The 57,544-nt window shown below is 72.1% G+C and carries 51 protein-coding genes and 4 pseudogenes (2 of these 55 cut by a window edge); 18 read left to right on the top strand and 37 right to left on the bottom strand.

Features of this window, described 5'->3' with window-relative positions:
- A protein-coding gene (locus ACGFIQ_RS02145) for a hypothetical protein (RefSeq protein WP_393237918.1) crosses the window boundary here: on the bottom strand, window positions 1-102 show its 5' portion. It extends 513 nt beyond the left edge of the window; only the first 102 of its 615 coding nucleotides appear in the window; its start codon is at window positions 100-102; its stop codon lies off the left edge, out of view.
- Window positions 103-215: 113 nt separating this feature from the next.
- Between ACGFIQ_RS02145 and ACGFIQ_RS02150 the strand changes: the two genes are divergently transcribed.
- From ACGFIQ_RS02150 to ACGFIQ_RS02160, 3 genes and pseudogenes are all read left to right on the top strand, one after another.
- Window positions 216-917, top strand: a complete 702-nt coding sequence (locus tag ACGFIQ_RS02150; RefSeq protein ID WP_393237921.1) for a response regulator transcription factor — start codon at window positions 216-218, stop codon at window positions 915-917.
- Complete coding sequence (locus ACGFIQ_RS02155) at window positions 907-2,790, top strand: ATP-binding protein (RefSeq protein ID WP_393237924.1); 1,884 nt, start codon at window positions 907-909, stop codon at window positions 2,788-2,790. Before ACGFIQ_RS02150 ends, ACGFIQ_RS02155 begins: the two co-directional genes overlap by 11 nt.
- Window positions 2,791-2,801: 11 nt before the next feature.
- A pseudogene (locus tag ACGFIQ_RS02160) lies at window positions 2,802-3,707 on the top strand (phytoene desaturase family protein); the annotation flags it as partial.
- Between the two features lie 808 nt (window positions 3,708-4,515).
- On the opposite strand, the gene ACGFIQ_RS02165 reads toward ACGFIQ_RS02160, so the two are convergent.
- Window positions 4,516-6,096, bottom strand: coding sequence for a Rieske 2Fe-2S domain-containing protein (locus tag ACGFIQ_RS02165; RefSeq protein ID WP_393237927.1), 1,581 nt, complete (start codon window positions 6,094-6,096; stop codon window positions 4,516-4,518).
- Window positions 6,097-6,229: 133 nt separating this feature from the next.
- Window positions 6,230-7,096: a hypothetical protein gene (locus tag ACGFIQ_RS02170; protein ID WP_393237930.1), complete on the bottom strand. Its 867-nt coding sequence runs from the start codon at window positions 7,094-7,096 to the stop codon at window positions 6,230-6,232.
- Window positions 7,097-7,187: 91 nt separating this feature from the next.
- Here ACGFIQ_RS02170 and ACGFIQ_RS02175 point away from each other — a divergent pair, with 91 nt between their 5' ends.
- Window positions 7,188-7,409, top strand: coding sequence for a DUF2631 domain-containing protein (locus ACGFIQ_RS02175; RefSeq protein ID WP_357077904.1), 222 nt, complete (start codon window positions 7,188-7,190; stop codon window positions 7,407-7,409).
- A gap of 86 nt (window positions 7,410-7,495) precedes the next feature.
- On the opposite strand, the gene ACGFIQ_RS02180 is transcribed toward ACGFIQ_RS02175, so the two are convergent.
- The 3 genes from ACGFIQ_RS02180 to ACGFIQ_RS02190 all read right to left on the bottom strand — a co-directional run bounded on the left by ACGFIQ_RS02180 (window position 7,496) and on the right by ACGFIQ_RS02190 (window position 11,596).
- Window positions 7,496-8,761 carry a DivIVA domain-containing protein gene (locus ACGFIQ_RS02180; protein WP_393237935.1) on the bottom strand — a complete coding sequence of 422 codons (1,266 nt, stop codon included), beginning with the start codon at window positions 8,759-8,761 and terminating at the stop codon, window positions 7,496-7,498.
- Window positions 8,762-8,792: 31 nt separating this feature from the next.
- Window positions 8,793-9,950: a 23S rRNA (adenine(2503)-C(2))-methyltransferase RlmN gene (rlmN, locus tag ACGFIQ_RS02185; protein WP_357077899.1), complete on the bottom strand. Its 1,158-nt coding sequence runs from the start codon at window positions 9,948-9,950 to the stop codon at window positions 8,793-8,795.
- Window positions 9,951-10,054: 104 nt separating this feature from the next.
- On the bottom strand, window positions 10,055-11,596 hold the full coding sequence (locus ACGFIQ_RS02190; protein ID WP_393237938.1) for a phosphatidate cytidylyltransferase: 1,542 nt from the start codon (window positions 11,594-11,596) through the stop codon (window positions 10,055-10,057).
- A 369-nt stretch (window positions 11,597-11,965) separates the two neighbouring features.
- On the opposite strand from ACGFIQ_RS02190, the gene ACGFIQ_RS02195 reads away from it, so the two are divergent.
- Complete coding sequence (locus ACGFIQ_RS02195; RefSeq protein WP_393237941.1) at window positions 11,966-12,409, top strand: hypothetical protein; 444 nt, start codon at window positions 11,966-11,968, stop codon at window positions 12,407-12,409.
- 52 nt (window positions 12,410-12,461) lie between these two features.
- Here ACGFIQ_RS02195 and frr read toward each other — a convergent pair whose 3' ends face one another.
- The 5 genes and pseudogenes from frr to ACGFIQ_RS02220 form a co-directional block, all read right to left on the bottom strand.
- Complete coding sequence (frr, locus tag ACGFIQ_RS02200; protein WP_204943784.1) at window positions 12,462-13,019, bottom strand: ribosome recycling factor; 558 nt, start codon at window positions 13,017-13,019, stop codon at window positions 12,462-12,464.
- Window positions 13,020-13,102: 83 nt separating this feature from the next.
- The gene (gene pyrH, locus ACGFIQ_RS02205; RefSeq protein WP_238433181.1) at window positions 13,103-13,870 is read right to left on the bottom strand and encodes a UMP kinase; all 768 of its coding nucleotides are present in this window, start codon (window positions 13,868-13,870) and stop codon (window positions 13,103-13,105) included.
- A gap of 161 nt (window positions 13,871-14,031) precedes the next feature.
- On the bottom strand, window positions 14,032-14,859 hold the full coding sequence (gene tsf, locus ACGFIQ_RS02210; RefSeq protein ID WP_357077889.1) for a translation elongation factor Ts: 828 nt from the start codon (window positions 14,857-14,859) through the stop codon (window positions 14,032-14,034).
- A gap of 134 nt (window positions 14,860-14,993) precedes the next feature.
- Window positions 14,994-15,896, bottom strand: a complete 903-nt coding sequence (rpsB, locus tag ACGFIQ_RS02215; RefSeq protein WP_357077885.1) for a 30S ribosomal protein S2 — start codon at window positions 15,894-15,896, stop codon at window positions 14,994-14,996.
- Between the two features lie 568 nt (window positions 15,897-16,464).
- Window positions 16,465-17,542, bottom strand: a pseudogene (locus tag ACGFIQ_RS02220) (hypothetical protein).
- Between the two features lie 153 nt (window positions 17,543-17,695).
- Here ACGFIQ_RS02220 and ACGFIQ_RS02225 point away from each other — a divergent pair.
- From ACGFIQ_RS02225 to ACGFIQ_RS02250, 6 genes and pseudogenes are all read left to right on the top strand, one after another.
- A complete protein-coding gene (locus ACGFIQ_RS02225) occupies window positions 17,696-18,055 on the top strand; it encodes a YraN family protein (RefSeq protein WP_393237946.1) in 360 nt (119 codons plus the stop codon).
- A gap of 30 nt (window positions 18,056-18,085) precedes the next feature.
- Window positions 18,086-19,606, top strand: a complete 1,521-nt coding sequence (locus ACGFIQ_RS02230) for a YifB family Mg chelatase-like AAA ATPase (RefSeq protein WP_393237949.1) — start codon at window positions 18,086-18,088, stop codon at window positions 19,604-19,606.
- Window positions 19,603-20,826 carry a DNA-processing protein DprA gene (gene dprA, locus ACGFIQ_RS02235; protein WP_393237952.1) on the top strand — a complete coding sequence of 408 codons (1,224 nt, stop codon included), beginning with the start codon at window positions 19,603-19,605 and terminating at the stop codon, window positions 20,824-20,826. The genes ACGFIQ_RS02230 and dprA overlap by 4 nt, the downstream gene beginning before the upstream one ends.
- Window positions 20,827-21,223: 397 nt before the next feature.
- Window positions 21,224-21,481: pseudogene (locus ACGFIQ_RS02240) on the top strand (site-specific integrase); the annotation flags it as partial.
- Window positions 21,482-21,484: 3 nt separating this feature from the next.
- A complete protein-coding gene (locus ACGFIQ_RS02245; protein ID WP_393240307.1) occupies window positions 21,485-22,402 on the top strand; it encodes a tyrosine-type recombinase/integrase in 918 nt (305 codons plus the stop codon).
- Between the two features lie 141 nt (window positions 22,403-22,543).
- A complete protein-coding gene (locus ACGFIQ_RS02250) occupies window positions 22,544-23,725 on the top strand; it encodes an aminotransferase class V-fold PLP-dependent enzyme (protein ID WP_393237955.1) in 1,182 nt (393 codons plus the stop codon).
- Between the two features lie 7 nt (window positions 23,726-23,732).
- Here ACGFIQ_RS02250 and ACGFIQ_RS02255 read toward each other — a convergent pair.
- Window positions 23,733-24,326: pseudogene (locus ACGFIQ_RS02255) on the bottom strand (murein hydrolase activator EnvC family protein); the annotation flags it as partial.
- Window positions 24,327-24,730: 404 nt separating this feature from the next.
- Here ACGFIQ_RS02255 and ACGFIQ_RS02260 point away from each other — a divergent pair.
- The gene (locus ACGFIQ_RS02260; RefSeq protein WP_393237958.1) at window positions 24,731-25,858 is read left to right on the top strand and encodes a sulfite oxidase; all 1,128 of its coding nucleotides are present in this window, start codon (window positions 24,731-24,733) and stop codon (window positions 25,856-25,858) included.
- A gap of 57 nt (window positions 25,859-25,915) precedes the next feature.
- Here ACGFIQ_RS02260 and ACGFIQ_RS02265 read toward each other — a convergent pair whose 3' ends face one another.
- The 22 genes from ACGFIQ_RS02265 to ftsY form a co-directional block, all read right to left on the bottom strand.
- Window positions 25,916-26,239 carry a DUF2469 domain-containing protein gene (locus tag ACGFIQ_RS02265; RefSeq protein WP_011905215.1) on the bottom strand — a complete coding sequence of 108 codons (324 nt, stop codon included), beginning with the start codon at window positions 26,237-26,239 and terminating at the stop codon, window positions 25,916-25,918.
- Window positions 26,236-27,048: a ribonuclease HII gene (locus ACGFIQ_RS02270; protein ID WP_393237961.1), complete on the bottom strand. Its 813-nt coding sequence runs from the start codon at window positions 27,046-27,048 to the stop codon at window positions 26,236-26,238. Before ACGFIQ_RS02270 ends, ACGFIQ_RS02265 begins: the two co-directional genes overlap by 4 nt.
- Window positions 27,042-27,569: an NUDIX hydrolase gene (locus ACGFIQ_RS02275; protein ID WP_393240309.1), complete on the bottom strand. Its 528-nt coding sequence runs from the start codon at window positions 27,567-27,569 to the stop codon at window positions 27,042-27,044. Before ACGFIQ_RS02275 ends, ACGFIQ_RS02270 begins: the two co-directional genes overlap by 7 nt.
- 53 nt (window positions 27,570-27,622) lie before the next feature.
- Window positions 27,623-28,258 (bottom strand): signal peptidase I, encoded by a 636-nt coding sequence (gene lepB, locus ACGFIQ_RS02280; protein ID WP_393237964.1) that lies wholly within the window; start codon window positions 28,256-28,258, stop codon window positions 27,623-27,625.
- A 10-nt stretch (window positions 28,259-28,268) separates the two neighbouring features.
- A complete protein-coding gene (lepB, locus tag ACGFIQ_RS02285; protein WP_393237967.1) occupies window positions 28,269-29,138 on the bottom strand; it encodes a signal peptidase I in 870 nt (289 codons plus the stop codon).
- Between the two features lie 183 nt (window positions 29,139-29,321).
- Window positions 29,322-29,678: a 50S ribosomal protein L19 gene (gene rplS, locus ACGFIQ_RS02290; protein ID WP_007456548.1), complete on the bottom strand. Its 357-nt coding sequence runs from the start codon at window positions 29,676-29,678 to the stop codon at window positions 29,322-29,324.
- Window positions 29,679-29,821: 143 nt separating this feature from the next.
- The gene (gene trmD, locus ACGFIQ_RS02295; RefSeq protein WP_393237970.1) at window positions 29,822-30,595 is read right to left on the bottom strand and encodes a tRNA (guanosine(37)-N1)-methyltransferase TrmD; all 774 of its coding nucleotides are present in this window, start codon (window positions 30,593-30,595) and stop codon (window positions 29,822-29,824) included.
- 10 nt (window positions 30,596-30,605) lie between these two features.
- Window positions 30,606-31,166: a ribosome maturation factor RimM gene (gene rimM, locus ACGFIQ_RS02300; RefSeq protein WP_393237973.1), complete on the bottom strand. Its 561-nt coding sequence runs from the start codon at window positions 31,164-31,166 to the stop codon at window positions 30,606-30,608.
- Entirely contained in the window at window positions 31,166-31,399 is a 234-nt protein-coding gene (locus tag ACGFIQ_RS02305; protein WP_013284588.1) for an RNA-binding protein, read from the bottom strand. Before ACGFIQ_RS02305 ends, rimM begins: the two co-directional genes overlap by 1 nt.
- A gap of 1 nt (window position 31,400) precedes the next feature.
- Complete coding sequence (gene rpsP / locus ACGFIQ_RS02310; protein ID WP_357289500.1) at window positions 31,401-31,889, bottom strand: 30S ribosomal protein S16; 489 nt, start codon at window positions 31,887-31,889, stop codon at window positions 31,401-31,403.
- A gap of 229 nt (window positions 31,890-32,118) precedes the next feature.
- Window positions 32,119-32,775: a DUF402 domain-containing protein gene (locus tag ACGFIQ_RS02315; RefSeq protein WP_393237977.1), complete on the bottom strand. Its 657-nt coding sequence runs from the start codon at window positions 32,773-32,775 to the stop codon at window positions 32,119-32,121.
- 1 nt (window position 32,776) lies between these two features.
- On the bottom strand, window positions 32,777-34,183 hold the full coding sequence (gene proS / locus ACGFIQ_RS02320; RefSeq protein ID WP_393237980.1) for a proline--tRNA ligase: 1,407 nt from the start codon (window positions 34,181-34,183) through the stop codon (window positions 32,777-32,779).
- Between the two features lie 148 nt (window positions 34,184-34,331).
- The gene (locus tag ACGFIQ_RS02325) at window positions 34,332-35,411 is read right to left on the bottom strand and encodes an amidohydrolase family protein (protein WP_393237982.1); all 1,080 of its coding nucleotides are present in this window, start codon (window positions 35,409-35,411) and stop codon (window positions 34,332-34,334) included.
- Between the two features lie 18 nt (window positions 35,412-35,429).
- Window positions 35,430-36,008, bottom strand: a complete 579-nt coding sequence (locus ACGFIQ_RS02330) for a Uma2 family endonuclease (protein ID WP_393237985.1) — start codon at window positions 36,006-36,008, stop codon at window positions 35,430-35,432.
- Window positions 36,009-36,076: 68 nt separating this feature from the next.
- Window positions 36,077-37,636, bottom strand: a complete 1,560-nt coding sequence (gene ffh / locus ACGFIQ_RS02335) for a signal recognition particle protein (RefSeq protein ID WP_393237988.1) — start codon at window positions 37,634-37,636, stop codon at window positions 36,077-36,079.
- Window positions 37,637-37,759: 123 nt separating this feature from the next.
- Entirely contained in the window at window positions 37,760-38,416 is a 657-nt protein-coding gene (locus ACGFIQ_RS02340; RefSeq protein ID WP_357077833.1) for a response regulator transcription factor, read from the bottom strand.
- Entirely contained in the window at window positions 38,413-39,564 is a 1,152-nt protein-coding gene (locus ACGFIQ_RS02345) for a sensor histidine kinase (protein WP_393237991.1), read from the bottom strand. Before ACGFIQ_RS02345 ends, ACGFIQ_RS02340 begins: the two co-directional genes overlap by 4 nt.
- A 234-nt stretch (window positions 39,565-39,798) precedes the next feature.
- A complete protein-coding gene (locus tag ACGFIQ_RS02350) occupies window positions 39,799-42,129 on the bottom strand; it encodes a [protein-PII] uridylyltransferase (protein ID WP_393237994.1) in 2,331 nt (776 codons plus the stop codon).
- 19 nt (window positions 42,130-42,148) lie between these two features.
- Entirely contained in the window at window positions 42,149-42,487 is a 339-nt protein-coding gene (locus ACGFIQ_RS02355; RefSeq protein ID WP_357077825.1) for a P-II family nitrogen regulator, read from the bottom strand.
- A 25-nt stretch (window positions 42,488-42,512) separates the two neighbouring features.
- Window positions 42,513-43,910, bottom strand: a complete 1,398-nt coding sequence (locus ACGFIQ_RS02360) for an ammonium transporter (RefSeq protein ID WP_393237997.1) — start codon at window positions 43,908-43,910, stop codon at window positions 42,513-42,515.
- A 275-nt stretch (window positions 43,911-44,185) separates the two neighbouring features.
- On the bottom strand, window positions 44,186-45,049 hold the full coding sequence (locus ACGFIQ_RS02365; protein ID WP_357077819.1) for an aminoglycoside phosphotransferase family protein: 864 nt from the start codon (window positions 45,047-45,049) through the stop codon (window positions 44,186-44,188).
- Window positions 45,050-45,055: 6 nt separating this feature from the next.
- On the bottom strand, window positions 45,056-46,243 hold the full coding sequence (gene ftsY / locus ACGFIQ_RS02370) for a signal recognition particle-docking protein FtsY (RefSeq protein WP_357250442.1): 1,188 nt from the start codon (window positions 46,241-46,243) through the stop codon (window positions 45,056-45,058).
- Between the two features lie 217 nt (window positions 46,244-46,460).
- Here ftsY and ACGFIQ_RS02375 point away from each other — a divergent pair, with 217 nt between their 5' ends.
- From ACGFIQ_RS02375 to ACGFIQ_RS02395, 5 genes are all read left to right on the top strand, one after another.
- Window positions 46,461-48,188, top strand: coding sequence for an alkaline phosphatase D family protein (locus ACGFIQ_RS02375; RefSeq protein ID WP_393238001.1), 1,728 nt, complete (start codon window positions 46,461-46,463; stop codon window positions 48,186-48,188).
- Between the two features lie 10 nt (window positions 48,189-48,198).
- A complete protein-coding gene (locus ACGFIQ_RS02380) occupies window positions 48,199-48,639 on the top strand; it encodes a MarR family winged helix-turn-helix transcriptional regulator (RefSeq protein WP_393238004.1) in 441 nt (146 codons plus the stop codon).
- A gap of 169 nt (window positions 48,640-48,808) precedes the next feature.
- Window positions 48,809-50,425, top strand: coding sequence for an MDR family MFS transporter (locus ACGFIQ_RS02385; RefSeq protein WP_393238007.1), 1,617 nt, complete (start codon window positions 48,809-48,811; stop codon window positions 50,423-50,425).
- A 9-nt stretch (window positions 50,426-50,434) separates the two neighbouring features.
- Window positions 50,435-50,929 carry a universal stress protein gene (locus ACGFIQ_RS02390; RefSeq protein ID WP_393238010.1) on the top strand — a complete coding sequence of 165 codons (495 nt, stop codon included), beginning with the start codon at window positions 50,435-50,437 and terminating at the stop codon, window positions 50,927-50,929.
- A 44-nt stretch (window positions 50,930-50,973) separates the two neighbouring features.
- Window positions 50,974-51,495: a DinB family protein gene (locus ACGFIQ_RS02395; RefSeq protein WP_393238013.1), complete on the top strand. Its 522-nt coding sequence runs from the start codon at window positions 50,974-50,976 to the stop codon at window positions 51,493-51,495.
- A 7-nt stretch (window positions 51,496-51,502) separates the two neighbouring features.
- Here the strand turns inward: ACGFIQ_RS02395 and ACGFIQ_RS02400 are convergent, their stop codons facing one another.
- The 3 genes from ACGFIQ_RS02400 to ACGFIQ_RS02410 all read right to left on the bottom strand — a co-directional run bounded on the left by ACGFIQ_RS02400 (window position 51,503) and on the right by ACGFIQ_RS02410 (window position 56,277).
- Window positions 51,503-52,123 (bottom strand): HAD family hydrolase, encoded by a 621-nt coding sequence (locus ACGFIQ_RS02400; protein ID WP_393238016.1) that lies wholly within the window; start codon window positions 52,121-52,123, stop codon window positions 51,503-51,505.
- A complete protein-coding gene (gene smc, locus ACGFIQ_RS02405) occupies window positions 52,123-55,737 on the bottom strand; it encodes a chromosome segregation protein SMC (RefSeq protein ID WP_393238018.1) in 3,615 nt (1,204 codons plus the stop codon). Before smc ends, ACGFIQ_RS02400 begins: the two co-directional genes overlap by 1 nt.
- A gap of 345 nt (window positions 55,738-56,082) precedes the next feature.
- Window positions 56,083-56,277, bottom strand: coding sequence for a hypothetical protein (locus ACGFIQ_RS02410; protein ID WP_030487463.1), 195 nt, complete (start codon window positions 56,275-56,277; stop codon window positions 56,083-56,085).
- A 373-nt stretch (window positions 56,278-56,650) separates the two neighbouring features.
- Between ACGFIQ_RS02410 and ACGFIQ_RS02415 the strand changes: the two genes are divergently transcribed.
- Window positions 56,651-57,544: the 5' portion of a CAP domain-containing protein gene (locus ACGFIQ_RS02415; RefSeq protein ID WP_393238021.1), read on the top strand. Its footprint extends 435 nt past the window's final position; 894 of the gene's 1,329 nt are visible here — the first part of the coding sequence; it begins with the start codon at window positions 56,651-56,653; its stop codon lies off the right edge, out of view.

Below are 57,544 nucleotides of genomic sequence, written 5' to 3' on the forward strand. Positions count from 1 at the left end.
CTTGTCGGCGCTTGACGCTCCGCCGCCGCAGCCGGTGAGGGCGACGGCGAGGACGGTGACCGCGGCGAGCCCGGCCGCGAGCCGATGGGTTGGGTTGGTCATGGCGTGGAGCTTCACGCCGATCTGTCAGAGACCTGTCAGGAACCGGTCGTCATCCGGTAGTCCCAGCTCAGCGGCACCGCCGGAGCCGGCCGGGGCCACGTACAGTCGCTGCCGTGTGTGCGTACGTGCTGGTAGCCGAGGACGACCGGAAGCAGGCCGAGTTGGCGCGCCGGTATCTGGAACGCGAGGGACACGAGGTGCTCGTGGTGGCCGACGGGCGGGCCGCGCTGGAGCAGATCCGGCAACGGCCGCCGGCCCTGCTGGTCCTCGACGTGATGATGCCGAAGGTCGACGGCCTGGACGTCTGTCGCATCCTGCGCCAGGAGTCCGACCTGCCGGTGCTCATGCTGACCGCCCGGTCGACCGAGGACGACCTGCTGCTCGGCCTCGACCTGGGCGCCGACGACTACATGACCAAGCCGTACAGCCCGCGTGAGCTGGTCGCCCGGGCCCGCAGCCTGTTACGCCGGGGCCAACGCACGCAGCGGCAGGCGGACCCGGTGCTGCGGGTCGGTGCCGTGCACGTCGACCCGGTGCGCCACGAGGTACGCAGCGACGGACGCCTCGTCGACTGCACACCCGGCGAGTTCCAACTGCTCCAGGCGATGGCCGCCCAACCCGCCCGGGCGTTCACCCGGGATCAGCTCCTGGGTTACCTGCACGGGTTCGACAGGTACATCACCAGCCGGACCGTCGACATGCACGTCATGAACCTCCGCCGGAAGATCGAGCCGAATCCGCGCAAGCCGGCCCGGCTGGTGACCGTGTACGGCGTCGGATACAAGTTGGTCGAAGAGTCGCCCCGTGTCGCGTGAGGTTCCGCTGCGCCGCAGTCTGCTGCTCCGGCTGCTGGCGCTTGCCGTCCTCATCGCCGTCGGCTCGATCGCGGCGACCGCGTGGCTGGCCGTGCGCACCACCACCGGAGCGATCCGGCAGGAGCAGGGCCAGGCGCTCGCCGACGACACGCGCATCTACGACACCCTGCTCGCGTACGCGGCGACCCACCCGAGCTGGGACGGGGTCGACGCGGTCGTTCGGCCGCTCGCGCAGGACGTCGGCCGGCGGATCGCGTTGACCACCGACACCGGTGTGCCGATCGCGGACTCGGCACCCGGTGCGGGCCCGTTGCCGACGACGTCGTCCGCGACAGTCGACGCGCTCGCCGTCGACACCGCCCTGATGCCCGGGACCACTCCGGCGGGCGGCGGTGACGGCGGCACCAGCCGCATCGACCCGCGCACCACCGGGCCGTACCTGCTCCCGCCCGAGGAGCGCGCGGCGCTGCGGTCCCGGGCGGCCCAGGCGGCCCAGTGTCTGCGGATGCGAGCGCAGATCGACGCCACAGTCGTGGAGGGGCCCACCGGTCGTCCACGGATCGAGACGCCCGGCACCGACCTCGCCGACAATTCCGCCTGCCTGCAGCCGAGAGTAGATCTCGCGACCCGTACGGCCACCGAGGGCAAGGCGCTCGCCCAGCTCAACGCCCTGGTGAACACCTGCCTGGCGCGGCGGCGCCTGCCCGCCGTGCAGGTGGACCTGAACTGGACCTGGACGAGGCAGTCGGCGCCCAGCGCGCCCGACTCCCGGCCCACGGCCGGCGTCGACCAGGAGCACAACCGGGCGATCAGCGCCTGCGTCGGCACCAGTCGACGCGAGCAGCTCCTCCCGTACGTCGCCCCGGCCGTGACCCTCTTCGTCACCGACCCGGGCGGTCGCCCCTCGACCACCTTCGACCTCTCCCGGGCCAACCAGACCCGCATCGTCGCGGTCGCCGGTCTCGTCCTGCTGGTGACGATCGGCTTCACCGTCCTCGCCGGCATCCGGCTGACCCGCCCGCTGCACGCCCTGACCGGGGCGGCCCAGCGGATGCGCGACGGCGACGGCGCAGCCCGCGTCCGGGTGACCGGCCGGGACGAGATCGCCCGGCTGGCCGAGGTCTTCAACGACATGGCCGAACGGCGGGAGCGGCTGGAGCAGTTACGCCGCGCGATGGTGAGCGACATCGCCCACGAGATGCGGACGCCGGTAAGCAACATCCGCGGCTGGCTCGAAGCGGTCGAGGACGGCGTCGCGGCCCCCGACCGCAGGCTGCTCTCCTCACTGTTGGAGGAGGCGACAGTGCTCCAGCACGTGATCACCGACCTGCAGGACCTGGCCGAGGCCGACGCGGGCGCGCTGCGGCTGCACCGCGAACAGGTCTACCTCACCGACCTGCTCGCCCAGGTCGCGGAGGCGCACCGGGCCCAGGCCGACCGGGTCGGTGTCACCATCACGGTACGCACGGAGGCCGACCCGCAGGTGGACGCCGACCCGGTGCGGCTCCGCCAGGCCGTCGGCAACCTGGTCGTCAACGCGGTACGGCACACCCCGTCGGGCGGGCGCGTGACGATCAGCGCCAGCGCGACCGACACCGGGGTCATCGTCTCCGTGGCCGACACCGGCAGCGGTATCAGCGCCGAGGACCTACCCCGGGTCTTCGACCGCTTCTGGCGGGCCGAGAAGTCCCGGAGTCGACAGACCGGCGGCAGCGGCCTGGGCCTCGCCATCGTGCGCAAGTTCACCGAGGCCCACGGCGGAACGGTCAGCGCCACCAGCACCCCCGCCCGCGGCTCCACCTTCACCCTCCACCTACCCGTGATCACCGAGGACGTGCGCGGAAAGGGTGACCGGTCCGGCGGGGCGGGCTAGGCTGCCGCGGCATGAGCAGTGAGATTCCGGCCCGCGTCGACGTCGTGATCGTCGGTGCCGGGCACAACGGTCTGGTCTCCGCCGTCCTGCTGGCCCGCGCCGGCCTGGACGTCCTCGTTTTGGAGGCCGCCGACATGATCGGCGGTGCGGCCCGCACCGAGACCCCGTTCTCGAAGGTGCCGGGGCTGCGGCACTCCACCGGTTCGTACCTGCTCGGACTGATGCCCCCGGAACTGCTCGCCACGCTCGACGTCCGGATCCCGGTGCTGCGCCGCGACCCGCACTACTTCCTGCCCACACCGGGCGGCCTCGGCTCGCCGTACCTGCTCTTCGGCAGCGACACCACCGCCACCCGGGCCCAACTCGCCGAGTTCTTCTCCCCCGCGGACGTCGCCGCCGACGACGCCATGCAGGCCGAGTTGGCCGCTCTGCGGGAAGACCTCGCCCCGGCCTGGCTGGCCGAGCCGCTGAACGTGCACGAGACCGCCGAGCGGCACGTCCGCCCCGCGCTGCGCCAGGTCTTCGTCGACCTCGTCCAGGGCTCGGTCGCGGACTACCTGGCCCGGTTCGAGTTCCGCTCCGAGCTGCTGGTCAGCATGTACGCGGTCACCGACGGGCTGTCCGGGCTCAACGCCGGCCCGGACGACCCCGGCACCGGCCACAACTTCCTGGTCCACAACATGTGCCGGCTGCCCGGCTCCGGCGGCACCTGGATGATCGCCGAGGGCGGGATGGGCACCGTCTCGCGGACGTTCGCCGAGGCCGCGCGGGCCGCCGGGGCGACGATCCGGACGGGTACGCCGGTCAGCGCGGTGACCCTGGACGGCGGCGCGGCCAGCGGCGTGGTGCTGGCCGACGGTCGACAGGTCGCCGCGCGGGTGGTCCTCGGCGCGTGTGACCCGTACCGGCTGATGGACCTGTTGCCCGACGGCGCGCTCCCGGCGCCGCTCGGCGAACGGATGGCGGCGGTCCGCCGCACCGGCACCACCCTGAAACTCAACCTGGCGCTCAGCGGGCTGCCGCGGTTCTCCTGCCTGCCGCCTGGCACGCCGAGCCCGTTCGGCTCGACCATCCACCTGCTGCCCGGGTCCGCGTCGCTTGTCGGCGGGGACGCCACCTCGCCGATGACCGCCCTGCGCGGCATGTGGGCGGACGTGCGGGCCGGGCGGTTGCCGGCGGAGCCGACCATCGAGTGGTACCTGCACACCACAGTCGACCCGTCACTCTCCGACGCCGCCGGGCACCACTCGTCGGCGCTCTTCGTCCAGTCGGTCCCCTACGAGCTGGCCGGCACCACCTGGGACGCGGCACTGCCCGGCTACGTCGACCGGCTGATCGAGATCGTCGAACGGTACGCGCCCGGCACCGGTGACCTGATCGCCGACGCGGTGCCCCTGCCTCCACCGGGCATCGAGGCGCACTTCGGCATCACCGGCGGCCACATCCACCACGTCGACAACACCGTCTCGTTCACCGACCGGATGCCCTACGCCACCGGCATCGACGGCGTCTACGCCGGCAGCGCCGGCTGCCACCCAGCCGGCAGCGTCATCGGAGCAGCCGGCCACAACGCCGCCCACAAAATCCTGGCGGATCTGAAGAGCTGACCCCCGACCCGGTCGATCAAGGAGTTGTGGTGCCCGTTGTGGCGCCTGAAGCGGCCTTCGTCCCCCACCACAACTCCATGATCGACGAGAGGGGGCGTGGGCGTGGGGGCGGGGCGGGTCAGATCGCGGCTTCGCCGGCGGGTGCCGGGGTTTCCGCGTCTACTCGGTGGGCTCTCACCTTGTGGCCGACGCTGGTCAGGCAGCGGCCGCTGGGCAGGTCGAAGCGCCAGCCGTGCAGTTGGCAGGTGAGCTGGTCGCCGTCGACGATGCCGAAGCGGGTCAGGTCCGCCTTCAGGTGCGGGCAGCGCCGCTGCACCACCCAGTCGCCCAACGTGATGTCCTCGGCGTCGGTGCTGCGCTCGTGCTCGTCGTACCAGCCCTCGGCGTACTGGAGTCGCTCCTCGGAGAGGCACTTGAAGAACGCGTAGACGAACTCGTTGTACTGGCCGATGCGGGCCGCCGAGAACCGGCAGGACAGGAAGAGCGAGTTGACCCAGTCAACCTCGTCGATGAAGAGCAGGTGCTCGATCAGCGACCGCTCGGTCCGGAACCGGTAGCGCACCTTCTCGTCGGCGTACGGCCGGACCTCCTTACCCGGGAAGTCCACCACGATCGACTCGACGCTCTCACCGTCGTACCCCACCAGGTCGAAGCGGACCGGACCGCCCACGCCCTTGGCCAGGTAGATCGACTCGTCGAGCAGCGGCTCGATGCGGCGCTTCATCTCGCCGAGGACGTCCACCTCGGGGTGCCGCCAGGACGCCTTCTCCGCCTCGATGATCGGGCGCTTGCGCTCCCGCATTTCCTCCAGGTGGGCGACCTTGTTCGCGAAGAACTCGTCCACCGGCACCGGGTGCGTGGTGCTCGCGCCCTCGGTGGTGACCTCGGTGACGCTGCCCGGCAGCAGCACGATGCCGTTGGTGCCGCCGACCTTCGCGTACTCGGACAGGAAGACGGACTGGTCGGGGAAGATGTTGCCCTCGTCGCCGTGGATGTCGTTGAACTGCCACAGGGCGTCGTCGAGGAAGCACGGCGGGCCGGCGATCGGGAAGACGTGCGACGCCTTCAGGTCGTCGATGTAGCGCCAGGTCCGGTCGAACTGCCGGTCACGCTTCTGCTTGCCGAACGCGGTCTTCGCCGCCTGCGGCAGCTCGTAGACCATCGGGTACCAGATCGCGCCGGAGAACTGGAGCAGGTGCGCGTGCACGTGCCCCAGCTCGGCGAACACGCTCAGGTCGGTGGGGCGGGCGTCGTTCTGGTTGAGCAGCCGCACCCCGTCGTACTCGACCCAGAGCGACGAGTCACCGATCGGCCCGTCGGTCGGGCTGGTCAACGCCTGAATCATGATCTTCAGGCCGCCGGGCAGCTCCACCACCTGCTCGTTGGGGGTCTTCAGGAACTTCGTGAAGCCCAGCCCCCGGAACTCGTCCTCCATCTCCGAGGTCGGAAACTCGGGGAGCAGGACCGTGGCGTCCTTCGAGACGAAGTCCCGCAGGTGCTTCGCGTCGAAGTGGTCCCGGTGCAGGTGGGACACGTACAGGTAGTCGACCTGACCCAGGCTCTCCCAGTCCAGCAGAGAATTGTCCGGGAACGGGAACCACGAGGCGAAGTAGGCCGGATTGACCCACGGGTCGCACAGGATGCTGCCCGCGGCCGTGTCGATCCGCATGCTGGCGTGCCCGGTTCCGGTCACTCGCACCGCACAGTCCCCCTCAAACAGACAATCAGGTGTACGCCAAACGCTACCGGAGCGGGTCTGACCGTTGCCCCGCGACGCCGGTAGTGCCGTTCCACCCGCCCTTCGAGAGCGGGGCGACCTGCTCGACCGCCGGTCAGGAGGCGGTCGGAGCCGTCCAGCTCCGCCGTGGCGGCGCGGCCGAACACCACGCTTCCATGAGCCCGGAGATCTCGTCGGGCGGGGCCGCGACGTTCACCTGCTGCCCGCCACCGACCTGATGGTCGGTCTCCTGCGACACGTTGCCCTCGCTACAGCAGGAGCAGATGACACGCACGCCGCTGGCCGGCTCCGCCGCGTACCCGTGCTCGTCGAACAGCGCCGCCAGCGCACGGACGTCCTCCGGCGTCTCGGCCGTGACGTGGACGGTGGTGGTCGGCAGCTCGGACGCACGGAACAGCAGCAACTCGTCGAAAACGCTGTACGTCTGCCCGTCCACCTCGCGCTCACCGTTCGGCGCGCCGTCGTGCACCACGACCTCACCGAACCGGCGCCCCGACTCCGGGGTCGGCACGTTCAGCACCCGGGCTCGGGCCGGGCAGAGCCGCTGCGCCCAGACCACCTCGCCGTTGCTGGCCGGGTCGAGCCGGATCGGGGTGACTCCGAAGTCGGCCACGATTTCGCCGTCGCCGTCCGGCACGGGCAGTCCGAAGCCGCGCCAGGCGTCCCGGGCGGTCGACCAGTCCTCCATGATCGTCGCGGCGATGCCGAGGTTCCAGAAGGCCGGCTCCTGCGCGTCCCGGTCCGCGCGGGCGGCCGCCTCACGGCCCAGTTCGTACGCCTTCGCCCAGTTGCGCAGGAACTTGTACGCCAGTGCCGCGTCGTACCACCACACCCCGGCACTGCGGTGATCGGGATGCCGCCGTGCCAACCGCTCCAACAACTCCCCCGCCAGCGACCAGTTCTCCGACTCCCACGCCTCGTAGGCCGCCTTCAGCAGCTCGCGATCCTCCTCGCGCGTCATGCCGTCCCCTCAACTGGTCGGACCCTGCGCCGGGGCCGGCACGAGGCGTGCCAGACTAACCAAAGATCCGATCGCGAGGGAAGGACCGACAGTGGCAGGAAGCGAGCCGGTAACGTCGCCAGACCAGCACAAGCCCGGGCACCGGAAGCTCGGGCGCATTGGCGCGGTGGTGTCCGCGCTGGCGCTGCTGGCGATGATCTGCGGCAACCACGAGGGCAAGGTCGAGGACATCTGGCTGGTCGGCCTGGCCGCGCTGCTGCTGATCATCGTGATCGGCGACGTCGTGCTGCGGCGCAACGGTCTGCGTTCCTGACCCGACCCACCGCCGGACGACCGGCCACCATACGCCGAGGGCCCGCCCCCACCCGGGGACGGGCCCTCGTCCGTACGCGTCGGACGTCAGCGCCCGAAGAGGATGTCCTGCACGTCCTTGAGCGCGGCGTCGACCTCGGCCTCGAAGTAGCCACCGGGCACCAGGCCGAACCGGAGCGTGTCCAGGTCCTTCGGGTCGACGGGCATCGGGTTGCGGCGCTGCATGCCGCCGAGCAGGGTGTCGAAGAACCGGTCCACCTGGTCGGGGTCGTACCCGCTGCCGAACCGGCGCACCTGGAAACTACGGCGGATCTGGTCGACCCGGTAGAGGTCGCTGCCGGGCGGGCCGGCCATCGGCGGACCACCCATCGGAGGGCCGCCCATCGGAGGGCCACCCATCGGCGGGCCGGCAACGGCGGGCGGACCGGCCATCGGCGGGCCACCGATGCCCTGCTGCTGCATCGGAGGCGGACCGGCGGGGCCACGGCGCAGGTCGCGCAGGTCCCGCTCCGGCATCCGGATCTCGGCGGTCATGTCGGTGCGGCCGTGCCGCCCCGCCTCGAAGCCGTCGAAGCGCGGCTCCTCCGGCGGATAGCCGCCGGGCGAGCGCTTGTCGTCCGGGCCGTAGCCGCCCGGCCCACGCTGGTCGTCCGGACCGTAACCACCCGGCCCACGCTGGTCGTCCGGACCGTAACCACCCGGCCCACGCTGGTCGTCCGAGCCGTAACCACCCGGCCCACGCTGGTCGTCCGGACCGTAACCACTGGGGCCGGCCGGCAGGCCGCGCGGCGGCACACCATGGCCACCCATCTGGCCAGGACCCATCGAGCCGGGACCCATCGGGCCGCCCGGGCCCATCGGGCCGGGACCGGCCGGGCCTCGCGGCGCCTCGTAACCGCCGCGAGGGGCGTCGTATCCACCGGAGAAGGCACCGGTCGGCTCGTCGTAGCGGCCGTAGCGGTCGGCGGGCGGGCCGGCCTGCGCGGGCATCGGTCGCGGCGGCATCGGCTGCGGGATCATGCCCCGGTCATCGCGCATCGGCGGGCCCATGCGGTCCGGTGGGCCCATCCGGTCACCCATCCGGGGGTCGCCACCGCGCCCGGCGCCGCTACGCTCCTCAAGCTCGGCCAACTGCCGCTCGACCCGGTCCAGGTGCAGGTCGACCTGCCACTCGTCGTAACCGTTGAAACGGACCCGGAAGACGACGTCGTGGACCTCCTGGGAAGCCACCGGCGCGCCGACCTGTCGGCCGTCGAGCGTCGCCTCGACCCGGTCGAGGAAGGCATCCACCTCGTCGACCTTGTATCCCCGGCGGAGCGCCTTGCGCCGGAAACGCTGACCCTGACTCGCCACTATGTCTCCTGGTCTCGTTCGCCACGCCCGGTCACGCCGGTGCCTCTCCGGCGCGGTCGGTGAAGGTGTCGTTGTCCTCGGCGGCGGCGAGCTGGCCACACGCACCGTCGATCTCGCGACCTCGGGTGTCCCGTACGGTGGTGGACACCCCGGCGTCGCGCAACCGGCGGACGAACTCCCGCTCAACCGGCTTCGGGCTCGCGTCCCAGCGGCTGCCCGGCGTCGGATTGAGCGGGATGAGGTTCACGTGGGCCAACTTGCCGGCCAGCAGCCGCCCGAGCAGGTCGGCTCGCCACGGCTGGTCGTTCACGTCCTTGATCATCGCGTACTCGATCGACACGCGACGGCCCGTCCGGGCGGCGTAGTCCCACGCTGCGTCCAGCACCTCAGCTACCTTCCAGCGCTGGTTTACCGGCACGAGTTCGTCGCGCAGATCATCATCGGGGGCGTGCAACGACAGCGCAAGGGTCACAGAGAGGTCTTCGCTGGCCAGTCGGCGGATGGCCGGAACCAGACCGACCGTGGAAACGGTGATGTGCCGCTGGGACAGGCCGAGCCCCTCCGGAGCGGGGCTGACCAGGCGACGGATGGCCGCGATGACCCGGGAGTAGTTGGCCAGCGGCTCACCCATGCCCATGAACACGACGTGCGACAGCCGCGGCGGTGAGCCGGCGACGGCACCGGAGGCCGCCACGCCGGCCAGATAGACCGCCTGGTCGACGATCTCGGCGGTGGACAGATTACGCGTCAGCCCGGCCTGGCCGGTCGCGCAGAACGGACAGGCCATGCCACAGCCCGCCTGGCTGGAGATGCAGACCGTCACCCGGTCCGGATAGCCCATCAGCACGCTCTCCACAAGCGCACCATCGTGCAGCTTCCAGAGCGCCTTGCGGGTCGCGCCGTCGTCGCAGGCCAACTCGCGCACCGGGTTGAGCAGCGTGGGCAGCAGCCGCTCGGCCAACCGTTGCCGGGTCGCCGCGGGCAGGTCGGTCATGGCCTGCGGGTCGCGGACCAGCCGCCCGAAGTAGTGGTTCGAGACCTGCTTGGCGCGGAAGGCCGGCTCACCCAACTCGGTGACAAGCGCCTGGCGGCCGGCCAGGTCCAGGTCGGCGAGGTGTTGTGGCGGCATGGAGGCCCGGCGCGCGGCGGGGGCGTCCGAGAGGGCGGGGATCAACGGCAGGCTCGTCATGGCTGGTCCAGTGTGTCACGCCCTCGGCGGCAACCGCCGGTCCGGAGGTGCCGAACGGGCCGCGGCCGTCGGGGTCGGATGACCAGGACGCCGTGATTCATCCCTCAGCTCACCACCGGCACGAAGATCGCCAGCAACAGGTAGGCGGTCGGCACCGCGAACAGGATCGAGTCCAGTCGGTCCATCAGGCCGCCGTGACCGGGCAGCAGGTTGCTCATGTCCTTGACACCGAGATCCCGCTTGATCATCGACTCGGCCAGGTCGCCGAGGACCGCCGCGCAGGAGACGGCCACCCCGAACAGGGCACCCCACCAGGGAGCCACCTCGAACATCAGCCACAGCAGCAGCGCGCTGCCCAGGGCGGCGGCCGTGACCGAGCCCGCGAAACCCTCCCAGGACTTCTTCGGGCTGATCGACGGCGCCATCGGGTGTCGACCGAAGGAGACGCCTGCCGCGTACCCGCCGGTGTCGGAGAGGACCACCGCGATCAGGGTGGCCAGGATCCGCATCCAACCGTCGTCGGGGGCCGCCGCGAGCAGCGCCGCGAAACCCGCGAGGAACGGCACGTAGACGGCGATCAGGGTCGCCGCGGTGACATCCCGCTGGAAGCCGGCCGGACCGTCACCCAGCCGCCAGATCATGGTGCCCAGCACGGTGACCAGCAGCCCCAGACTGAGCGCGTCCGGGCCGGCGAACCAGGCCAGGCCCACGGTCAGCACACCACCGGCGATCAACGGCACCAGCGGTGGATGCGCGCCGCTGCGCCGGACCGCCCGAGCCATCTCCCAGCTGCCGACGGCGACGGCGGCGGCGATCACCGGCAGGAACGCCAACGGGTAGAAGATCAGCGGCACCACGATCAGCGCGCCGAGGCCGAGCCCGACCCCGATCGCCGCCGGGAGGTTGCGGCCCGCCCGCCCGTTGCCCAACTGCTGGGTGGCCGGCCGGTCGGCGCTGGCCCGACGCCGGCCCTTCGACCGTCGAGCGGACGGCGGCTCCGGCTCGGTCGGCGGCTCCGGGTCCGGTGCCACTTCGGCCCCGATGGGCGCGAGCTGCGCGGTCGGGTAGCCGGCGTCGTCGTCGTAGCGGGCCGGACCGTCGAACGCTTGCCGACCGTCGTGCCAGCCGGTCTCGTCGAGCCGCCCGGTCTCGTCGAGCCGCCCGGTCTCGTCGTGCCAGCCGGGCCCGTCCTGCCGCTCCGGGCCACCGCGGCGGGTCGGGGCGCTGTCCGGACCGGCGGGCGCACGATCGCCGTACCGGCCGGTGCGGCCCCGGTCGTCGTACCTGCCGGGTTGGGTCCGGTCGTCGTACCGGCCGGGCTGGTTCCGGTCGTCCTCGAACCGGTCGGGCTGGTTCCGGTCGTCCTCGTACCGGTCGCGGTCGTCGAAACGATCGTGCCGGTCGCGGTCGTCGAAGCGGTCCCGGTCGTCCGGACGGACCGTGCGGCCACGCTCGTCGTACGGGTGCGTCGGGTGCGGGTCGGCGTGCGGCCGGGTGTGCGGGTCGGCGTACAGCTCAGGGCCGACGGCCGGACGGCGGGGCCGCTGGCCGGCCTCCAGGTCCTGGTCCGGCCAGGGCAACGCCACGGGGCGCTCCGGACGGTCCCAGCCGCGAGGCTCGCTGCCGTAGGTGTCGGGGTGGGACATCACGCACCGCGACGCGGCACGAGTACCACCACATGACGCAAGACCACAAGCATCCCCTACACGCGCGATGTTCCTCCGATTGACCGCCCCGACGGTCGGTCGATTCCCGGTGTGCACCGCCCGGTGGCCGGGAATCCTGCCGAGCCTACTGCACCCGCCGGACCGGCACGGCGGACGAGGCACGGCGACGGGCGTCGCCCCTGGCCGGCAGGCCGTCGCGGGCCGAGACAGACCCATCCGGTACGCGGATCCGCAGCCGTCGATCCGACTCGTTCGCTGCCCGATCAGGTACTGAGCCGGGCCCGCCCGACGTGGTCCGCTGGGGCCGCGCCGGTCTCCGCCGACGCGACCACGGGGAAAGGCACGCACATGTACAAGATCAGTCTGGCGGTGCTGGCGGCCGCGGCCATCGTCCTCGGAGCAGGGGCACCAGCCGCCGCGACCACCGCACCGACCAGGATCACCATCGATCGGCACGCCAGCGAACTGTTCCCGTTCGAGCCGCCCGTCGGTGAGCCGGGTGTGACGTACCCGGCGACCACCGTCACCGCGACCGCCCGGCACTGCCCGGCCGGCATCGTCCTGATGTCGGCCTCGCTGGTGCAGGACGGTCTGCCGACCCTCTGGGCCACCGGGGGCCACGGCGCCGGCGAGATCCTCTGTGACGGCGGCACGGTCGAGCTGGCGATGGCCTTCGCCCGGATCACTCCGGCAGTCCACCCCGGTAGCGCCACCGCCCGCTTCTCGCTACGCGACGCGACCACCAACGAGGAGTTCGCCGCGGGCACCAGGACCGTCTGGATTCCCTGCTGAGATACGACACGAGGCCCGTTCCCGGTGTCGGGAACGGGCCTCGAAGCATGGTTCAGACCTCGAGCAACTCGGTTTCCTTGTGCTTCACCAGGTCGTCGATGTTGGCCACGTAGCGCTGGGTCAGGTCGTCGAGTTCCTTCTCGGCGCGGCGACCGTCGTCCTCGCCGGCCTCACCGTCCTTGACGATCCGGTCCAACTCCTCCTTGCCACGGCGGCGGACGTTGCGGATGGCCACCTTGGCCTCCTCGCCCTTGTGCCGGGCCACCTTGATCATGTCGCGGCGGCGCTCCTCGGTCATCTGCGGGAGCAGGATGCGCAGCTGGTTGCCCTCGTTGTTCGGGTTCACCCCGAGGTCCGAGTCGCGGATCGCCTTCTCCATCGCATTGATCTGCGAGTTGTCGTACGGCTTGATGATGGCCATCCGCGGCTCGGGGACCGCGATCGACGCCATCTGGGTCAGCGGCGTGGGCGTGCCGTAGTAGTCGATGATGACCTTGGAGAACATGGCGGCGTTGGCGCGACCGGTACGGATGGCGCCGAACTCCTCCTTGGCGTGCTCAACCGCACGCTCCATCTTTTCCTCGGCCTCGAGGAGGGTGTCGTCGATCACCGGTCTCCTCGCCTCCTTCTGTGCTCGTGGTGGGCTCTGCTGAAAGTCGTCAGACCCGCTGCTGCCGTCGCCGTCGGCGGGGCTCAGGCGGTGATCAGGGTGCCGATCTTGTCGCCACCCACCGCGCGGATGATGGTGTCGTCACCCTGCGCGCCGAAGACCAGCATCGGCAGGCCGTTCTCCATGCAGAGGCTGAACGCCGCCGCGTCCGCCACCCGCAGGTTGCGGCGCAGCGCCTCGGAGAAGGTGATCGAGTCGAGCTTGCTGGCGGTGGGGTCGATCCGCGGGTCGGCGGTGTAGACGCCGTCCACGCCGTTCTTGCTCATCAGCACCACGTCGGCCCGGATCTCCAGAGCCCGCTGGGCGGCCACCGTGTCGGTGGAGAAGTACGGCATGCCCGCGCCCGCACCGAAGATGACCACACGGCCCTTCTCCAGGTGCCGGATCGCCCGCAGTGGGATGTACGGTTCGGCGACCTGGGCCATGGTGATCGCGCTCTGCACCCGGGTCTCGATGCCTTCCTTCTCCAGGAAGTCCTGCAACGCGAGGCAGTTCATCACGGTGCCCAGCATGCCCATGTAGTCGGCGCGGGCCCGGTCCATGCCCCGCTTCTGCAGCTCCGCCCCACGGAAGAAGTTGCCGCCGCCGACCACCACGGAAACCTGCACGCCGCGGCGGACCACGGTGGCGATCTGCCGGGCGATGGCCTGGACGACGTCCGGGTCGACGCCGATCGCGCCGCCGCCGAACACCTCACCGGAGAGCTTCAGCACCACCCGGCGGGCGCGCCCCGGCGGTGGTGCCGTCGGATCGTCCATCGCCAGCGTCCGGTCACTCACAACCTGCGTCATCCGCCCCGCCCTTCCCCACGCGCACGCCCCGTGCGGCGCGTACCGCGAACCTGCCGCTGCCGACCCTATGTGACGAGGAGGCCGCGGTGCCTGTCACGTACACCGGCGGCCTCCTCGTTGACGTCTCCTGCCCACGGGCGCGCGCGGCGCCCGGTGACGGCTCAGGCCTGGCCGACCTCGAACCGCACGAAGCGGGTGACCTCGATGCCGGCCTCGGCCAGCAGCTGCTTCACCGACTTCTTGTTGTCGGCGACGGATGCCTGCTCGATCAGGACGTAGTCCTTGAAGAAGGAGTTCACCCGACCCTCGATGATCTTCGGCAGGGCCGCCTCGGGCTTGTTCTCCTCGCGGGCGGTCTGCTCGGCGATGCGCCGCTCGGACTCGACGACCTCGGCCGGAACCTCGTCCCGGGTGAGGTACTTCGGACGCATCGCGGCGATCTGCATGGCCACACCACGGGCGTCGGCGTCGCCCGCCTCGTCGGTCTTGCCGGTGTACGACACCAGCACGCCAACGGCCGGCGGCAGGTCCTGGGCCTTGCGGTGCAGGTAGACGGCGGTGGTGCCCTCGACCTTGGCGAACCGGTTGAGCACCAGCTTCTCGCCGATCTTGGCGGACTGCTCCTGGATCAGGTCCGCGACGACCTTGCCGTCGAGCTCGGTGGCGAGCAGTTCCTCGGCGGAGTTCACGCCGGCGCGCTCGCCGTGCTCGACCAGCTGCTGAGCCAGCGCGATGAACGACTCGGTCTTCGCGACGAAGTCGGTCTCGCAGTTGAGCTCGAGCAGCGCCTTGCCGGAGTGGGCGACCAGGCCGTTGGCGGCCGTACGGCCGGCCCGCTTGCCGACGTCCTTGGCGCCCTTGACGCGCAGGATCTCGATGGCCTTGTCGAAGTCGCCCTCGGCCTCGGTCAGCGCCTTCTTGCTGTCCATCATGCCGGCGCCGGTGAGGTCGCGGAGCTTCTTGACGTCCGCGGCGGTGATTTGGGACATGGCTCTCTCTTCGGTGTTGAGACGGCGTGTGGATGGTCAGAGGTGCCGGTTACCCGGATCCGGGCGGATCGTGCCCGGCGTACCGCCGCTGCCCGCCGTTCGCGAAAACGGACGGCGGGGCAGCGACGGCGCGATCACTCCGCGGTCGCGGCCGCCGGCTGCTCGGTGGTGGCCTGCGCCGGCTGCTCCGGGGTGGCGGGCTGCTCGGCGGCGGCAGCGGCCGGCTGCTCGGCCGGGGCGGCCGACTCGTCGGCCTTCTTCGGCTCGAGCAGCTCGCGCTCCCACTCGGTCAGCGGCTCGTCGGTCGCGACACCCTCGGGCTTCTCGTCGTTGCCCCGGCGACGGCCGGAACGCGCGATCAGACCATCCGCCACGGCAGCGGCGACGACCTTGGTCAGCAGCTCGGCCGACCGGATCGCGTCGTCGTTACCCGGGATCGGGAAGTCGACCTCGTCCGGGTCACAGTTGGTGTCGAGCACCGCGATCACCGGGATGCCCAGCTTCCGGGCCTCGTCGACGGCGATGTGCTCCTTCTTGGTGTCGACGATCCAGACCGCGGCGGGAAGCTTCTGCATGTCCCGCAGACCACCCAGGGTGCGGGTCAGCTTGATCTTCTCGCGGGAGAGCTGCAGGGTCTCCTTCTTGGTGTAACCGGCGGCGGTGCCGCTGAGGTCACCCAGGCCCTCCAGCTCCTTCATCCGCTGGAGCCGCTTGTACACCGTCTGGAAGTTGGTCAGCATGCCACCGAGCCAGCGGTGGTTGACGTACGGCTGGCCGACCCGGGTCGCCTGCTCGGCGATCGCTTCCTGGGCCTGCTTCTTGGTGCCGACGAACAGGATGCTGCCACCCTCGGCGACGGTCCCACGCACGAACTCGTACGCCTTCTCGATGTACTCGAGGGTCTGGCGCAGGTCGATGATGTAGATGCCGTTGCGCTCGGTCATGATGAAGCGCTTCATCTTCGGGTTCCAGCGCCGGGTCTGGTGCCCGAAGTGGACACCGCTCTCCAGCAGCTGGCGCATGGTCACGACGGCCATGGTTGGGGTACTCCTCAAGATCCCTGGTTGTCACGCCCGGCCGGTGGCCGGGCGTCCTGGCGCCTGGTCGCCGACCCATGGTGGACCCGATCAAGATCGGGACCAGGGAGGCCGTCGCTCCACGACGATTCGTGAAGAGGGCGCGCGAGGTCGACCGCACAAGGCGGTCGCCAGTTGGCCAGTGTACGCCCCTCACCCGCCCACCCGCCCCGGGGTGCGCCGGTGCGCGCAGGCCTGTCGGGTGGACGCAGCGGTCCCCCCCGAGGCGCCGGCGTCGCGCGGCGCGGCACTCAACGCGGCGCGGCGTCCGGCCCGGCGCGACGTCCGGCCCGGCGCGACGTCCGGCCCGGCGCGGCGTCCGGCCCGGCGCGGCGCGGGGCGCTGATCGGCGCGGCACCCCGCGGTGATCGACTCGGTTTCCTGAAAACCGGTGCGTCAAACCGTCCCGGACACCGCGACTTCATGAAAACCGAGTCGATCAAGGCACGGGCGCGGGAGGCGCGGGGCATCCGGAATGCCTGGCCCGCCGCGAACGGCGTTGGCGGAGACGGGTGGTCGGCTGCGCCGGTCAGCCGGCCGCGAGCGCGGCAGCAAGGAAGAGCACCAGGCCGACGGTCAGGTACGCCGTGGGTGGACGCAGCCAGCCCCGACCACCGTCGGCGAGCGCCAGACCTCCGGTTCGTAGGCCGTACAGCCCGGTCGCGAAGATCGGCAGCCCGGCAACCAGTGCGATACCCACCACCACGTTGCCGGCGTCCACCGGGTCGCCGGTCACGCCCGCCAGCAGCACCCGCAGCGCAGGAATCTCGAAGATCAACACCAGCAGGGCGAAGAGTACGGCCAACACCGGCCGGCGGGTCCGGTAGACGCCGTCAGTCACCGGGGCGTACGCCGGCTGCTCCGCAGCGGGCAGGTCGGGGCGTGGGCCGATCCCCGGCATCGGGCCGGTCGGCATCTCCAGCGGGTGCGGCGTGTCGCCGGCCCGGGTCGGCTCGACGATCGGGTACCCACCGAGCGGAGCGGGACGAGCCTGCTCGACGGGCACACCGCCCGGCGGGACGACCGCGGACGTGGTGTCGCGGGCGGCCTCCGGCGCGGGGGTGATCAGCGGGACAGCGGCCGACTCCCGGGCGGCCCGGCGACCGGGCAACTCGCCGGAGATCTCCGAGGGGTCCCGATCCGCCCTCCGGGAGCGGGTCGCCCGGTAGCCATCGGTCTCCGGCCGCCCGTCCGCCAACGGGTCGATCGCACCAAACCGCCCAGATTCTGGCTCGGGCGTACCGAATCGCACGGGCGGGGCGCCCACCGCACCAAAGCGACCCGAATCCGGCTCCGACGTGCCGAAACGACCCGAGTCCGACTCCGGCGCACCACCGAAACGACCCGCGTCCACCGCGCCGAAGCGGCCGGAGTCCGGCTCCCGGCGTCGGCCGATGCCGGTGTCCTCGACGGAGCGGCCCTCGTCGGTGCCACGCTGCTCGGGGACCTCACCGTCCCGGTACCGCGATTCGCCCGTGCCGCGCCACTCCGACTCGCCGTAATCGCGACCCCGCTCGTCGGGGTACCAGCGCGACTCCTGATCTTCCGGAAAGCTCCGTCGTCCGTCCACGTCAGGCACCGTATGCGACCGGCTTCGCCCGCGCCATTTCACCCCGGCTCGGTCGGCGCCGGTCGCCCGCGAGGGATGCCGTAGCACAGCGCGGGCATGATCGTCCGGTTGTCCACAGAGCGCCCGTTGTCCACAGATGGGCCGTCGTCGGGCTAGCCGCGCTGGCACCCGGGCGGGCACCGTGCCGGCCATGACGAAGCGGAACCAGGCGGTCGGCGCGTACGGCGAGCGGTGCGCCGCCCAGCACCTGACCGAGGCGGGTCTGCGCCCGATCGCCCGAAACTGGCGCTGCCCGGCCGGCGAGATCGACATCATCGCGTGGGACGGGCCGGTGCTCGCCTTCTGCGAGGTGAAGACCCGCCGGGGCGACGACTTCGGCACCCCGGCCGAGGCGGTCGTGCCGGCAAAGGCCCGCCGGCTGCGGGGGCTCGCCGCGCGCTGGCTGACCGAGACCGGCACGACCGCCGACGAGGTGCGTTTCGACGTGCTGTCGGTACGGCTGCCCGACGCCGGCCCGGCGCAGGTGGATCACCTCAAGGGTGCGTTCTGACATGCGCGCGGACGGATCGGTGGCGCGGCCGTGAGCTACGCGAAGGTGCTCTGCGTCGGGCTGGTCGGGGTCACCGGCCATCTGGTCGAGGTGGAGGCCGACCTGGCCGCCGGCCTACCGGCTGTGTTGATCTCTGGTCTGCCGGACACCGCCCTGCACGAGGCCCGCGACCGTGTCCGCGCGGCGGTGGTCAACTCCGGCCAGCGCTGGCCCAACCGGCGGATCACCCTCAATCTGCTGCCCGCCACGCTGCCGAAATTCGGCTCGGCGTTCGATCTGGCCATCGCCGCGGCTCTCCTGGGTGGCTCGGGTGAGTTGCCGCTGCTCCCCCTGGAGGGGGTGGTGGTCCTCGGCGAGCTGGGGCTGGATGGCACGGTGCGGCCGGTGCGCGGCGTACTCCCGATGGTCGCCGCCGCGGCCCAGGCCGGCGTCGGGCGGGTCATCGTCCCGATCGGCAACGCCGCCGAGGCCGCGGTCATCCCAGGGGTACGCGTGCGCGCGGTGGACACCCTGCACCGGCTGGTCGCCTTCGTTCGGGACGGTACCCCGTTGATCGAGCCGCCGGAGGCCACCCCGACACCGGTCGTCGACGGGCCGGATCTCGCCGAGGTCGCCGGGCAACAGATGGGCCGGCGCGCGTTGGAGGTCGCCGCGGCCGGCGGGCATCACGTGGCGCTGGTCGGGCCGCCGGGCGCCGGCAAGACGATGCTCGCCGAACGACTGCCGTCGATCCTGCCCGAGCTGGACGACGAGGCGGCGCTCGAGGTCACCGCCCTGCACTCGGTCGCCGGGCTGCTGCCACCGGGCGGTCGCTTGCTGCGCCGTCCGCCATTCCAGGCGCCGCATCACACCGCGACCGTGCCGTCGTTGGTCGGTGGCGGCTCGGGGTTGGCCCGACCCGGCGCGGTGTCGCTGGCGCACCGCGGCGTGCTCTTCCTCGACGAGGCCCCCGAGTTCAGCAAGGGCGCCTTGGAGGCCCTGCGCCAACCGTTGGAACACGGTCGCATCCAACTGACCCGCAGCGGGGGCGGCACGGTCTATCCGGCCCGGACCCAGTTGGTGCTGGCGGCCAACCCTTGTCCGTGCGCGAAACCGTCTGGTGACGCGCACTGTGAGTGCAGCCCGCTGGCCCGCCGCCGCTACCTCGGCCGGCTCTCCGGGCCACTGCTCGACCGGATCGACGTACAGGTGCGGCTGATGCCGGTGACGGCGGCGGAGTTGCTGGCACCCGCCGGCGGCGTCGAGTCCTCGGCGACGGTAGCTGCCCGGGTATCGGCGGCCCGGCAGGCGGCGGCCACCCGCTGGGCCGGCCTCGGCCGACGGCTCAACGCCGAGGTGGAAGGCCCGCACCTGCGCCGACCGCCGTGGCGGCTGCCCGCCCGCGTCACCGCCGAGTTGCGTGGCCGGCTCGATTCCGGCTCGTTGTCGGCACGGGGCTTCGACCGGGTGATCCGGATGGCCTGGACCATCGCTGACCTGGACGGTCGGGACCGACCAGATCTGGACGACGTCCGGGAGGCGCTTCAACTACGGACGGGAGAGGCGACGTGAGCGCCGATGACGAGCGCAGGCTGGCCCGGGTCGCCCTGACCTGGCTGGCCGAGCCGGGCACCCGCGTGGTGCACCGACTGGTCGAACGGCACGGCCCGGTGGCGACGCTGGACCTGCTGCTCGACGGCGGCAGCCCGGACGGTTGGCTGCACACCGCGGTTGCCGCACGCTCGGCGGCCGACGACGCGCGGGCGGTGGCGACGGAGGCCCTGGAGCGGGCGACCCGACTGGGTGCCCGACTGGTCACGCCGGACGACGAGGAGTGGCCGGCCCGGGTCGACGGCTTGGCCGCGCTGCGTCTGCCGGACGTCAGCCGCCGGGTGGACAGTGAGACCGCCCCACCGCTCTGCTTCTGGGTACGCGGGAGTTGGCCGCTCGGCGAAGCCCTGGATCGCTCGGTGGCCGTGGTGGGTGCGCGGGCTGCCACCAGCTATGGCCAGCACGTCGCGACCGAGTTGGGATACGGGCTGGCCGAACGGGACTGGACTGTCGTCTCCGGGGGCGCGTTCGGCATCGACGCCGCCGCGCACCGGGGTGCCCTCAACGCTGGCGGGCTGACCGTGGCGGTGCTCGCCTGCGGGGTGGACCGGCCGTATCCGATGGGCAACGCCGCGCTCTTCGACCGGATCGCCGACACCGGGCTGTTGGTCAGTGAGTGGGTGCCGGGCGCCGAACCACTGCGGCCCCGGTTCCTGATCCGCAACCGGGTGATCGCCGGAGGCACCCTGGGCACCGTCGTGGTGGAGGCGTCGGCGCGCAGTGGTGCGGCGCAGACCGCTCGGCGGGCCATCTACACCGGTCGAGTGGCCATGGTGGTGCCGGGGCCGGTGACGTCGGCGATGTCCGTCGGCGCGCACGAACTGCTCCGCGAGCACCCCGACAAGGTTCGGCTGGTCACCGGAGTGGCGCACGTGCTGGAGGAGGTGGGTCGGATCGGCGCGGACCTGGCCCCGCTGGCGCGCGGTCCGCAGCGGCCCGCCGACGCGCTCGACGACGACGCGCGGTCAGTGTTCGAGGCGTTGCCCCGTCGAGGTGCGATGGGTGTGGACCGGCTCGCTGCCCGCGCCGGTGTCGACGTACGGACGGCGTTGCGCAAGCTGTCCCTGCTGGAGGAGCTGTCCATGGTGGTCCGTCGCGACGACGGCTACGCCCTCGCCCCGCCCCCCAAACCGAAGCGTGCGACGGCGGTAACAGCGGCGGAGACATCAGTGCCGACCTAGCGCCGCAGGTGGGTGTGCCACGGCAGAGCGGGTCGGGGTCCGCGTCTGGACCCGCGGAGGCGGTCGGCACGCGGAGGCGGTCGGCACGCGGAGGCGGTCGGCACGCGGAGGCTGCTCGGGACCTCGGCCGCGCGCTGGTGCCGGTACTGTGCGCGCTCATGGGTGCTATCAAGCCGTGGCATATCGCCGTCCTGTGCTGTCTCGTCACGTCGGTGGCACTCATTGGCGGCTTGGTGGCGCTCCTGGTCAAGAGGGGCAACCGCCGGTAGCCAGGGGCGCCGAACACCGATATCGCGTGGCAGGTGACAGGCGACAATCGGCCGTAGGCTGGTGCCGTGCCAGCTGTCAGTGAGGGTGCCGGGGTCGATGAGCCGGCCAGTACGCGGGCGCGGCCACGATGAGCCGGTCCGACCGGGGCACCCGGGCCCTGCACCAGGCACTGCCGCCAGCGTTGCGCGACGCGGTCGACGACTTCGCCGAGCACCTGTCCCGGGTGCGTAACCGGTCGGCGCACACCGTTCGCGCGTACGTCACCGATCTCGTCTCGCTGCTCGACCACGCCGGGCGGATGGGCTGCGTCGACCTCGCCGAGCTGGACCTGTCGGTGTTGCGAAGTTGGTTGGCGCGCCAGCGCACCACGGGCGCGGCCCGCACGTCGTTGGCCCGGCGGGCCGCGTCGGCGCGGGCGTTCAGCGCCTGGGCGCACCGGGCCGGGCTGCTCACCGCCGACGTGGGCGCCGCGCTGGCCAGTCCCCGCGCGCACCGCGAGCTACCCACCGTCCTGCGCGCCGACCAGGCCGCCGCTCTGGTCGAGGCACCGGCCGGGCGGACACCGCCCGGCAACCCGCCACCCACGGCCCTACCGCGCGCACAGCCAGCAACCACGAACCCAGCCCCGACGGACCCTGCACGCCCGGACCCGACGGGGCCAGGACCAGCACATACGGACCCCACGCGGACAGGACCAGTACTCACGAACCCAGCGACCGGGCCGACGTCGGCCGCCGCGCCAGACGCCGCCACGCCAGAGGCCGCCGCGCTGGACGCCGCCACGGTAGATGCGGCCGCCGAGGCGGTGCCGCTGCGCGACCGGGTGCTGCTGGAACTGCTCTACGCGACAGGGGTACGGGTCAGCGAGGCCTGCGGGTTGGACGTCGGGGACGTCGACCATGGCCGGCGGGTGATCCGGGTGTTCGGCAAGGGCGGACGGGAGCGCTCGGTGCCGTACGGAGTGCCCGCGCAACGGGCGCTGGACGACTGGCTGCGCCGGGGCCGTCCGGCGTTGGTGGGCAACCGCTCCGGCGACGCGCTGTTGCTCGGTGCCCGGGGCGGGCGGCTCAACCCGACGACCGCGCGTCAGATCGTCGGCGGCTACGCCGAGGCGGCCGGCCTGCCCCGGACCAGCCCGCACGGTCTGCGCCACTCCGCGGCAACCCACCTCCTCGAAGGTGGTGCGGATCTGCGCGCGGTGCAGGAACTGCTGGGCCACTCGTCGCTGGCCAGCACCCAGATCTACACGCACGTCTCGGTCGAGCGCCTACGCGCCGCATACCGCCAGGCACACCCACGCGCCTGACCCCGAGCGGCAACGCGCCGCGTACCGCCAGGCACACCCACGCGCCTGACCCCGAGCGCCTACGCGCCGCGTACCGCCAGGCACACCCGGTCACCCGATCAAGTAGCGGGGGCGAACAGACCCGACGGTTACGATCATCACGTGAGCGTCCCGCAGCCCCCTGAGCCGATCCCGGGCGCCCGTCTGCTCTTCTCCCTGGACCCGGCGGTCAGCCATCTCAACCACGGCTCGTTCGGCGCGGTCCCGATCGGTGTGCAGCGAGCCCAGCAGCGGCTGCGCGACGAGATGGAGACCAACCCGCTGCGCTTCTTCACGCAGGGGCTGGTCGACCGGATCGGGCACACCCGCCGTCACCTCGCCGGGTTCCTGGGCGCCGACCCCGACGGCAGCGCCCTGGTGGGCAACACCACCACCGGCGTCGCCGTGGTGCTCCAGTCGCTGGGGCTGCGACCAGGTGACGAGGTGCTCAGCACCGACCACGGGTACGGGGCGGTGAGCCTGGCCATTCAGCGGGAGTGCCGCCGCACCGGGGCGGTCAGCCGGGTCCTGCCGATCCCGCTGGACGCCACCGACGAGCAGATCGTGCAGATCGTCCGCGCCGGCCTGCGCCCCGGCCGGACCCGCCTGCTCGTCGTCGACCAGCTCACCTCGGCCACCGCCAAGCTCCTCCCGACCGCCGCCATCGTCGGGGTGTGCCACGAGCAGGGCGTGCCGGTCCTGGTGGACGCCGCACACGCCCCCGGAATGCTGGCCACGACGGTGAGCAGCATCGGGGCCGACTTCTGGGCGGGCAACCTGCACAAGTGGGCGTACGCCCCGCGCGGCACCGCCCTGCTGGTGGTGGCCCCGCGGTGGCGGGACCGGATCGAACCACTTGTGGTCTCCTGGGAGCAGGAGTCGGGCTTCCCGGCCCGGATCGAGTGGCAGGCGACTCTCGACTACACGTCCTGGCTGGCCGCGCCGGCGGGCCTGTTCACGTTACGCAGTCTCGGCGTCGACCGGGTACGCGAGCACAACGCCGCACTCGCCGCGTACGGCCAGCGGGTGGTGGGGGACGCGCTGGGGGTGCCCCCCGCTCAACTGCCTGCCCCCGGCGGGCCGGGGGTGGCTCTGCGCCTCATTCCGTTGCCGGCCGGCACGGCCGTCAGCATCGACGCGGCGCGGGCGTTGCAGGCGCGGATCGGTGCACGGCTCGCCGTCGAGGTGGCGGTGATGAGCTGGAACGGCCGGGGTTGGCTGCGGCTCGCCGGGCAGGTCTACAACACCGCCGACGAGTACGAGAGGCTGGCCGCACGGCTGCCGGCGCTGCTCGCCCAGCGCTGACCGGACGGACCGGGAGCAGTCGCACCGGGCCGAGGCCGAGCAGTGCCAGCGGGTCCAGGTATTCCGTGCCCCGGCGCAGGCCCCAGTGCAGGCAGGCGTCGGCCGGGCAACCCGGATGCCCGGGCAGCAGCTCCCCCAGTGGTGTGCCGGCGGCGACCGGTTGGCCGGGGCGTACCGCCGGTTGGACCGGCTCGTGGGTGGTCCGCAGCCCGTCGGCGTGCCCCACGGTGATCACCGGTCGGCCGGCCACCGGGCCGGCGAAGAGCACGGTGCCGGCCCCGGCGCTGCGGACCACGGCGCCGGCCGGGGCGGCCAGGTCGACACCCCGGTGGCCGGGCAGCCACGGCCGGGGCGGCGGGTCGAACCGGCGCACCGGGCGAGGTGGCCCGTCGACCGGCCAGCGGAACCGCTCGGGGCCGGCGTCCGCCGCGGCTGGCAACGAGACGGGCACCCGCGCGGCACCGGACGGTGGGCCGCCGGGCAGCGCCGCGACCAGCATGGCCAACCCGCAGAGCGGGATGGTCAGCGCGAGGGGAAGCGCGGCGCGGAGCAGCACGGTGTGACGGATCGAGCCGACGGGCGGGGCGGATGGTGGTCGCATGACAGCAGCTTCCGACCGCCGCTGGGCCGTCTGCCAGCCCGACCGACCAGGCTGTGGACAACCGGAGGCTCTGTGGACAACCACCATCGGCGCGGATGATCTGCTATGCCTCGACCATCCCCACCGGCCGCCCACCGGGCAGCCGCCGGGCAGCCGCACCGCCGGGCAGCCGCACCGCCGGGCAGCCGCACCGCCGAGCGGCCGCACCGCCGAGCGGCCGCACCGCCGAGCGGCAGAGCCGCCGCACCGCCGGCCAGCCGCACCGCAAGTCCGAGCCGCCGGACCGCCGGACAGCGCCGAGCAAGCGAGCCGCCAGGCAACCGAGCCGTTTTCGGGCCGTCGCGCAGGGCCTAGGCTGGGTCGCGTACGGCGGGTGCCGCCGTGTGGACCGGGGAGGCACAGGCATGACCACTGTCGACGACCGGACGCCGACGGTGGCCGACGTGAGCGGCCCGTCGCGGCTCGCGGAGCCGGACGAGGCGATCAGCGCCGAGGAGTTGCAGCTCGCCGCCCGCAACCACGGCATCCCGCTGGAGGCGCTGCGCTACGACGTCACCCCGGCCGGGCTGCACTACCTGCTGATCCACTACGACATTCCGGAGCTCGACCCGGCGACGCACACGCTGACCATCGGCGGGGCGGTGGACCGGCCGCTGACGGTCACGCTCGCCGAGTTGCGGGAGCGGCCGCGGGTCACCCGGCAGGTGACGCTGGAGTGTGCCGGCAACGGGCGTGCCCTGCTGCGTCCCCGGCCGGTGAGTCAGCCGTGGCTGGTCGAGGCGGTGGGCAACGCCGAGTGGACCGGCACCCCACTGGCACCGCTGCTGCGGGAGGCGGGCCTCGGGCCGGACGCGGTGGACGTGGTCTTCACCGGCGCCGACCACGGTGTCGAGCGCGGGATCGAGCAGGACTACCAGCGGGCGCTGCCGGTCGCCGACGCGCTGCGCGAGGAGGTGCTGCTGGCGTACGAGATGAACGGTGCTCCGCTGCTGCCGCAGCACGGTGCGCCGCTGCGGCTGATCGTGCCGGGCTGGTACGGCATGGCGCACGTGAAGTGGCTCCACTCCATCGAACTGCGGACCGAGCCGTTCGAGGGCTACCAGAACGCGGTCGCGTACCGGGTGCGCACCGACGCCGACGACCCGGGTGTGCCGGTGACCCGGATCGAGCCGCGCGCGCTGGTCCGTCCGCCCGGCTTCCCCGATTTCATGTCCCGCCGCCGGGTGCTGCGGCCCGGGTCCTGCACGGTGGACGGCCGGGCCTGGTCGGGGCACGCGCCGGTGGTCTCCGTGGAGGTGACCACCGACGGTGGGCGGAGCTGGGCGCAGGCCGAGCTGGACCCGGCGGACAGCGGCGACTTCGCCTGGCGGCGCTGGCGGTACGTGTGGACGGCGACCCCGGGCCGGTACGTGCTCGGTGCGCGGGCGACCGACGCGTCCGGGCGGACCCAACCGGTCGAGCAGCCGTGGAACCGTGGCGGCTTCGCCAACAACCTGGTGCAACGGGTCGAGGTCGTGGTGCCGGCCGAGTGAGCGGCAGGTGTCACGCCACGGGTGGGGGCCCGCGGTGCGGCCGAGGGGCGGGGGCGGTCAGCTGCCGAAGCCGGAGTCGGCGGGCAGCGAGATGTCCGGCTTCTCCAACTCCTCGACGTTGACGTCCTTGAAGGTCATCACCCGGACGTTCTTCACGAAGCGGGCCGGACGATACATGTCCCACACCCAGGCGTCGTGCATCTCGACCTCGAAGTAGACCTCGCCGTCGGAGTTGCGCACGTGCAGGTCGACCTGGTTGGCCAGGTAGAACCGACGCTCCGTCTCCACCACGTAGGAGAATTGGCGGACAATGTCGCGGTACTCCCGGTAGAGCTGCAGCTCCATCTCGGTCTCGTACTTCTCGAGATCTTCCGCGCTCATCGCACTCCGCCTTCCATGGCCACATCTTCCCCCACCGGCGCCGGAGGCCGAGGCTGCTCGCCCAACGCCACGCCGACGGTACCCCCTGACGCCCCGGAGCGCTCCATCGGCTCTTCCAGCGCGTGGCCGCCGGGGCGTCGGGCGCGCGGCGGCCGTCCGTCGCGGCCGGAGACCGCGGCGACATTGACGTACGAGAACCGGTGCTCCCGGCACGGCCCGTGCTCGCGCAGCGCCGCCGAGTGCTCGGGGGTGATGTAGCCCTTGTGCTCGGCGAAGCCGTACGCCGGGAACACCCCGTCCAGCTCCACCATCAGCCGGTCCCGGGTGACCTTGGCCAGCACGCTGGCCGCCGCCACGCACGCCGCCACCCGGTCGCCCTTCCACACCGCCAGCCCCGGCACGCCCAGGCCGTCCACGCCGAAGCCGTCGGTCAGCACGTACTCCGGGCGGGTGGTGAGCGAGGCGAGCGCCCGGCGCATCGCGGCCAGGTTGCACACGTGCAGCCCCCGGGCGTCGACCTCCTCGGCGGGGATGACCACCACGGAGTACGCCAGGGCGCGGTCCACCACCTCGGCGTACACGCGTTCCCGGCTGGCCGGGGTGAGCAGCTTCGAGTCGGCCAGCCCCTCGACCTCGCCGCGCCGGCCCTCGGGCAGGATCGCGGCGGCGGCGACAAGCGGACCGGCGCAGGCGCCCCGGCCCGCCTCGTCGGCACCGGCGACGTGCCGGAAACCGCGCCGTTGCAGCGCCCGTTCCAGGGCGTACAGGCCGGCCTCGCGGCGGACGACGGTGCGCGGTGGGGTCAGCACGACGCCTCGTCGCGGTCGGTCGAGTGGCCCAGCCGGTTCAGCAGGGCGGGCAGCTCGGCGGGGTAGAACCGTTCGCCGCTGGCCGCCAGGTCGTCGGGCAGCCACCAGCGGTGGCCGGTGATGCTGCGCTGCTCGATGTCGTCGAAGCCTGCCGTGTCCACCTGCCAGGACCCCACCCGGAGGAGGAAGAAATCCTGCACCTGCCGATACCACACACCGTCGAACGGGAACTCGGTCGTGTCGGACCAGACCGGCTCGCCCAACTCGACCGGGTCGAGCCGCAGACCGGTCTCCTCGGCCAACTCTCGGGCCGCGCCCACCGCCGGAGCCTCCCCCGGGTCGAGCCCACCGCCCGGGGTGAACCAGTAGCGGTGGTCTGGTCGAGCCGGGTCGAAGCCCTCGAACAGCAGGACCCGGCCGGCCGCGTCGACGAGCAGCACGCGGGCCGCTCGTCGAGGGGTGTAGACACGGTCGGCACTGTTCGCGCCTGCGGGGCTCGCAAGCTCACTCCTCGCGCTCACGGTCACCGCCTTAGCCTGCCAGACCGACGGCGGATCGCCCACGCCCCGTCGGTCTACGGCTTGGGAATGCCGTCGAACTGATCCGGCACCGTCAGCCAGGTGGCCCGGTTGACCGGCCAGAAGACGGTGAACGCCCGCCCGACCACGTCGTCCTCGGGGATCGTGGCCTCGGTGATGTTCTGCCCGGACTGCTGCCAGTGCTCCAGCGAGTCACCGGAGGCGGAGCGGTGGTCACCCATCACCCACAGCCGGCCTTTCGGCACGGTGATGTCGAACTCCTGGTCGGCTGGCTTGTCGCGGACCCCGTCCATGGAGAAGATGTACGGCTCGTCGAGCGACTTGCCGTTGATCATCAGTCGCTCCTGCGGGTCGCAGCAGACCACGTGGTCGCCGGGAATCCCGATCACCCGCTTGATGAAGTCCTCGCCGTCGGGGTTGCCGCTCCACTCGATCGGAGCCTTGAAAACGATCACCTCACCGCGGTGCGGCGAGCGGAAGTCGTAGACCAGTTTGTTGACCAGCACCCGATCATCGATCTTGAGAGTGTTCTCCATGGACGGGGAGGGGATGAAGAAGGTCTGCAGCACGAAGGCGCGGACCAGCACCGCGACCAGGATCGCCACACCCAGCAGGATCGGCAGCTCCTTCCAGAAGGAGCTGCGCGGCTTGTCGGTCTGCTCGTCAATCACGCCAAGGAGCCTACGTTGCCGAACTGGACGTCATCGACCGGAACGCGCGGGAACGAGGCAGTGCGGCCGCCAGCGGGAGGATCAGCACCACACCGCCCTGCGGAGTCGGTCGCGCCGGGGGCTGGCCCGCGGATGCCACGCTCGGCGCGGCCACGTCGTCGAACGTCGACGGCACCGGCAGCGAGTGCCACCGCGACGAGGGCCAGACGACCATGAAGGCCCGGCCGATCACGTTGTCGATCGGCACCGGGCCCTGGCAGCGCGCGTCCTGCGAGACCTCACGGTGGTCGCCCATCACGAAGATCTGACCGGGCGGTACGACGACCTCGTCGAAGCGCCGGGACCGGCACTCCAACGGGTTGGGCGGCAGGTCCAGGGGAGAGTCCCGCAGGACGTACGGCTCGTTGAGCGGCGTGCCGTTGACGGTGACCCGCCCCTGGCTGTCGCAGCACTTGACCCGGTCGCCGGGAACGCCGATCACCCGTTTGATGAAGTCCTTCTCACCGGGTCGACTCACCCCGACCAGGTCGCCGACGGTCCGGGTCAGCTTGCCGACGAAGCCCGGCTCCGGCTGCTCGTCGACCTGTGGCGCCCACCGGTCGGTGCCCCGGAAGACCACCACCTCGCCGCGGATCGGGTCGCGGACGTCGTAGACGACCTTGTTGACAAGCACCCGGTCGTCGATGAGAAGCGTGTCCTCCATCGAGCCGGACGGGATGTAGAACGCCTGGAGCAGGAAGGTGCGGATCAGCACCGCGAGGCAGAACGCCACCACCAGCAGCAGCGGAAGCTCCTGCCAGAGTGGCATCTGTCGACGGGTGCGGCGGGCGCGACGGCGCCACGGATCGACGGTGTCGTCTTCGTCAAGTGTCTGCACCACGCCACTCCCCGGTCCACAGAAACACCACCGCCCGGGAACCTCGTCGAGGCTCCACGGGCGGTAGTGGACGGCTATCCGCCCACGTGGGCGGGCCCGCCGCCGTGCTGCGCCCGTGACGACCAGGGTAGTGCGGTCTGGTCGTTACGGCATACGCGCAGCTCGGGCGGCGTGGCGAGCGGGAAGTCAGCTGGGCTGCTTCTCCCGCTTCTCCTTGATCTTGGCCTTCTTGCCGCGCAGCTCGCGCAGGTAGTAGAGCTTGGCGCGACGCACGTCACCGCGGGTCACGATCTCGATCCGGTCGATGCCCGGGCCGTTGAGCGGGTAGGTCCGCTCGACACCGACACCGAAGCTGACCTTGCGGACCGAGAAGGTCTCGCGCAGACCGTCACCCTGGCGACGGATCACGACGCCCTGGAAGATCTGGACACGGGACCGGTTGCCCTCGACGACGCGGGCGTGCACCTTGACGGTGTCACCGGCCCGGAAGTCGGGAAGGTCGGTCCGCTTCGACTGGGCGTCAAGGGCGTCCAGGATGTTCATCGCTGCGTCCTCGTAAGGCTCACGGCGCACCGTCACTCGGTGCGCGGGTGGGTGATTCTGATCCCCGGGTGGTGGTCGGCGGGCCGACCCCGGTCGGTGATCCTCGCAGCCGTCCGCGGGCGCGGATGGATGCGGCAACCCCTCTACTTTGCCACATCCCCCGGTGACGACTGAAACCCGGCCCGGTCCAGGGCCGCGATGTCCCGTTTGTCGAGCCGATCCGCGGGCAGCGCGGCGAGCAGGTCCGGACGGCGGGCGGCAGTCCGCAGCAGACCCTCCTCGCGCCGCCAGCGGGCGATCTTGCCGTGGTCACCGGAGCGGAGCACCTCCGGCACGTCGTGCCCACGCCAGCTCGGCGGCTTGGTGTAGATCGGGGCCTCCAGCAGCCCGTGCGCGTGCGACTCCTCGTCCAGCGAGCCCGCGTTGCCCAGCACGCCCGGCAGCAGCCGGGTGACCGCCTCCAGCATCACCAGGACCGCGACCTCACCGCCGAAGAGCACGTAGTCACCGAGCGAGACCTCGGTGACCGGCATCCGGGTGGCGGCGTGCGCCAGCACCCGCTGGTCGATGCCCTCGTACCGGCCGCAGGCGAAGAGCAGGTGCGACTCGGCCGCCAGCTCGTATGCCATGGCCTGCGTGAACGGGGCGCCGGCCGGCGACGGCACCAGCAGTCGGGGCGGCGGGGCCTCGGCCGGCGCGAGCGCGTCCAGCGCCTCACCCCACGGCTCCGGGCGCATCACCATGCCCGGCCCGCCGCCGTAGGGGGTGTCGTCGACCGTGCGGTGCACGTCGTGGGTCCAGGTCCGCAGGTCGTGCACGGCAAGCTGGAGTACGCCGTTGGCCCGCGCCCGCCCGATCAGCGACAGGTCCAGTGGGGCGAAGTACTCCGGAAAGATCGACACGACGTCGACGCGCATGGGGGTGGTCCTAAAGGTCGAGCAGGCCGGCCGGCGGGTCGACGATCACACGGCCGCCGGCGATGTCGACCTCCGGAACGATCGCCCGGACGAACGGGATCAGCGCGGTACGCCCTTCGGGGCGCCGCAACACCAGCAGGTCCGAGGAGGGCGCGTGGTCGATCCGGGCGACCTCGCCCAGTCGTTCGCCCGCCGGGGTCACCACGGCCAGGCCGACCAACTGGTGGTCGTGGAACTCCTCCGGATCGTCCGGCGGGGTCACGTCGGCGCTGTCGACCACGAGCAGGGTGCCGCGCAGCGCCTCGGCGGTGTTGCGGTCGAGGATTCCCTCGAACGCGATGAGCACCCGACCCTGGTGGAAGCGGGCCTCCTCGATGGTCAACTCCGCGGGAAGCCGGAACGGCACCCCGGGCTCGTCCGAGGTGGCGGGAGCCGGGGGCGTCGCCCCGGGTTCGGTGCGCAGCACCGAACCCGGGGCGAACCGTGCTTCGGGCTCGTCGGTCCGCACTTCCACGGTGACCTCACCGCGGACACCGTGCGGCTTGCCGATCCTTCCGACGACGAGCTGCATCAGTACGAGTCGACGATGTCGACGCGTACTCCGCGCCCGCCGATGGAGCCGATCACCTGGCGCAGCGCCTTGGCGGTCCGACCGGACCGCCCGATCACAGTGCCGAGGTCCTCCGGGTGCACGCGGACTTCGAGCCGCTTGCCCCGACGGGAATCGACCATCCGCACCCGGACGTCATCCGGGTGGTCGACGATGCCCTTGACCAGGTGCTCCAACGCCGGACGCAGAGGCATGTCAGGCCTGCTCACCAGCGTCGGCAGCGGCCGGAGCCTCGGCCGGAGCCTCGGTCTTCGGCGCCTCGGCAGCCGGAGCCTCGGTCTTCGGAGCCTCGGCAGCCTTGGCGGCCTTCTTGGCCGGCTTGGCCGGGGTCTCCGGGGCGAGCCCGGCGGCGGCCTTCGCCTCAGCCTCGTACGCCGCCTTGCGGTCGGCCCGCTCGGGGGCGACCAGGAGCGGCGGCGGGGCCGGCAGGCCCTTGTACTTCTGCCAGTCACCGGTCAGCTCCAGCAGCCGCTGCACCGCCTCGCTCGGCTGAGCGCCGACGGACAGCCAGTACTGGACCCGCTCCGACTTGACCTCGATGATCGAAGGGTCTTCCTTCGGCTGGTAAACCCCGACGAACTCGATCGCCCGACCGTCACGCTTGGTGCGCGAGTCGGCGATGACGATGCGGTACTGCGGGTTGCGGATCTTGCCCATCCGCAGGAGCCGGATCTTTACGGCCACAGTTGTTTCGCTCCTGTTGCGATCTCACCGGCCCGTATGGGCGGTGTGCATGGGTGAGCGCCGACCGGACCCGTGGGGTTGGGCCGGAGACTACTCGGTGGACTAGCGACGTGCCCGGGTTAGAGGGCGCCGGACGCGCGCCGGATACCAGCGACCTATTCTGCCAGACCCGACGCCGATCTCCCGCATCGGACCCGGACACCGCGCCGGCGGTGACCCGGAACACCTCTCAGCGCACCGGCGGACGGTCCCACCCCGGTGGTAATTCGTCCGGTACGTCCCAGTCTGCCGGCGGGGTGAAGTCGCACCAGGTGCCGTCGAACGGGAACTCGCCGGCCTCGGCGAGCGCGATCACCCGCTCCCCCTCGGCGCGGACCGCCTTCTCGTCGGTCACCCAGTAGTCGGCGCCGAAGGCGAGCCGCTCGACGAACTCGTCCTCGTCCTTCCAGTCCCAACTGAGGTCCGGACGCACCACCACGTCCAGGTCCTGGTCCACCACGTCGACACCGGCCACCGGGCCGTCGTCCCAGCGGACGCCCGGCTCCTCCAGGTTGACGTACCAGTTCAGGAAGCGCCCCTGCGCGTCGCGGAACCACCAGACGGAGTGCGCCGCCCCGGTGGGCAGGAACTTCAACAGCGGCGGCCCGTTCCAGCGGCCGTGCGCCAACCGGTACGACGACGAGATCCACCTGGCGAACGGCATCGCCCGCATCCCGAGCCCCGCCTCGGTCACCTCGTGGGCCACCGGCGAGTCCCGGGCGATCCACACCAGCAGACCCCGCTCGTCGTCGCTGACCACCCGGCCCGGCCGGACCCAACCGATCCGCCCGTGCCGCACGTTGCGGTGCAGGATCAGCCGACCCGGCTGGAACCGGTCGACGAGCACCTCAGTAGGCGCGGGCGAGGATGGCGACCAGGTCGGGCTCGTCCTCGGAGTCCGGCACCGAGCCGTCGGCACGCAGCAGGCAGCGCACGGTGACGCCCTGGCCGTTCGCCTCGGCCTCGCCAGCCACGCCGACCGCCGACCACGGCACCCGGGCCCAACCGGTCGCGGCGGCCTCGATCGCCTCGGCCAGGGAGGCCACCTCCACCGTGCGCGACTCGCGATTGGCCAGCGCCTGGTCGTGCAGCACCTGCTGATCGGTCTCCAACGCGGCAAGCACCGCGGCGACCACGTCGGCCACCGGAGTCGGCGTCTTCGACCCGTCGGTGCGGCGCACCACAGTCGCGTTGCCGACGGCCAGGTCACGGGGGCCGACCTCGACGCGTACCGGATAACCACGCAGCTCGGCGTCGACGGCCCGACGGCCGAACGGAGTGTCGGTCCGGTCGTCGAGCGCGACCCGGACACCGGCGTCGCGCAGGCCGTCGTGCAGCTTGGCCGCCGCCTCCGCGACGCCCTCACCGTCCTTGACGATCATGACGTACGCCTGGATCGGGGCCAGCCTCGGCGGCACGCGCAGGCCGTTGTCGTCGCCGTGCGCCATGATCAGGCCACCGAGCATCCGGGTGGACGTGCCCCAGGAGGTGGTCCAGGCGTGCTCCCGGCCGCCCTCCTTGGAGGAGTAGCTGATGTCGAACGCCTTGGCGAAGTTCTGCCCCAGCTCGTGGCTGGTGCCCAGCTGGAGCGCCTTGCCGTCGCCCATCATGCCTTCGCAGGTGTACGTGGCGGTCGCACCGGCGAACCGCTCGCGCGCCGTCTTCAGGCCCACCACGACCGGAATGCCGATCACGTTGACCATCAGGTCCTCGTACGCCTCGTGCAGGATCCGCCGCGCGTACGCCCGGGCGTCCTCGCGGGTGGCGTGCGCGGTGTGCCCCTCCTGCCAGAGGAACTCACTGGTACGCAGGAAGATCCGCGGACGCAGCTCCCACCGGACCACGTTCGCCCACTGGTTGAGCAGCAGCGGCAGGTCCCGGTACGAGTCGATCCACTTGGCCATGAACTCGCCGATGACGGTCTCGCTGGTGGGACGCACCACCACCGGCTCGGCGAGGGGCTTGCCGCCCCCGTGCGTGACGACCGCCAGCTCCGGCGAGAAGCCCTCGACGTGCTGGGCCTCGCGCTTCAGGTAGCTCTCCGGGATGAAGAGCGGGAAGTACGCGTTCTCCGCACCCGCCGCCTTGATCCGGGCGTCCATCTCGGCCTGCATCCGCTCCCAGATGGCGTAGCCGGCGGGGCGGATGACCATGGTGCCGCGGACCGGGCCGTTGTCGGCCAGCTTCGCCTTGGCGATCAGATCCTGGTACCAGCGGGGGAAATCCTCCGCACGGGGAGTGAGCACGCGTGCCATGACCGCATATCCTATGCGCCGCTCGCCGGGGCGGTGCGCTCGGGCGCGGCATCGTCGACATCTGCCGTCCCGACCTTCCTCGACCCGCACACCGGAGCGGCCACCACCTGCGAGGCCGAGGCCCCCGACCGGGGCGACGCTTGCGGGGTCAGCGGACTACCTGGCCGCGCAGGATCGTGCGGGACGGGGCGCGCACCACCCGCAGGTCGTTACGCGGGTCTTCGGGGTAGACGGTCAGGTCGGCGAGGCCGCCCTCGACCAGGCCGGGGAAGCCGAGCCACTCGCGGGCACCCCAGGAGGCGGCGGCGAGTACGTCGATCGGTGCCATGCCGGCCCGTTCGTGCAGCAGCAGCATCTCCTCGGCGGCCAGCCCGTGGTCGATGCCGCCGCCCGCGTCGGTGCCCACGTAGATCGGCACACCCGCCTCGTGCGCCGCACGCACCACCTCGGGGAAGCCGTCGCGCAGCGCGAGCATGTGCTCGGCGTACCCGGGGAACTTGGCCCGCGCCTGCTCCGCGATGCCCCCGAAGGTGGCGATATTGATCATGGTGGGGACCAGCGCGGTGCCCTGACGGGCCATCTCGTCGATCAGGTCGAGGCTCAGGCCCGTGCCGTGCTCCACCGAGTCGACGCCGGCCCGCACCATGATCTCGACGGCCGACTCGGAGAAGGTGTGCACCGCGGCGCGTACCCCGGCGTCGTGCGCCGCTTGCACGGCGGCGGTGAGGGTGTCCGCGTCCCAGGCCGGGGCCAGGTCGCCCACGCCCCGGTCGATCCAGTCGCCGACCAGCTTGACCCAGCCGTTGCCGGCCCGTGCCTGCGCGGCCACCGTCGCGGCCACCTCGGTCGCGTCGACCTCCACGCCGATGTCACGCAGGTAGCGCTTCGGCGGGGCGACATGCCGGCCCGCGCGGGCCAGTCGCGGCAGGCCCGGCTCGTCGTCCAGTTCGGGGTACGGGTAGGGCGAGCCGGCGTCGCGGATCGCCAGCACCCCGGCGTCCCGGTCGAGGTGGGCCAGCTCGCGGGCCTGGTCGAGCGAGGTGATCGGGGCGCCACCTCGGGCGATGCCGATGTGGCAGTGCGCGTCGACGAGCCCCGGCAGCACGAACCCGCCGTCGACGACAGTCTCCGCACCGGGCACCGGGGTGAAGGTCACCCGGTCGCCGACCAGCCAGAGATCCCGGACCTCGTCGTCGGGGAGCAGGACACCGCGCACGTGGAAAGCCATGCGCACAGTCCTACCCGATCACTCCTCGTCGGGGGCGAGCAGGTCGTTCTTGCGGGAGGTCAGGGCCGGCAGGTCCACGGAGACCTTCCACGGCCGCTCGGTGACGAACAGGTCGTCGGTGTGCGCGGCCTGCTCGTACTCACGGTTGGCACCGAGGGTGTACTCGGTGAGCGTGACGCGCTCCTGCAGCGGGTCCACGACCCAGTAGGACCGGACGCCAGCGTGCGCGTAGACCTTCGCCTTGTCGTACATGTCGCGGAAGTTGGCGGTCGGGGAGACGACCTCCACGGCGAGCAGGGCGTCCTCGACCGGGACGGGTGACCGGCTGGCGTGCTTGCGGCGGATGACCACCACGTCGGGGCGCGGCTCGTTGCGCCGGTCGACCCGCATCGACAGGTCGATGCTGACCAGATATTCCGGTGGGCAGTTGACGCGGAGCGTGAGCAGCAGCTCAACGCACAACTCTTGGTGCAGGGCAGTGGGGGACGGCACGATCAACCTTCCGTTGATCAGTTCGTACGGAAGGTCCTTCGGCAGCTCGCCGAGGTCGTCGACAGTCCACTCGTGCCGTTCGGGCAGGATCGGGGCTGCGGTCATGACATCTCCTCCCAGGGGGCGACATCACCCTAAGCAAGGATGACGTCGCCCGCCGTCACCGACACGCGTCAGCGCGGGCCCTTGTCGCCGCCCTTGCCGAACTTGTTGAAGTCGATCTTCGGAAGCTTGAAGCCGGGCGGCAGGCCCTGGCCACCGGCGAGGTCGTTCGGGTCCATTCCCGGCGGGAGCTGCGGCATGCCGCCCGGGAAGCCGGCCGGCATCCCGGCACCGGCGCCGGTACGCGGCCGACCGCCACCCTTGGTGCCCTTGCGCTTGTTCTTCGGCGACTTGGTCGCCTTGCGCCGGCCACCGCCGGGCAGGCCCATCATCCCGCCCATCTGCTTCATCATCTTCTGCGCGTCGGCGAAGCGGTTGAGCAGCTGGTTGACGTCCATCACGGTGACCCCGGAGCCGTTGGCGATGCGCGCCCGGCGGGAGCCGTTGATGATCTTCGGGTTGGTGCGCTCGCCCGGGGTCATCGACCGGATGATCGCGGTGACCCGGTCGAAGTGGCTGTCGTCCAGCTCGGCGAGCTGGTCCTTCATCTGCCCCATGCCCGGCATCATGGCCAGCACGTTGGCGATCGGGCCCATCCGCCGCACCGCGATGAGCTGGTCGAGGAAGTCGTCGAGCGTGAACTGCTCGCCGCCCATCAGCTTGGCGGTCATCTTCTCCTTCTGATCGGAGTCGAAGGCCTGCTCGGCCTGCTCGATCAGAGTGAGGACGTCGCCCATGCCGAGGATCCGGCTGGCCATCCGGTCGGGGTGGAAGACGTCGAAGTCCTCCAACTTCTCACCGGTGGAGGCGAACAGGATCGGCTGCCCGGTCACCTCGCGCACGGAGAGCGCGGCACCACCACGGGCGTCGCCGTCGAGCTTGGAGAGCACCACACCGGTGATGCCGACGCCGTCGCGGAACGCCTCGGCGGTGCGCACGGCATCCTGACCGACCATCGCGTCGATGACGAAGATGACCTCGTCCGGCGAGACGGCGTCACGGATGTCGGCGGCCTGCTGCATCATCTCGGCGTCGATGCCGAGCCGGCCGGCGGTGTCGACGATGACGATGTCGCGGGCGGCGCGCTTCGCGTGCTCGATCGAGGCGCGGGCCACCTGCACCGGGTCTCCGGTGCCGTTGCCGGGCTCCGGGGCGTACACCTCGACACCGGCCCGGCCACCGAGCACCTGGAGCTGCCCGACGGCGTTGGGACGCTGGAGGTCGGCGGCGACCAGCAGCGGCTGGTGCCCCTGGGCCTTGAGCCAGCGGGCCAGCTTGCCGGCGAGGGTGGTCTTACCGGAACCCTGGAGGCCGGCCAGCATGATCACCGTCGGCGGCTGCTTGGCGAACTGGAGCCGTCGCCCCTCGCCGCCGAGCACGGTGATCAGCTCTTCGTTGACGATCTTGATGATCTGCTGGGCCGGGTTGAGCGCCTGGGAGACCTCGGAGCTGCGCGCACGCTCCTTGACGGCCGCGATGAAGCCCTTGACCACCGGCAGCGCGACGTCCGCCTCCAGCAGTGCGAGGCGGATCTCGCGCGCGGTGGCGTCGATGTCGGCGTCGGTGAGCCGCCCCTTGCCGCGGAGCTTGGTGAAGATCCCGGACAGGCGGTCACTCAAGGTGTCAAACACGCGAACATCCCGTTTGTCAGTGTTCCGGCGGGCACAACGCGGCCGGCACTGCGGAGTCCGGCCACCGCAAGGGTAACCGCCCGGCCCCAGGGCCGCTGTCGCCCGGCCCGGCCCGCCGGGCCGTCACTCCGACACCAACCCCGACTGGTACGCGAAGACGACGAGCTGGGCCCGGTCCCGGGCTCCCAGCTTGCCCATCGCCCGGCTGACGTGGGTCCGCGCGGTCGCCGGGCTGACCACCAGCCGGGTGGCGATCTCCTCGTTGTTCAGCCCGTCACCGACCAGGCCCACGACCTGGCGCTCCCGGTCGGTCAGCGCGTCCAGCCGGGGGTGCGGACGAAGCACCCGCGACGGCCGGGTGGCGAACTCCCGCACCACCCGACGGGTCACCGACGGCGACAACAGCGCCTCCCCCTCGGCGACCAACCGGATCGCGCGCAGCAGCTCGGTCGGTCGGGTGTCCTTGGTGAGGAACCCGCTCGCGCCGTGCCGCAGCGCGTCGAAGACGTACTCGTCCAACTCGAAGGTGGTCAGCACCACCACCCGCGTACCGGTCAGGTCGGGGTCCGCGACGATCCGCCGGGTCGCCTCGATGCCGTCGATGCCGGGCATCCGGATGTCCATCAGCACCACGTCCGGTCGCTCCCGGCGCGCCAGCTCGACCGCCCGCAGCCCGTCGGTCGCCTCGCCGGCCAACGCCAGGTCGTCCTCGCTCTCCACGAGTGCGCACAGACCGAGGCGGACCAGGTCCTGGTCGTCGGCGATCAGCACCCGGATCACGTGGTCGGCTCCACGGGCAGCCGGGCGTACACCCGGAAGCCGCCACCGGCGTGCGGCCCGGTGGTCAACCACCCGCCCAGCGCGGCGACCCGCTCCCGCATCCCGGCCAGACCGTGCCCGCCCTGGTCGGCGACCGGGTCCGTCCCGGCGCCCGTCCCCTGGTCGACGACCTCGACGGTCACCTCGTCGGCGCGGTAGTCCACGGTCACCTCCGCGCTCGCCACCCCCGCGTGGCGCAGCACGTTCGTCAACGCCTCCTGCACCACCCGGTACGCGGCCAGGTCCAGCGCGGCGGGCAACTCCCGGGGGTCACCGACCACACGCACCCGCACGGCGAGCCCGGCACCGGCGAGCCGGTCGCGTAGCGCCGGGAGCCGGGCCAGACCGGGCACCGGGTCGCGCTCCGCACCCTTTCGAACCGCGCCGAGGGTGACCCGGAGTTCGTCCAACGCCTCACGGCTGGTCCGGCTGATCGCGGCCAGCGCGGTCTCCGCCTGCTCGGGTCGTTTCGGCAGCAGATGCAGGGCGATCTCCGCCTGCATGCTGATCGCGGCCAGCCCGTGCCCCACCACGTCGTGCACCTCCTGCGCGATCCGCAGCCGCTCCTCGTCGGTCCGCCGCCGGGTCTCCTCGGCGCGAGCGCGGGCCTCCTCGACCCGGCCGCGCGCCGCCACCTCGCGGTTGACCCGCACCACGACCCCCACCGCGAACGGTACGGCCACCCAGGCCGACGCCGGGAGCACTCCGGTCCAGCCCGGGGCCGGACCCCGGGACCAGAAGACATGCGCCAGCAGCGCCACGAACGCGCCGCCGGCGGCGAGCGCCGCCGGACGCACCGGCAGCCGCACCGCCACCGTGTACACCGCGACCAGGAAGGCGAGCAGGATCGGTCCGTACGGATAGCCGAGCACCAGGTACGTCGCGGTGGCCGCGGTGACCAGGGCGAGGGTGGTGACCGCGGCGCGCCGCCGGGCCAGCAGGGCGAGCGCGGCGACCGCGATCAGCACCCGGCAGACCCCGTCCAGCGGCGTCGACCCCGGCTGGTTGTCCCCGGCCAGATCGGTGGCGAGTTGCCCGAACCCGAGCAACCCCAGGGCGAGCACGGCATCCGCCGCCGCCTGTCGCCCCCACTGCCCGTCCCACCGCATGGCCGTCATTCTGCCCGCGTCAAGCCCTCCCGACGTGCGTCCACGAGCGGCACCGTCCCTACGCCCCCGGACGTACCCGCTTGCCCTCACCGCCGGCCCATGCGGCGCTCACCCTGGCGACGGGGGGTGCGAGGCTCCGGGACCGCACGGTCGGAGGCGGATACCGCTCGTTTGGAGAGGGCTGGCGCAGGCTCCGGCCCAGCGGACTGCGCGGCACGCCGTCGGAGCTTGGGATCAGACGGCAGCGAGGACCGCGGCCTCCAGGCGGGCCCGGGTGTCGTCGTCCGGCCAACCGCCGACCAGGTAGAAGGCATCCACCACGTCGGCGCCGAGAGTGGAGATGCGTGCCGCGCGGACCAGGGCACCCGCCTCGTCGAGCGCGCAGGTGACCCGGTAGAGCAGGCCGGCCGCGTCGGCCGCGCGGAGTTCCAGCAGCACGGCGTCGGTGGCCGCCTCGCGGTGCCAGACCACCCGGGGAGCAGCACCGCTGCCCCGGGCGGCGAGCGCACGGCCGCGCAGTCGCTGGGTGACCGACACGTCACCGCCCACCGCCCGGCGCAGGTCGGCACGGAGTGGCACCGGGTCCGGCGGGAGGCCGTAGCGGGGTTGCACCCGGCACTCGACCAGGGCACGGCCGTCGACCACCGACGCGTCCGCGGAGATCACTTCCAGCCGGTGCAGGGCCAGGCAGCCGGCAACGGTGGCGAGCAGGCCCCGCCGGTCGGCCGCGGCGACGGACACCCGGTCCCCGGTCAGGTGGACGACCGGCAGCGGCCCGGCCAGCAGCTCCGGGTCCGGTGCCGGAGGCTCGGGCAGCACGCCGGTGTCCAGTGCGGTACGGACCCGGGCGACAAGCTCGGCGACGAGTCGGCCCTTCCAGTCCGACCAGGCCGCCGGCCCGGTCGCCGCCGCGTCGGCCCGGACCAGCGCGTGCAGCAGGTCGAGGGTGCCGGTGTCGCCGACCGCTTCGGCCACCGAGGCGATGGTGACCGGGTCGGCCAGGTCCCGGCGGGTGGCCACGTCGGGCAGCAGCAGGTGCAGACGGACAAGCGTGCCGATCAGCTCCACCTCACCGGGTGGCAGACCGATCCGGGTCGCCACCGCCTGGGCCAGTGGCACACCGACGGTGCTGTGATCACCGGGGAGGCCCTTGCCGATGTCGTGCAGGAGAGCACCGAGGAGCAGCAGGTCGGGGCGGTCCACCTCGCGGGCGTGCCGGCTGGCCTCGTGCGCGGCCTGCACGAGATGCCGGTCGAGGGTGTATCGGTGCACCGGATTGTGCTGGGGCAGGCTGCGCAGCCGGGTCCACTCGGGCAGCCAGCCGTCGACCAGGCCGTACCTGTCGCAGGTCTCCCAGGCGGGCACCAGACCCGGCCCGGCACCCAGCAGGGTGATCAGGGCGGCCCGGGCCTCGGCCGGCCAGGGCGCGGGCAGTGGCGGGCAGTAGGCCGCCAGCCACTCGCAGGTGGCCCGGGCGATCGGGAGGCGGGTCGTGGCCGCCGCGGCGGCCATCCGCAGCGACAGGCTCGGGTCGGGGCGGGCCCCGATCGCCGTCCGGGCCAGCACCAACTCGCCGTCGTGCTCGACCACGTCGCGGGCCACCGGGCGACGCGTCGGGCGACCGTTGCCGCCTCGGGACCGGTCGGAGCGCAACCGGTCGGCGGCGCGGAACGCGTCATCCAGGGCGTGGCTGACCGTGCGGGCGTCACCGGCGACCCGGCGCAGCAGGGCGTCGCCGTCGTCGACGACGGCTCCAGGCCGCCGCGCGGCGTCAGACGCGCCGGGCTGGAGTTGTCGCAGGTCGAGCAGGGCGGCCACCCCGGCGCGTTCCTGGGCGACCAACCTGTCCACCCGGCGACCGACCTGCTGGTGCAGGGCGTCCCGGGTGTCCAGCAGGCGGAGGTGGGCGGCGCGGACGGCGGGACGCAGCGCGTCGGTGATGCCGGCGGCGGAGATCGCCCGCAGCAGACCGACGTCGCGCAGGCCCCCGGCGGCCTCCTTGAGGTCGCCCTCCAGCAGGAACGCCAACTCACCGTGGGCCTGCCAGCGCGCGGTGGTGATCTCCCGCAGACCGGTCAGGTGACGGATGGCGGTGCGCCGCCAGTGATCGGCGGCGGTGCGGCTCAGCGCGTCGGCCAGGGCCTGGTCACCCACGACCAGCCGGGCGTCGAGCAGCCCGAGGGCGACCTTCACGTCGTCCTGGGCGACGGAGAGCGCCTCGGCGACGGTTCGTACCGAATGGTCCAGCCGCAGCCCCGCGTCCCAGATCGGATACCAGATCGAGGCGGCCAACTCGTCAGTGCCCGGCACACCGGCGTGCACCAGCACCAGGTCGAGATCGCTGTACGGAGCACACTGCCGCCGACCGAGCCCCCCGACGGCCAGCAGCGCGACACCTTCCCGCGGAGGCAGCAACCCCCGCAGGAAGGTGTCGTACGCGGCGGCCCGGGCCTGCCGAGCCGCCTCCCCGATCCCCCCGGGTACGCCGACGACCTCGTTGACCAAGAGGTTCGCGTCACCGTCAGCGGTGTTTCCTGACGCGTTCTTCTTGATCAACGAGGTCATGTCAGTCGTGGTCTCCAGATCAGAGTGCGTCGAGGCCGCGTTCGCCGGTACGTACCCGGACGACCTCTTCGACACCGGTGACCCAGACCTTGCCGTCACCGATCTTGCCCGTACGGGCTGCCCCCACGATGGCGTCCAGCACCTTGTCCACGTCGATCTCGTCGGTGAGCACCTCGACCCGGATCTTGGGCAGGAACTCGACCGTGTACTCGGCACCCCGGTAGACCTCGGTGTGCCCCTTCTGCCGCCCGTACCCCTGAACCTCGCTGACGGTCAGCCCGGCCACGCCGAGGGCGTGCAGGGCCTCCTTCACCGCGTCCAGCTGGTACGGCTTGATGACCGCGGTCACCAGCTTCATGTCCAACCCCTCCATCCCTGGAACGTTAACCGGCGACCTTTTCGCTTACCGGCTCGGCGGGCTCCGCCTCCGGCTTGGCGCCACCGGGGGTGCCAATGCCGGCCATCGCGAACGCGCTGCCCGTGCCGCCACCGGCCGGGGACAGGTCGTAGCTGCTCTCGGCGTGCTCGCCGATGTCGATGCCCTCGACCTCGGCCTCGGCCTTCACCCGGAACCCGATCGTCTTCTCGATGACGAAGGCGAGCACCCAGGCGATGCCGAACGACCAGGCGGTGACGATCAGGCCGGCGAGGGCCTGCCGCCCGAGCTGGGTGGCGCCGCCGCCGTAGAAGAGGCCGTCGGAGCCACCCACCACGTCGGTGATCGCGGCGTTCACCGAGTTGGTGGCGAAGAGGCCCAGCCAGAGCGAGCCGATCCAACCACCGACGAAGTGCACGCCAACCACGTCGAGCGAGTCGTCGTAGCCCAGCTTGTACTTGAGGCTGACGGCGAGCGCGCACACCACACCGGCGACGATGCCGAGCAGGACGGACGCCCACGGTGCGATGAAGCCACAGGCCGGGGTGATGGCGACCAGGCCGGCGACGGCGCCGGACGACGCACCGACCATCGTCGGCTTGCGGTCCTTGACCCACTCGACCGCGATCCAGCCGAGCACCGCCGCCGCCGTGGCGAGCTGGGTGTTGATGAAGGCGAGACCGGCGACCGAGTCGACGGTCAGCTCCGAGCCGGCGTTGAAGCCGAACCAGCCGAACCACAGCAGACCCGCACCGAGCGCGACCAACGGGATGTTGTGCGGCTTCATGCCCTCGCGCGGCCAACCGAGCCGCTTGCCGAGCACCAGCGCCACGGCCAGGGCCGCCGCACCGGCGTTGATGTGCACCGCGGTGCCACCGGCGAAGTCCAGTGCGTGGATGTCACCGCCGATGATGCCGCCGCCCCACACCCAGTGCGCGACCGGGAAGTAGACGAGCGTGGCCCAACCGAAGGCGAACAGCAGCCAGCCGGCGAACTTGGCCCGGTCGGCGATGGCACCACTGATCAGCGCGACGGTGATCACCGCGAAGACCATCTGGAAGGCCATGAACACGTAGAGCGGAACCCCGATGCCGCTGGGGTTCTCCGCCGTGGCACCCCACAGGTCGGTCTCGGCGAGGAAGGTCTTGGTGCCGAGGTACGCGCCCGGGTCACCCCAGAAGCCGTTCACGTCGGTCCCGAAGGCGACGCTGAAACCGTAGAACCACCACAGAATAGAGATGAGCCCGATAGCGGAGAAGCTCATCATCATCATGTTGAGTACGCCCTTGGCCCGGTTGAGGCCGCCGTAGAACAGCGCCAGTCCGGGGGTCATGAGCAGCACGAGCGCGGTCGAAACCAGCAGCCACGTGGTATTGGCGCCGTCGATCGTCGGTGCTTCAGGCACGCTGGCCTCCTAAAGGTGAAGTCCTCCTTCGCGGCTTTCCGGGGCAGCGTCGCCCGTAGGCCGGTTGCGCGGAAGCTTCGCGGCCGGCTGTTTCACCCAGGGTCCCGTGCGGGTTTCCAATTCGTGACAGGTTGTTTCGTACGTGTCACGAAGTCCGCACAGTCGTCGACATGGACAATGGTGGATCGTTCGGACGGCGTACGTCGATGGCTGACCGGCCAGGCGCATCGACCGGTCCGCTCGACGGGACCGGCCGAGCATCGACCGGTCCGCGCTCAGCGGAGGGCGTTCTCCAGGGCGTGCCGCTCGTAGTCGAGCAGCCGCAGATCGCGCATCGGCCGGCGCAGGTGGCCCTTGTGCACGATCCGGACGAACGCCGGCTCACCGGCGGCGGCCATCCGGCGGATCCCCTCGACGTGGTCCACGATCCGTTTGCGGATGGTCCGGATCAGCCGGTGCCGGTCCCGGGGGATCAGCCCGTACGCGTCGGCGAAGAGCCGGAGCCGGCGTGGCCGGTCCGGATGCTTCCAGCCCAGCGTGATCGAGTCCCGGTCCGCGAAGATCGGCACCCAGGTCCAGGCCGCGTACGCCACGTCGTAGATCCGCGCGCCGGGCGAGGCGAGGTCGAAGTCGATCAGCCCGAGGGTGCCGTCCGGCCGCCAGATCACGTTGTGCGGGGCGGCGTCGTGGTGGCAGATCACCTCGGTGTCCGGTGGTGGGGGCCCGAACGAACGCCACACCGCCTGCGGGGGCGGGGTGAACCCGTACTGCGCGTCGTGGAACATCCGCAGCATCGTGGCGACGGTGACCAGCGCCTCGTCGGTCACCCAGTGCGGGGCGAGCGGATATTCTCCGCACTCCCCCTCCAGGTATGACAAAACCTCACGGTTACGCTCGTCCATCCCGAGCGCCCGGGGTGCGCCGGTGAAGCCCACGTACTCCAGGTGCCGCAGCAGGGCGTGCACGGACGGTGTCCACGGCCCGGCGTTGCGGCGGACCGTGTCACCGACGCGGACGACGGTGCTGACGTTGCCGCCGTGCAGCGGGATCTCCTGCGAAGTCACGTACGGTCTCCCGAGGCGCTGCGAGGGGTGGCCGGGCTCGCGCCAGCCCGCGTACGCGCGATCGTCGGTGGTCACCCGAGACTACGCGTCCCGTCCGGTGGCCTCGGTCCCCAGCAACGCGTCCACGAACTGCGCCGGGTCGAACGGGGCCAGGTCGTCCTTGCCTTCGCCGAGGCCGACGAGCTTCACCGGGATGCCGAGCTTGCGCTGCACCGCGATCACGATGCCGCCCTTGGCGGTCCCGTCGAGCTTGGTCAGCACCACACCTGTCACGTTGACCACGTCGGTGAAGACCCGGGCCTGCTCCAGGCCGTTCTGGCCGGTCGTGGCATCCAGGATGAGCAGTGTCTCGTCGATCGGGCCCTGCTTCTCCACCACGCGCTTGACCTTGCCCAGCTCGTCCATCAGGCCGACCTTGTTCTGTAGGCGGCCGGCGGTGTCGATGAGCACGGTGTCCACGCCGGTGTCGATGCCGCGCTTGACCGCGTCGAAGGCGACGCTCGCCGGATCGGCGGCCTCGGGCCCCCGGACGGTCTCCGCGCCGACGCGCGAGCCCCAGGTCTCCAACTGGTCGGCGGCGGCGGCGCGGAAGGTGTCCGCGGCGCCGAGCAGCACGGTACGGCCGTCGGCCACCAGCACCCGGGCGATCTTGCCGCAGGTGGTGGTCTTGCCGGCGCCGTTGACGCCGACGACCAGGACCACGGCCGGCACGCCGTCCTTCGGGGCGGTCCGCAGCGACCGGTCCAGGCTCGGATCGAGGGCGTTGACCAACTCGGCGGCGAGCAGTGCCCGCAGCTCGGAGGCCGAACGGGTGCCGAGCACCCGGGTGCGCTCGCGGAGCCGGTCGACGATGTCGCGGGTGGCGTCGACGCCGACGTCTGCGGTGATCAGGCTGTCCTCGATCTCCTCCCAGACGTCCTCGTCGAGGTGGTCGCGGGCGAGCAGGCCGAGCAGGCCCTTGCCGAAGACGTTCTGCGAGCGGGACAGCCGCGAGCGGAGCCGGACCAGTCGGCCGGCGGTCGGCTCGGGCACCTCCACCGGTGCGGGCGCCTCGATGACCGGCGGCGGCTCGACCAGGACGCCGGTGGACAGATCGGACTCCGGTGCCTCCACCGGCGGGCCGGCGAGATCCTCCTCGGCGCGGGTGTCGACCTCGGTGCGCGGCAGCGGGGGCTCGGGCCGCCGCCGCAATCGCGGCACGACCAGCCCGACTGTGCCGGCGATCAGCACACCGAGCAGGACCAGAGCGAGGACGAGATATTCGGCCATGCCGGAATCCTGTCAGATGGCGGCGACGGCGTCCCAGCCACCGCACCCCGAGCCGCGCCCGGAGTCTCCGCCACCGCACCCAGAGCGGTGCTCGCGGTCTCCGCCACCGCACGATTGAGCGGTGCTCGCGGTCTGAGCCACCGCACGGTCGAGCGGTGCTCGCCTTCCCAGCCACCGCACCCGGCCGGTGCCGGGAACCGGCGGTAGGCTCGGCCGCATGTCCGCCGCCCACCTCCTCATCGGCCCGCTCCTGCGGCGAGTCGTCGACACCCGGGCGACCATCTGGGTGGAGACGGCGGCGCCCGCCGTGGTCACCGTCCGCACCGCGGCCGGCGCGACCGGCACCGCCCCCACCTTCTCGGCGTACGACCATCACTACGCGTTGGTGGTGGTGGAGGGGCTCGACCCGGACAGCGAGACCACCTACGAGGTGCTCGTCGACGACGAGATCGTCTGGCCGGTGCCGAGCAGCGGCTTCCCGCCGAGCGTGATCCGCACCCGGGCCGCCGACGACCGGGACCAGCCGGTCAATCTGATCTTCGGCTCGTGCCGGGAGACCACCCAGCACGCCACCACCCGGAAGCTGCCGCCGGACGCGCTCGACGCGTACGCCCGACGGTTGATGGCCGACCCGGAGTCGTACCCGCAGCCCGACCTGCTGGTGCTGCTCGGTGACCAGGTGTACGCCGACGTCACCTCGCCCACGGTGCGCCGGCTGCTGCGGCGGCGGCGACGGCGACCGAAGGGGGCCCCGGCCGACCAGGTGGTGAGCTTCGACGAGTACACCAAGCTCTACCTGGAGTCCTGGCGCGACCCGGAGATCCGTTGGCTGCTCTCCACCGTGCCGAGCGTGATGATCTTCGACGACCACGAGATCATCGACGACTGGAACACCTCGGCGGCGTGGCGAGCGGAGGTGCGCGAGCAGCCGTGGTGGCAGGAACGGATCGGCAGCGGGCTCGCCTCGTACTGGGTCTACCAGCACCTGGGCAACCTGTCCCCCGACGAGATCGCCGTCGACCCGGTCTTCGCGAAGGTCGCCGCCGCCGAGGACGCCACAGGTGTGCTGCGCGAGTTCGGGCAGCGGGTCGACCAGGAGTCCGACCTGGCGCACGACACCGAGCGCTGGCGCGCCGTGCAATACCAGTGGAGTTACGCACTGGACCTGGGCCGTACCCGGTTGGTCATGTTGGACAACCGGTGCAGCCGGGTGCTCGATTCGGGCAGTCGGGCCATGTTGCCACCCGGCGAGTGGTCCTGGTTCCTCGACCAGGCGCACGGGGTCTACGACCACCTGGTGGTCGGCGCCTCGCTGCCCTGGCTGCTGCCGCAGGGCATCCACCACATCGAGGCGTGGAACGAGAAGCTGGCGGACTCGCGCCGCCCCTGGGTGGCACGCGGGGCGGAGAAGCTGCGTCGCGCTCTGGACCTGGAGCACTGGGCGGCGTTCCGGCGTTCCTTCGAGGCGCTCGCGGAGACGTTCGCCCGCATCGGCACCGGCACGCCGCGGCAGTCCGGTGCGCGGGTCGGCGCCGGCCCGGCGTACGCGCCACCGGCCTCGATAAGCGTGCTCTCCGGTGACGTGCACCACTCGTACGTGGCACGGGCCCGGTTCGCCGACCCGGCGGTGGTCACTCCGGTGCACCAGCTCACCTGCTCGCCGATCCACAACCAGGTACCGGCGGGCATCCGTCCGCTGATGCGGCTGGGCTGGTCGGCCGGCCCCGCGGGGACCACCCGGGCGCTGGCCCGTTCGGCGGGTGTACGCCGGCCGGGGGTGCGCTGGCGCAAGCTGGCCGGCCCCTACTTCGGCAACGCGGTCGCCACGCTGACCCATCAGGGGCGCGGGGCCGACGTGGTCATCGAGGGCACCACGAAGGACGGGCACCTACGCCCGGTGATGCGGCGTCGACTCTCCGGTGGCGGCGAGCCGGCCGCGCCGTAGTCTCTACGCCGTGGACGAGCACCTGCCGGAGCCGATCCGGGCGGTCGAGCACGAGTTGACCGCCCTGCTGCGTCGTGGCCGGGCGGTCTCCTGGGAGATCGCCCGCGAGGTGCATCCGAATCTGGAGCCGAACACCTACGGGTTGCTGCTCTGGTTGCGGCGCAGCGGGTCGATCCGGTTGACCGAGCTGGCGGCGCGCCTCGGCGTGGGCAAGGGCACACTGAGCCGGCAGATCAACGCGTTGGAGGTGCTCGGCCTGGTCCACCGCGACCCGGACCCGAGTGACCGGCGGGCCGCGCAGATCAGCCTCACCGAGGAGGGTCAGCGCCGGTTCGACGTGGCCCGCGCGGCCCGGTTGGGCGAGTTCCTGCGTGCCCTGGACGACTGGCCGAGCCGGGACGTCGAGGAGTTCGCCCGGCTGCTCGGCCGGTTCAACGACTCCTGGCAGTAGCCAGCCGGCGCCAGGGCTGGCGGTAGCCAGAACCGGGGAATGTGGCGTCGGTCCGACAAGTTGTTGCTTAAGGCAACCAAGGCATACGGTTGCTTCAGGCAACTCTCAGGCGGCCCGCGCGTACCAGCCCGCCGCCGCTCCACCTCGACTCCGCTCGGAGGCACCAACGATGAGCCAGGCGACAGCGCCTCCCCAGGCGACCGCCGTGACCATGACCCACCGGCAGATCCTGGAGGCGCTCTCCGGCCTGCTGCTGGGCCTGTTCGTCGCGATCCTCTCCTCCACGGTCATCTCGAACGCGCTGCCGCGGATCATCACCGAACTGCACGGCGGCCAGTCCGCGTACACCTGGGTCGTCACCTCGGCCCTGCTCGCGACCACCGCGACCACCCCGATCTGGGGCAAGATGGCCGACCTGACCAGCAAGAAGACGCTTGTCCAGATCGCCCTGCTGATCTACGTGCTGGGCTCGGTGCTGGCCGGTCTCGCGCAGGGCACCGGAGAGCTGATCGCCTGCCGGGTGCTCCAGGGCGTCGGCGCCGGTGGCCTCACCGCGCTGGCCCAGGTGATCATGGCCACGATGATCGCGCCGCGGGAACGTGGTCGCTACAGCGGCTACCTCGGCGCCGTGCTGGCCGTCGGCACCATCGGCGGCCCGCTGATCGGCGGCGTGATCGTGGACACCTCCTGGCTCGGCTGGCGCTGGTGCTTCTACGTCGGCGTGCCGTTCGCCATCCTCGCGCTGATCGTGCTCCAGAAGACCCTGCACCTGCCGGTGGTCAAGCGGAAGGCGCAGATCGACTGGTGGGGCGCCACCCTGATCACCGCGGCCGTCTCGGTGCTGCTGATCTGGGTCTCCCTCGCCGGTGACCAGTTCGCCTGGGCCTCCTGGCAGACCGCCGTCATGGTCGTCGGGGCGCTGGTCCTCGGCGCGCTGGCGATCCGGGTCGAGACCCGGGCCGCCGAGCCGATGATCCCGCCGCGGCTGTTCCGCAACCGCACCATCACCCTCGCCGTCGTGGCCAGCATCGCGGTCGGTGTCGGCTTGTTCGGCGCGTCGATCTTCCTGGGCCAGTACTTCCAGATCAGCCGCGGGCAGAGCCCGACCATGTCCGGCCTGATGACGCTGCCGATGATCCTCGGCCTGCTCGTCGCCTCCACCGTGGGCGGGCGGATCATCACCCGGACCGGTCGGTGGAAGCGGTTCCTGGTGATCGGTTCGGCGCTGCTCACCGTCGGCTTCGCGCTGATGGGCACGCTCCGCGCGGACACCAGTTTCACCCTGCTCAGCGTCTACATGCTGCTGATCGGCGTCGGGCTGGGCCTGACCATGCAGAATCTCGTCCTCGCGGTGCAGAACACCGTCGGCCCACACGAGCTCGGCGCGGCCAGCTCGGTGGTGGCGTTCTTCCGCAGCCTGGGCGGCGCGATCGGCGTCTCCGTGCTCGGCGCGGTGCTCGCCCACAAGGTCAAGGACTACACCGCCGACGGGCTCGCCCAGCTCGGCATCCCCGCGTCCAGCTCGGGCAGCGGCGGCACCCTGCCCGACGTGCACACCCTGCCCGGCCCGCTGCGGGCGGTGGTGGAGAGCGCGTACGGCCACGGCGCCGGCGACATCTTCCTGGCCGCCGCCCCCTTCGCGCTGATCGCCCTGATCGCGGTGAGCTTCATCAAGGAGGTGCCGCTGCGGCAGCACAACGGCGACCCGGTTTCCGACGAGGTCGAGCGGGAATCGACAGTCGCCGGCGCCGGCGCCGCCGTGGTCCGCACCGGCGAGCAGAGGTGAGGTAGAACGATGAGCGTGGGAGCACCGGATCGCGACGAGTACGGCCCTCGGACCCGCCCGCTGCCCTTCGAACGCGGCACCGACGGCCCGCGGGTGATCATGGTGGGCGTGGACGGCACCCGCACCTCCGAGCGGGCCGGTGCCTACGCGGCCGGGCTGGCCCGCCGGCAGGGCGCCGCCCTGGTGGTGGTCTTCGTCAGCGCGGCGAGCGGGTTCACCTCCCTGGTGCCCGGGATGGACGCCAGCGCGGTCCAGCGTTCCCAGGACGAGGTGGCCGACGAGCTGCGCCGCGAGTGCCGGCGGGGCGCCGAGCAGTGGGGCATTCCGGTGACCTTCCTGTCCCGGCGCGGCGACGCGTACGGCGAGCTGTGCGCGGCGGCCGACGAGTTCCAGGCCGACATGGTGGTGGTCGGGGCGTCCGAGCAGGCCGGCCACCGGCTGGTCGGCTCGGTCGCCACCCGGCTGGTCCGCACCGGCCGCTGGCCCGTCGTCGTGGTGCCCTGAAACCCACTCGCGAACTGTCGGGAGTGCCGGGCAGGATGCGCGGCATGACCTGGATCGCGCCGGAGATCACCCGGACCCCCGAACCGTACGTCGGCGACGAGCGCACCATGCTCGACGGCTGGCTCGACTACCACCGGCAGACGCTGCTGCTCAAGTGCGCCGGCCTGACCGAGAAGCAGTTGCGCACGCCGAGCGTGGAACCGTCCGGCCTGACGCTGCTCGGCCTGGTCCGGCACCTGGCCGAGGTCGAGGCCTGGTGGTTCCGGGAGAACTTCGCCGGCGAGCGCGTCGACTACCCGTACTTCACCCCGGAGAATCCGGACGCCGACCACGACGTCAGCGACGCCGACGCCGAGACCGACTTCGCCACCTTCCACCGGGAGGTGGCGCTGGCCCGCGAGGCCGCCGCCGGCCACCCGCTCGATGAGACGTTCGTCGAGGTGGGCGCGAAGAAACGCACCTTCAACCTGCGCTGGGTGTACGTGCACATGATCGAGGAGTACGCCCGGCACAACGGCCACGCCGACCTGATCCGGGAACGCATCGACGGCGTCACCGGCGAGTGACAGGCGCTCAGTAGTCCAGGGCCGCCCGCAGGTAGCGCAGGTCGGCGTGGCCGCCCCAGCGGTGCGCCGACAGCCCGGCGGAGCGGGCACCCCGCACGGCCCAGTCCTCGTCGTCGACGAAGAGGACCCGGGCCGGCGGGGTGGCCAGCGCGACACAGGCAGCCTGGAAGTATTCCGGGGCGGGCTTGTGCACGCCGATCGCGGAGGAGTTGACCACCACGTCCAGCTCGCCGACCAGGCCGAGCGCGGCCAGGTCGGCGTCGAGCAGGTCGGTGGCGTTGGTGCCCAGCCCGACCCGGACGCCCGCCGCACGCACCTCCCGGACGAACGCCAGCACCTCCTGGTCGACCTCGCCCCGGTAGCCCTGCCACTGCTCGACGGCGGCGCGGGCCCGCTCCGGGCTGCCCACCGATTCGGTCAGGGCGTCCGCCACGCTGGTCATCCACTCGGCATGGCTGACCTGGCCGGTGAGCACCGGCTGGAGCCGCCCCCACTGCATGGCGATCTCACCGAGCACCCCCGCGGAGAGGCCGTACTCCCGCTCGACAACGGCGGCCACCGCCGGGTCCCACCGGCGCAGTACGCCGTCGAAGTCCAGCAGGAGCGCCGTCGCGCGTTCCCGAGCCACTACCCGTTCTCCTCGCCGCGGCCGTGCCGCCTGTCGTCCTCGTCGGCCCGGTTGAGCCGTTGGCTGATCACCTGGGTGACCCCGCTGCGCATGGTCACTCCGTAGAGGGCGTCGGCGATCTCCATCGTCCGCTTCTGGTGCGTGATGACGATCAGCTGACTCTTCTCCCGCAACTGTGCCAGCAGGGTGATCAAGCGGCCCAGGTTCACGTCGTCCAGGGCCGCCTCCACCTCGTCCATGATGTAGAACGGGCTGGGCCGGGCGCGGAAGATCGCCACCAGCATGGCCACCGCGGTCAGCGACCGCTCGCCACCGGAGAGCAGCGACAGCCGCTTGATCTTCTTGCCCGGCGGGCGGGCCTCCACCTCGACGCCGGTGGTGAGCAGGTCGTCCGGCTCGGTGAGGATCAGCCGGCCCTCGCCGCCGGGAAAGAGCACTGTGAACACCTGCTCGAACTCCCGCGCGGTGTCCTCGAAGGCGCTGGCGAAGACCTCCAGGATCCGCTCGTCCACGTCCTTGACCACGGTGAGCAGGTCCCGACGGGTGGCTTTGAGATCTTCCAGCTGCTCGGAGAGGAACTTGAAGCGCTCCTCCAGCGCGGCGAACTCCTCCAGCGCGAGCGGGTTGACCTTGCCGAGCAGAGCCAACTCGCGTTCCGCCTTGGCGGCCCGCTTCTCCTGCACCGGCCGCTCGTAGCGCACCGGCTCGGGCACCGGCAGCCCGTCGCGCTCGGCCGCCGCGACGTCGACGGGGGTCGGCGGGACGGGCTGCGCCGGGCCGTACTCGGCAACAAGCGTCTCCACGTCCAACCCGAAGTCCTCGGCGGCCTTCGCCTCCAGCTGCTCGATGCGCAGCCGCTGCTCCGCGCGGGCCACCTCGTCGCGGTGCACCTGGCTGGTCAGCCGCTCCAGCTCCGCGCCGAGCCGCTTGGCCGCCCCGCGTACCTCCTGAAGCTCCGCCTCGCGCGCGGCGCGTTCCCGGGCGACCGCGTCGCGGTGCTCCTCGGCCGTCGCGATCGAGGTGGTGAGCCGGGTGAGCGCCTCCCGGGCGCCACCGGCGACCGCCCGGGCGATGCCCGCGCCCCGGGTGCGCGCGGCCCGCCGGGCCGCGGCGCGTTCCCGGGCGGCCCGCTCCGCGGTGGCCTGCCGGGCGAGCGAGTCGGCCCGGCCGGCGATCGAGGAGACCCGCTCCTCGGCGGTACGCACCGCGAGCCGGACCTCCATCTCGTTCTGCCGTGCCTGCGGCACCATGGCGGCGAGCTGGTCGCGCTCCTCGGTGGACGGCTCGGCGTCGACCGGGGTCTCCTCGGCCAACCGCAGCCGCTCCTCCAACTCGGCGAGCGTGGTGAGGTCCCGCTGCCGGGCGGCCTCGGCGCGGGCGCGGGACTCACCGAGACGGTCGGTCTCCGCCTTGGCGGAACGGGCCGCCGCGCCCAGCTCGGCCAACCGGCGGGCGGCGGCGTTGCGGTGGCTCTCCGCCTCGCGCTTCTCCGCGGCGGCGTGCTGCACGGCCTCCTTGGCGGCGGCCACCTCGGCGCGTGCCTCGACAAGTTGGTCCCGCAGCTCCGCGCCACCGCGCTCGGCGGCGAGCCGGTTGCCGCGCGCCTCCTCGACGGCCGCCTGCACCTCGATGTAACTGGCGGCCTTGGCCGAGCCGCCGGCCGCCGCGTACGCCCCGACCACGTCACCGTCCGGGGTGACCGCCCGCAGCTCCGGGTTGCTGGCGACCAGGTCGGCCGCGGCGGCGAGATCGTCGACGAGCGCCACGTCGCGCAGGGCCCGGTGCACCGCCGGGCGCAGTTCCTCGCCGCACTCCACCAGGTCGGGGGCCCACCTGGCCGCGTCGGGCAGCTTCGGGCGCAGCGCGTCGGCGGACCCGGTCATGCCGGGCCCCGCCGGGCTACCGACGAGCAGACCGGCGCGGCCGGCGTCGGAGATCTTCAACAGCCGCATCGCCTCGACGGCCTCGTCCACCCCGCTGACGGCGACCGCGTCGGCGAGACCGCCGAGCGCGGCGGCCAGCGCGGCCTCGTGACCCGGCGCGACGGTGAGCAGCCCGGCGAGGCTGCCGAGCAGGCCGGGCACGTCGTCGGCGCGGGCGAGCAACGCCCCGGCTCCGTCCTTGCGCCGCAGCCCCAGGGCGAGCGCCTCCTCCCGGGCCTTCCAGGTGGCGGCGTCCTTCTCGGCCGTCCGTTCGGCGTCGGCGAGCGATCGCACGGTGGCCTGTGCCCGCTCCTGCACGGCGACCGCCTCGGCGTGCCGGGCGTCGAGATCCGCGTTGTCCCGGTCGGCCTCGGTGGACTGCGCGGCCACCGCGTCCAGGTCGGCCTGCGCCTGCTCGGCGCGGCCCATCGCGTCGGCGTGCGCGATCGCGAGGCGTTCGATCTCCTCGCCGGCGCTCGTGGTCCGGGCTCGGGCCGAGTTGACCTGCCCGGTGAGCCGGGCCATCCCCTCCCGGCGGTCGGCGATGGCCTTGGCCGCGGCGACCAACTCCCGCTCGGCACCGGCGAGCTGCCGCTCCAGCTCCTGGCGGTGCTCGACCGCCTCGGCCAGCCGGATCTGGTCGTCGGTGAGCGCCGCGCGCAGTTCCTCCTCCTGCTCGCGGACGCGTTCCGCCTCGGCCTCCAGCTGGTCCGGATCGCGACCGGGCCGCTCGTCGTCGCCGCTGGCGCTGAGGTGCCGCAGCCGTTCCCGGGCCAACTGCTCGATCGAGCGGAAGCGTTCCTGCAGGGCGGACAGCTTGTACCAGGTGTCCTGGGCGGCGGCGAGCAGCGGAGCGTCCTCGGCGAGGGCAGCCTCCAACTCGCCGAGGCGGCCCTGCACCTCGACGTGCTCACCCTCGATCTGCTCACGCCGCTCCCGCAACGCGGTCTCGTCGGCGATCTCCCGATCCAGGGTGGTCCGCAGGGTGGCCAGGTCGTCGGCGAGCAGGCGCAGCCGGGCGTCGCGCAGATTGGCCTGGATGGCGGCGGCGCGGCGGGCCACCTCGGCCTGCCGACCCAGTGGCTTGAGCTGGCGGCGCAGCTCGGCGGTGAGGTCGGTGAGCCGGTTGAGGTTGGTCTGCATCGCGTCGAGCTTGCGCAGCGCCTTTTCCTTGCGCTTGCGGTGCTTGAGGACGCCGGCCGCCTCCTCGATGAACGCGCGGCGGTCCTCCGGCTTGGCGTGCAGCATGCCGTCGAGGCGGCCCTGCCCGACGATGATGTGCATCTCCCGGCCGATGCCGGAGTCGGACAGCAGCTCCTGGATGTCGAGCAGCCGGCAGGTGTTGCCGTTGATCTCGTACTCGCTCTCGCCGGAGCGGAACATCCGGCGGGTGATGGAGACCTCGGTGTACTCGATCGGCAGCGCGCCGTCGGTGTTGTCGATGGTGAGGGTGACCTCGGCACGGCCCAGCGGCGCGCGGCCGGCGGTGCCGGCGAAGATGACGTCCTCCATCTTGCCGCCGCGCAGCGCCTTGGCGCCCTGCTCGCCGAGGACCCAGGCGATGGCGTCGACGACGTTGGACTTGCCGGAGCCGTTCGGGCCCACCACGCAGGTGATCCCGGGCTCCAGCTTCAACGTCGTGGCGGAGGCGAAGGATTTGAACCCCTTCACCGTCAGGCTCTTGAGATACACCTTCTCGATCCTCGTCCGGTGGCCGCCGTACCGTCGCCGGCTGCGGGGACCTGGGTGAACTCGCAGACTAACCCGGTGGTGGAAGCGGGCGGGCACGCGACCCGCCCCGGGGCCGCGTGCAACACGAGCGCACTGTTGTGGTGACGGTCACGACAGGGACGAGGGCCGTTCATGATCGGCTTATCGCTCGGTGCGCTATTCGGATACCGAGAGCACGGTAAGGGCGCGACCGCCCACAAGATCACAAATCGTCGGCACCGAAAGGACCCGGACAGTGTTGCGCGCCGGCACACAGGTGTCGGCGCGCATTTTGCGAGAGTGCGATTCAGTTTTCCGACACGAAGATCAGGTCAGCGCTGGCTCGGCCAGACGGAGCAGATCGTCCGCCTCCGCCGCAGCCGCCGCGAGCCGATCATTGTCGGCACGCAGACGCGTGATCTCGAACTCCAGTGCCTGAACCCTGGAACGCAACCTGGTGACCTCGTCGAGCAGACGCCGGTCGGGCGCTGCACCTACGTGGCCGTAGAGGGCCTTCGCCATGCTGACTCCTTGATATGCGCTGCCGGAAAGGCCGGCCAACGCGCGCCCATTTTGCACGCGGCTGTCATTCCAGGCTGTATCTGGGCATGACCGGGCGCGACTGGCGACACCTATATATTGAGCCGCAAACCCCTCCTTCGTCAAGTTCTCGCAGGCCGTAGATCATCTCTACGTCGACCTGTCCACTTGTCGGGGGGCTGCCGCAATGGCACGGACACTCTCTGTCCGGACCCCTTTACTGTACGCCCGGATCCGCGGAATTCCGCACCCTGACGTCCGAGTTCCCCTTAACTCTTCCTTAGCCACGTTGCCGCAGGTCGCGGGCGCGCCGTAGCGTCACCCCGGCCCGCAACCGACCCGTGGAGGCATAGGCGTGTACGGCTGGACCGACCCGATGGACCCGAACGGCGCCCCCCGGCGCGCCGAGCGGCCGACCGACGAGCCGACCTGGCTGCACGACCGCCCGGAGCCCCGCTCGGCCTATCTGTTCGGTGACGAACCCGACCAGTCCGACGCCGCGTGGGACCGGGAGCAGCCGCCCACCGGCTGGCAGTCGGGCCCGCAGACCCCCACGGCACCGGCCGACGGCCACACCGCCGCCTGGCCGGCCCACCGCCCGGAGCACGAGCCGACCGAGGGCTGGCAGGCCGACGGCCCTACTTCGCCGGCCACCGGAAGCTGGCAGGCCGACGGCCCCGCTTCGCCGGCCACCCGTAGCTGGCAGGCCGACGGCCCCGCTTCACCGGCCACCCGTAGCTGGCAGGCCGACGGCCCCGCTTCACCGGCCGCCGACAGTTGGCACGCCAGCAGCCCCGCCGCGGCGGCCGCCGGCGGGTGGCACACCGACGCCGATCCCGAGACCACCGGTGGCTGGCGACCCGACACCGACCCGGAGACGAGCGGTGACCGGCCCGACGGCGTCAGTCGGAGCGGCGAGGGGCGACACCGCTCCCCCCGCCGCTGGCGACGGCCGCTCATGATCGGCGGCGCGGCCGCGGCAGCCACCCTCGTGGTGAGTTTCGGTGTCGGTGCGCTCGGACTGCCCGGCGGTGACGACGGGGCCAGCCGGCCGACCGCCGTCGACGACACGTTCGCCGCGTCGGCGGCGCCGACCGAGCAGGCGACCCTCGACACCCTCGCCGCGCCGGCCCCGACCAACACGCCCAGCCCGACCCGGCCGAGCCCGTCGCCGAGCAAGACCGTCAAGCCCACCCCGGAGTCGTCGCGTACCACCGCCGCGTCTCGACGCGGCGCGCCACGCACCAGC

This window comes from Micromonospora sp. NPDC048898 (assembly GCF_043198035.1).
Taxonomy (GTDB): domain Bacteria; phylum Actinomycetota; class Actinomycetes; order Mycobacteriales; family Micromonosporaceae; genus Micromonospora.

Coding starts and splice junctions, on each gene's coding strand:
- ACGFIQ_RS02410 (WP_030487463.1), bottom strand. CDS start 56,277: ATGGCGAAGGCCCTCTACGGCCACGTAGGTGCAGCGCCCGACCGGCGT.
- ACGFIQ_RS02225 (WP_393237946.1), top strand. CDS start 17,696: ATGACGAAGCGGAACCAGGCGGTCGGCGCGTACGGCGAGCGGTGCGCC.
- ACGFIQ_RS02330 (WP_393237985.1), bottom strand. CDS start 36,008: ATGACCGCAGCCCCGATCCTGCCCGAACGGCACGAGTGGACTGTCGAC.
- ACGFIQ_RS02390 (WP_393238010.1), top strand. CDS start 50,435: ATGAGCGTGGGAGCACCGGATCGCGACGAGTACGGCCCTCGGACCCGC.
- ACGFIQ_RS02260 (WP_393237958.1), top strand. CDS start 24,731: ATGACCACTGTCGACGACCGGACGCCGACGGTGGCCGACGTGAGCGGC.
- ACGFIQ_RS02195 (WP_393237941.1), top strand. CDS start 11,966: ATGTACAAGATCAGTCTGGCGGTGCTGGCGGCCGCGGCCATCGTCCTC.
- ACGFIQ_RS02305 (WP_013284588.1), bottom strand. CDS start 31,399: ATGCCTCTGCGTCCGGCGTTGGAGCACCTGGTCAAGGGCATCGTCGAC.
- rlmN (WP_357077899.1), bottom strand. CDS start 9,950: ATGACGAGCCTGCCGTTGATCCCCGCCCTCTCGGACGCCCCCGCCGCG.
- ACGFIQ_RS02325 (WP_393237982.1), bottom strand. CDS start 35,411: ATGGCTTTCCACGTGCGCGGTGTCCTGCTCCCCGACGACGAGGTCCGG.
- rpsB (WP_357077885.1), bottom strand. CDS start 15,896: ATGGCCGTCGTGACCATGCGCCAGCTGCTGGAGAGCGGTGTCCACTTC.
- ACGFIQ_RS02395 (WP_393238013.1), top strand. CDS start 50,974: ATGACCTGGATCGCGCCGGAGATCACCCGGACCCCCGAACCGTACGTC.
- ACGFIQ_RS02355 (WP_357077825.1), bottom strand. CDS start 42,487: ATGAAGCTGGTGACCGCGGTCATCAAGCCGTACCAGCTGGACGCGGTG.
- ACGFIQ_RS02170 (WP_393237930.1), bottom strand. CDS start 7,096: ATGACGCGCGAGGAGGATCGCGAGCTGCTGAAGGCGGCCTACGAGGCG.
- ACGFIQ_RS02345 (WP_393237991.1), bottom strand. CDS start 39,564: ATGCGGTGGGACGGGCAGTGGGGGCGACAGGCGGCGGCGGATGCCGTG.
- pyrH (WP_238433181.1), bottom strand. CDS start 13,870: ATGACGCAGGTTGTGAGTGACCGGACGCTGGCGATGGACGATCCGACG.
- proS (WP_393237980.1), bottom strand. CDS start 34,183: ATGGCACGCGTGCTCACTCCCCGTGCGGAGGATTTCCCCCGCTGGTAC.
- ACGFIQ_RS02190 (WP_393237938.1), bottom strand. CDS start 11,596: ATGTCCCACCCCGACACCTACGGCAGCGAGCCTCGCGGCTGGGACCGT.
- ACGFIQ_RS02265 (WP_011905215.1), bottom strand. CDS start 26,239: ATGAGCGCGGAAGATCTCGAGAAGTACGAGACCGAGATGGAGCTGCAG.
- trmD (WP_393237970.1), bottom strand. CDS start 30,595: ATGCGCGTCGACGTCGTGTCGATCTTTCCGGAGTACTTCGCCCCACTG.
- ftsY (WP_357250442.1), bottom strand. CDS start 46,243: ATGGCCGAATATCTCGTCCTCGCTCTGGTCCTGCTCGGTGTGCTGATC.
- ACGFIQ_RS02385 (WP_393238007.1), top strand. CDS start 48,809: ATGAGCCAGGCGACAGCGCCTCCCCAGGCGACCGCCGTGACCATGACC.
- ACGFIQ_RS02375 (WP_393238001.1), top strand. CDS start 46,461: ATGTCCGCCGCCCACCTCCTCATCGGCCCGCTCCTGCGGCGAGTCGTC.
- rimM (WP_393237973.1), bottom strand. CDS start 31,166: ATGCAGCTCGTCGTCGGAAGGATCGGCAAGCCGCACGGTGTCCGCGGT.
- rplS (WP_007456548.1), bottom strand. CDS start 29,678: ATGAACATCCTGGACGCCCTTGACGCCCAGTCGAAGCGGACCGACCTT.
- tsf (WP_357077889.1), bottom strand. CDS start 14,859: ATGTCCCAAATCACCGCCGCGGACGTCAAGAAGCTCCGCGACCTCACC.
- ACGFIQ_RS02350 (WP_393237994.1), bottom strand. CDS start 42,129: ATGACCTCGTTGATCAAGAAGAACGCGTCAGGAAACACCGCTGACGGT.